The organism is Alicyclobacillus fodiniaquatilis (assembly GCF_042678105.1).
Classification (GTDB): Bacteria; Bacillota; Bacilli; order Alicyclobacillales; family Alicyclobacillaceae; genus Alicyclobacillus; species Alicyclobacillus fodiniaquatilis.
Genome location: NZ_JBHUCX010000004.1, coordinates 57,672 through 115,342, shown reverse-complemented (window position 1 = coordinate 115,342; position 57,671 = coordinate 57,672). Strand labels below are relative to the sequence as shown.

56 protein-coding genes and 1 riboswitch (2 of these 57 cut by a window edge) are annotated in these 57,671 nt (G+C 51.6%); of the genes, 20 read left to right on the top strand and 36 right to left on the bottom strand.

All coding sequences use genetic code 11. The features are described from left to right. The 4 genes from ACFSB2_RS01175 to ACFSB2_RS01160 form a co-directional block, all read right to left on the bottom strand. Positions 1 to 2,226, bottom strand: partial view of an ATP-binding cassette domain-containing protein gene (locus ACFSB2_RS01175; RefSeq protein WP_377940699.1) — the 5' portion only. The gene continues 93 nt to the left of window position 1, outside the view; only the first 2,226 of its 2,319 coding nucleotides appear in the window; it begins with the start codon at positions 2,224 to 2,226; its stop codon lies off the left edge, out of view. Then, positions 2,223 to 2,795: an ECF transporter S component gene (locus tag ACFSB2_RS01170; RefSeq protein WP_377940697.1), complete on the bottom strand. Its 573-nt coding sequence runs from the start codon at positions 2,793 to 2,795 to the stop codon at positions 2,223 to 2,225. Before ACFSB2_RS01170 ends, ACFSB2_RS01175 begins: the two co-directional genes overlap by 4 nt. Positions 2,796 to 2,916: 121 nt before the next feature. Further along, positions 2,917 to 3,019: riboswitch (TPP riboswitch) on the bottom strand. A gap of 77 nt (positions 3,020 to 3,096) precedes the next feature. Continuing rightward, on the bottom strand, positions 3,097 to 4,065 hold the full coding sequence (gene glpX, locus ACFSB2_RS01165; protein ID WP_377940695.1) for a class II fructose-bisphosphatase: 969 nt from the start codon (positions 4,063 to 4,065) through the stop codon (positions 3,097 to 3,099). A 70-nt stretch (positions 4,066 to 4,135) separates the two neighbouring features. Then, positions 4,136 to 4,483, bottom strand: coding sequence for a winged helix-turn-helix transcriptional regulator (locus ACFSB2_RS01160; RefSeq protein WP_377940858.1), 348 nt, complete (start codon positions 4,481 to 4,483; stop codon positions 4,136 to 4,138). 123 nt (positions 4,484 to 4,606) lie between these two features. On the opposite strand from ACFSB2_RS01160, the gene ACFSB2_RS01155 reads away from it, so the two are divergent. Continuing rightward, positions 4,607 to 4,966: an SPW repeat protein gene (locus ACFSB2_RS01155; protein WP_377940694.1), complete on the top strand. Its 360-nt coding sequence runs from the start codon at positions 4,607 to 4,609 to the stop codon at positions 4,964 to 4,966. Between the two features lie 191 nt (positions 4,967 to 5,157). On the opposite strand, the gene glpK is transcribed toward ACFSB2_RS01155, so the two are convergent. The 6 genes from glpK to ACFSB2_RS01125 all read right to left on the bottom strand — a co-directional run bounded on the left by glpK (position 5,158) and on the right by ACFSB2_RS01125 (position 10,418). Beyond that, complete coding sequence (gene glpK / locus ACFSB2_RS01150) at positions 5,158 to 6,648, bottom strand: glycerol kinase GlpK (protein WP_377940693.1); 1,491 nt, start codon at positions 6,646 to 6,648, stop codon at positions 5,158 to 5,160. Between the two features lie 47 nt (positions 6,649 to 6,695). Next, entirely contained in the window at positions 6,696 to 7,742 is a 1,047-nt protein-coding gene (locus tag ACFSB2_RS01145) for a hypothetical protein (RefSeq protein WP_377940692.1), read from the bottom strand. After that, on the bottom strand, positions 7,723 to 8,280 hold the full coding sequence (locus ACFSB2_RS01140) for an RNA polymerase sigma factor (protein WP_377940691.1): 558 nt from the start codon (positions 8,278 to 8,280) through the stop codon (positions 7,723 to 7,725). Before ACFSB2_RS01140 ends, ACFSB2_RS01145 begins: the two co-directional genes overlap by 20 nt. 79 nt (positions 8,281 to 8,359) lie before the next feature. Then, positions 8,360 to 8,923: a glycerol-3-phosphate responsive antiterminator gene (locus tag ACFSB2_RS01135; protein ID WP_377940690.1), complete on the bottom strand. Its 564-nt coding sequence runs from the start codon at positions 8,921 to 8,923 to the stop codon at positions 8,360 to 8,362. A gap of 146 nt (positions 8,924 to 9,069) precedes the next feature. Further along, positions 9,070 to 9,339: a hypothetical protein gene (locus ACFSB2_RS01130; protein WP_377940689.1), complete on the bottom strand. Its 270-nt coding sequence runs from the start codon at positions 9,337 to 9,339 to the stop codon at positions 9,070 to 9,072. 137 nt (positions 9,340 to 9,476) lie between these two features. After that, positions 9,477 to 10,418 (bottom strand): DMT family transporter, encoded by a 942-nt coding sequence (locus ACFSB2_RS01125; protein WP_377940688.1) that lies wholly within the window; start codon positions 10,416 to 10,418, stop codon positions 9,477 to 9,479. A gap of 202 nt (positions 10,419 to 10,620) precedes the next feature. Between ACFSB2_RS01125 and ACFSB2_RS01120 the strand changes: the two genes are divergently transcribed. Continuing rightward, the gene (locus ACFSB2_RS01120) at positions 10,621 to 11,550 is read left to right on the top strand and encodes a bifunctional helix-turn-helix transcriptional regulator/GNAT family N-acetyltransferase (protein WP_377940687.1); all 930 of its coding nucleotides are present in this window, start codon (positions 10,621 to 10,623) and stop codon (positions 11,548 to 11,550) included. Positions 11,551 to 11,705: 155 nt separating this feature from the next. Here the strand turns inward: ACFSB2_RS01120 and ACFSB2_RS01115 are convergent, their stop codons facing one another. The 3 genes from ACFSB2_RS01115 to ACFSB2_RS01105 form a co-directional block, all read right to left on the bottom strand. Beyond that, positions 11,706 to 12,569, bottom strand: coding sequence for a carbohydrate ABC transporter permease (locus ACFSB2_RS01115; RefSeq protein ID WP_377940686.1), 864 nt, complete (start codon positions 12,567 to 12,569; stop codon positions 11,706 to 11,708). A gap of 1 nt (position 12,570) precedes the next feature. Beyond that, positions 12,571 to 13,518: a carbohydrate ABC transporter permease gene (locus ACFSB2_RS01110; RefSeq protein ID WP_377940685.1), complete on the bottom strand. Its 948-nt coding sequence runs from the start codon at positions 13,516 to 13,518 to the stop codon at positions 12,571 to 12,573. A gap of 73 nt (positions 13,519 to 13,591) precedes the next feature. Then, positions 13,592 to 14,905: an ABC transporter substrate-binding protein gene (locus ACFSB2_RS01105; RefSeq protein WP_377940684.1), complete on the bottom strand. Its 1,314-nt coding sequence runs from the start codon at positions 14,903 to 14,905 to the stop codon at positions 13,592 to 13,594. 407 nt (positions 14,906 to 15,312) lie between these two features. Between ACFSB2_RS01105 and ACFSB2_RS01100 the strand changes: the two genes are divergently transcribed. Further along, positions 15,313 to 15,783, top strand: coding sequence for a GtrA family protein (locus ACFSB2_RS01100; RefSeq protein WP_377940682.1), 471 nt, complete (start codon positions 15,313 to 15,315; stop codon positions 15,781 to 15,783). Between the two features lie 187 nt (positions 15,784 to 15,970). Here the strand turns inward: ACFSB2_RS01100 and hisIE are convergent, their stop codons facing one another. The 8 genes from hisIE to ACFSB2_RS01060 all read right to left on the bottom strand — a co-directional run bounded on the left by hisIE (position 15,971) and on the right by ACFSB2_RS01060 (position 22,718). Beyond that, positions 15,971 to 16,726 carry a bifunctional phosphoribosyl-AMP cyclohydrolase/phosphoribosyl-ATP diphosphatase HisIE gene (gene hisIE / locus ACFSB2_RS01095; RefSeq protein WP_377940681.1) on the bottom strand — a complete coding sequence of 252 codons (756 nt, stop codon included), beginning with the start codon at positions 16,724 to 16,726 and terminating at the stop codon, positions 15,971 to 15,973. Further along, entirely contained in the window at positions 16,711 to 17,484 is a 774-nt protein-coding gene (gene hisF / locus ACFSB2_RS01090) for an imidazole glycerol phosphate synthase subunit HisF (protein ID WP_377940679.1), read from the bottom strand. Before hisF ends, hisIE begins: the two co-directional genes overlap by 16 nt. Positions 17,485 to 17,486: 2 nt before the next feature. Next, positions 17,487 to 18,236 carry a 1-(5-phosphoribosyl)-5-[(5-phosphoribosylamino)methylideneamino]imidazole-4-carboxamide isomerase gene (locus tag ACFSB2_RS01085; RefSeq protein WP_377940678.1) on the bottom strand — a complete coding sequence of 250 codons (750 nt, stop codon included), beginning with the start codon at positions 18,234 to 18,236 and terminating at the stop codon, positions 17,487 to 17,489. After that, on the bottom strand, positions 18,233 to 18,898 hold the full coding sequence (hisH, locus tag ACFSB2_RS01080) for an imidazole glycerol phosphate synthase subunit HisH (protein WP_377940677.1): 666 nt from the start codon (positions 18,896 to 18,898) through the stop codon (positions 18,233 to 18,235). Before hisH ends, ACFSB2_RS01085 begins: the two co-directional genes overlap by 4 nt. Continuing rightward, positions 18,895 to 19,500 (bottom strand): imidazoleglycerol-phosphate dehydratase HisB, encoded by a 606-nt coding sequence (gene hisB / locus ACFSB2_RS01075; protein WP_377940676.1) that lies wholly within the window; start codon positions 19,498 to 19,500, stop codon positions 18,895 to 18,897. The genes hisH and hisB overlap by 4 nt, the downstream gene beginning before the upstream one ends. Beyond that, positions 19,490 to 20,788 (bottom strand): histidinol dehydrogenase, encoded by a 1,299-nt coding sequence (gene hisD / locus ACFSB2_RS01070; RefSeq protein ID WP_377940675.1) that lies wholly within the window; start codon positions 20,786 to 20,788, stop codon positions 19,490 to 19,492. Before hisD ends, hisB begins: the two co-directional genes overlap by 11 nt. A gap of 143 nt (positions 20,789 to 20,931) precedes the next feature. Continuing rightward, entirely contained in the window at positions 20,932 to 21,558 is a 627-nt protein-coding gene (hisG, locus tag ACFSB2_RS01065; RefSeq protein WP_377940674.1) for an ATP phosphoribosyltransferase, read from the bottom strand. A 134-nt stretch (positions 21,559 to 21,692) separates the two neighbouring features. Further along, positions 21,693 to 22,718: an ATP phosphoribosyltransferase regulatory subunit gene (locus ACFSB2_RS01060; protein ID WP_377940673.1), complete on the bottom strand. Its 1,026-nt coding sequence runs from the start codon at positions 22,716 to 22,718 to the stop codon at positions 21,693 to 21,695. A 260-nt stretch (positions 22,719 to 22,978) separates the two neighbouring features. On the opposite strand from ACFSB2_RS01060, the gene ACFSB2_RS01055 reads away from it, so the two are divergent. The 3 genes from ACFSB2_RS01055 to ACFSB2_RS01045 all read left to right on the top strand — a co-directional run bounded on the left by ACFSB2_RS01055 (position 22,979) and on the right by ACFSB2_RS01045 (position 27,037). After that, complete coding sequence (locus tag ACFSB2_RS01055) at positions 22,979 to 24,538, top strand: spore germination protein (RefSeq protein WP_377940671.1); 1,560 nt, start codon at positions 22,979 to 22,981, stop codon at positions 24,536 to 24,538. A gap of 1 nt (position 24,539) precedes the next feature. Next, positions 24,540 to 25,691: a Ger(x)C family spore germination protein gene (locus tag ACFSB2_RS01050; RefSeq protein ID WP_377940857.1), complete on the top strand. Its 1,152-nt coding sequence runs from the start codon at positions 24,540 to 24,542 to the stop codon at positions 25,689 to 25,691. A gap of 266 nt (positions 25,692 to 25,957) precedes the next feature. After that, the gene (locus ACFSB2_RS01045) at positions 25,958 to 27,037 is read left to right on the top strand and encodes a GerAB/ArcD/ProY family transporter (protein ID WP_377940670.1); all 1,080 of its coding nucleotides are present in this window, start codon (positions 25,958 to 25,960) and stop codon (positions 27,035 to 27,037) included. An 86-nt stretch (positions 27,038 to 27,123) separates the two neighbouring features. Here ACFSB2_RS01045 and ispG read toward each other — a convergent pair whose 3' ends face one another. Then, positions 27,124 to 28,209, bottom strand: coding sequence for a flavodoxin-dependent (E)-4-hydroxy-3-methylbut-2-enyl-diphosphate synthase (gene ispG, locus ACFSB2_RS01040; protein ID WP_377940669.1), 1,086 nt, complete (start codon positions 28,207 to 28,209; stop codon positions 27,124 to 27,126). Between the two features lie 217 nt (positions 28,210 to 28,426). On the opposite strand from ispG, the gene ACFSB2_RS01035 reads away from it, so the two are divergent. The 3 genes from ACFSB2_RS01035 to ACFSB2_RS01025 all read left to right on the top strand — a co-directional run bounded on the left by ACFSB2_RS01035 (position 28,427) and on the right by ACFSB2_RS01025 (position 30,598). Then, positions 28,427 to 28,621: a YjzC family protein gene (locus ACFSB2_RS01035; protein WP_377940668.1), complete on the top strand. Its 195-nt coding sequence runs from the start codon at positions 28,427 to 28,429 to the stop codon at positions 28,619 to 28,621. Positions 28,622 to 28,971: 350 nt separating this feature from the next. After that, the gene (locus tag ACFSB2_RS01030) at positions 28,972 to 30,174 is read left to right on the top strand and encodes an ornithine--oxo-acid transaminase (protein WP_377940667.1); all 1,203 of its coding nucleotides are present in this window, start codon (positions 28,972 to 28,974) and stop codon (positions 30,172 to 30,174) included. A gap of 7 nt (positions 30,175 to 30,181) precedes the next feature. Next, a complete protein-coding gene (locus tag ACFSB2_RS01025) occupies positions 30,182 to 30,598 on the top strand; it encodes a hypothetical protein (protein WP_377940666.1) in 417 nt (138 codons plus the stop codon). A 151-nt stretch (positions 30,599 to 30,749) separates the two neighbouring features. On the opposite strand, the gene cyoE is transcribed toward ACFSB2_RS01025, so the two are convergent. Next, on the bottom strand, positions 30,750 to 31,679 hold the full coding sequence (gene cyoE, locus ACFSB2_RS01020; protein WP_377940665.1) for a heme o synthase: 930 nt from the start codon (positions 31,677 to 31,679) through the stop codon (positions 30,750 to 30,752). A gap of 265 nt (positions 31,680 to 31,944) precedes the next feature. Between cyoE and ACFSB2_RS01015 the strand changes: the two genes are divergently transcribed. The 3 genes from ACFSB2_RS01015 (at position 31,945) to acnA (ending at position 37,129) form a co-directional block, all read left to right on the top strand. Further along, positions 31,945 to 32,907 carry a glycosyltransferase family 4 protein gene (locus ACFSB2_RS01015; RefSeq protein ID WP_377940664.1) on the top strand — a complete coding sequence of 321 codons (963 nt, stop codon included), beginning with the start codon at positions 31,945 to 31,947 and terminating at the stop codon, positions 32,905 to 32,907. A 109-nt stretch (positions 32,908 to 33,016) separates the two neighbouring features. Continuing rightward, on the top strand, positions 33,017 to 34,162 hold the full coding sequence (locus ACFSB2_RS01010; protein WP_377940856.1) for a THUMP domain-containing class I SAM-dependent RNA methyltransferase: 1,146 nt from the start codon (positions 33,017 to 33,019) through the stop codon (positions 34,160 to 34,162). Between the two features lie 243 nt (positions 34,163 to 34,405). Further along, the gene (gene acnA / locus ACFSB2_RS01005; RefSeq protein ID WP_377940663.1) at positions 34,406 to 37,129 is read left to right on the top strand and encodes an aconitate hydratase AcnA; all 2,724 of its coding nucleotides are present in this window, start codon (positions 34,406 to 34,408) and stop codon (positions 37,127 to 37,129) included. A gap of 219 nt (positions 37,130 to 37,348) precedes the next feature. Here the strand turns inward: acnA and ACFSB2_RS01000 are convergent, their stop codons facing one another. Next, on the bottom strand, positions 37,349 to 38,515 hold the full coding sequence (locus ACFSB2_RS01000; protein ID WP_377940662.1) for an iron-containing alcohol dehydrogenase: 1,167 nt from the start codon (positions 38,513 to 38,515) through the stop codon (positions 37,349 to 37,351). 251 nt (positions 38,516 to 38,766) lie between these two features. Here ACFSB2_RS01000 and ACFSB2_RS00995 point away from each other — a divergent pair, with 251 nt between their 5' ends. Both ACFSB2_RS00995 and ACFSB2_RS00990 read left to right on the top strand, forming a co-directional pair. Then, positions 38,767 to 39,675: an EamA family transporter gene (locus ACFSB2_RS00995; RefSeq protein WP_377940661.1), complete on the top strand. Its 909-nt coding sequence runs from the start codon at positions 38,767 to 38,769 to the stop codon at positions 39,673 to 39,675. 113 nt (positions 39,676 to 39,788) lie between these two features. Continuing rightward, positions 39,789 to 41,084 carry a BaiN/RdsA family NAD(P)/FAD-dependent oxidoreductase gene (locus tag ACFSB2_RS00990; RefSeq protein ID WP_377940660.1) on the top strand — a complete coding sequence of 432 codons (1,296 nt, stop codon included), beginning with the start codon at positions 39,789 to 39,791 and terminating at the stop codon, positions 41,082 to 41,084. 13 nt (positions 41,085 to 41,097) lie between these two features. Here the strand turns inward: ACFSB2_RS00990 and ACFSB2_RS00985 are convergent, their stop codons facing one another. Both ACFSB2_RS00985 and ACFSB2_RS00980 read right to left on the bottom strand, forming a co-directional pair. Further along, entirely contained in the window at positions 41,098 to 42,264 is a 1,167-nt protein-coding gene (locus ACFSB2_RS00985; RefSeq protein WP_377940659.1) for an MFS transporter, read from the bottom strand. A 64-nt stretch (positions 42,265 to 42,328) separates the two neighbouring features. Continuing rightward, positions 42,329 to 42,520, bottom strand: coding sequence for a hypothetical protein (locus ACFSB2_RS00980; RefSeq protein ID WP_377940658.1), 192 nt, complete (start codon positions 42,518 to 42,520; stop codon positions 42,329 to 42,331). Between the two features lie 100 nt (positions 42,521 to 42,620). Here ACFSB2_RS00980 and ACFSB2_RS00975 point away from each other — a divergent pair, with 100 nt between their 5' ends. Further along, the gene (locus ACFSB2_RS00975; RefSeq protein ID WP_377940657.1) at positions 42,621 to 43,247 is read left to right on the top strand and encodes a Maf family protein; all 627 of its coding nucleotides are present in this window, start codon (positions 42,621 to 42,623) and stop codon (positions 43,245 to 43,247) included. On the opposite strand, the gene ACFSB2_RS00970 is transcribed toward ACFSB2_RS00975, so the two are convergent. Continuing rightward, positions 43,227 to 44,396 carry an aminotransferase class I/II-fold pyridoxal phosphate-dependent enzyme gene (locus ACFSB2_RS00970; RefSeq protein ID WP_377940656.1) on the bottom strand — a complete coding sequence of 390 codons (1,170 nt, stop codon included), beginning with the start codon at positions 44,394 to 44,396 and terminating at the stop codon, positions 43,227 to 43,229. The genes ACFSB2_RS00975 and ACFSB2_RS00970 overlap by 21 nt on opposite strands. A gap of 280 nt (positions 44,397 to 44,676) precedes the next feature. On the opposite strand from ACFSB2_RS00970, the gene ACFSB2_RS00965 reads away from it, so the two are divergent. Next, positions 44,677 to 45,606, top strand: coding sequence for a DMT family transporter (locus ACFSB2_RS00965; protein WP_377940654.1), 930 nt, complete (start codon positions 44,677 to 44,679; stop codon positions 45,604 to 45,606). On the opposite strand, the gene ACFSB2_RS00960 is transcribed toward ACFSB2_RS00965, so the two are convergent. From ACFSB2_RS00960 to ACFSB2_RS00930, 7 genes are all read right to left on the bottom strand, one after another. Then, positions 45,550 to 45,909: a DUF423 domain-containing protein gene (locus tag ACFSB2_RS00960; RefSeq protein ID WP_377940652.1), complete on the bottom strand. Its 360-nt coding sequence runs from the start codon at positions 45,907 to 45,909 to the stop codon at positions 45,550 to 45,552. The two genes, ACFSB2_RS00965 and ACFSB2_RS00960, sit on opposite strands and share 57 nt — an antisense overlap. Before the next feature lie 181 nt (positions 45,910 to 46,090). Next, positions 46,091 to 46,660: a hypothetical protein gene (locus ACFSB2_RS00955; RefSeq protein WP_377940651.1), complete on the bottom strand. Its 570-nt coding sequence runs from the start codon at positions 46,658 to 46,660 to the stop codon at positions 46,091 to 46,093. Between the two features lie 167 nt (positions 46,661 to 46,827). After that, positions 46,828 to 47,532 (bottom strand): hypothetical protein, encoded by a 705-nt coding sequence (locus tag ACFSB2_RS00950; RefSeq protein ID WP_377940649.1) that lies wholly within the window; start codon positions 47,530 to 47,532, stop codon positions 46,828 to 46,830. A 178-nt stretch (positions 47,533 to 47,710) separates the two neighbouring features. After that, positions 47,711 to 48,667, bottom strand: coding sequence for a thioredoxin-disulfide reductase (gene trxB / locus ACFSB2_RS00945; RefSeq protein ID WP_377940648.1), 957 nt, complete (start codon positions 48,665 to 48,667; stop codon positions 47,711 to 47,713). A 53-nt stretch (positions 48,668 to 48,720) separates the two neighbouring features. Further along, complete coding sequence (locus tag ACFSB2_RS00940) at positions 48,721 to 50,016, bottom strand: arsenic transporter (protein WP_377940647.1); 1,296 nt, start codon at positions 50,014 to 50,016, stop codon at positions 48,721 to 48,723. A 122-nt stretch (positions 50,017 to 50,138) separates the two neighbouring features. After that, positions 50,139 to 52,583, bottom strand: a complete 2,445-nt coding sequence (locus tag ACFSB2_RS00935; RefSeq protein ID WP_377940646.1) for a GNAT family N-acetyltransferase — start codon at positions 52,581 to 52,583, stop codon at positions 50,139 to 50,141. A gap of 262 nt (positions 52,584 to 52,845) precedes the next feature. Beyond that, a complete protein-coding gene (locus tag ACFSB2_RS00930) occupies positions 52,846 to 53,184 on the bottom strand; it encodes a thioredoxin family protein (RefSeq protein ID WP_377940645.1) in 339 nt (112 codons plus the stop codon). A 226-nt stretch (positions 53,185 to 53,410) separates the two neighbouring features. Between ACFSB2_RS00930 and ACFSB2_RS00925 the strand changes: the two genes are divergently transcribed. The 4 genes from ACFSB2_RS00925 to ptsP all read left to right on the top strand — a co-directional run bounded on the left by ACFSB2_RS00925 (position 53,411) and on the right by ptsP (position 56,348). Continuing rightward, positions 53,411 to 53,671 carry a hypothetical protein gene (locus tag ACFSB2_RS00925; RefSeq protein WP_377940644.1) on the top strand — a complete coding sequence of 87 codons (261 nt, stop codon included), beginning with the start codon at positions 53,411 to 53,413 and terminating at the stop codon, positions 53,669 to 53,671. 63 nt (positions 53,672 to 53,734) lie between these two features. Next, entirely contained in the window at positions 53,735 to 53,887 is a 153-nt protein-coding gene (locus ACFSB2_RS00920) for a hypothetical protein (protein WP_377940643.1), read from the top strand. Between the two features lie 358 nt (positions 53,888 to 54,245). After that, a complete protein-coding gene (locus ACFSB2_RS00915; protein ID WP_377940642.1) occupies positions 54,246 to 54,497 on the top strand; it encodes an HPr family phosphocarrier protein in 252 nt (83 codons plus the stop codon). Between the two features lie 252 nt (positions 54,498 to 54,749). Beyond that, the gene (ptsP, locus tag ACFSB2_RS00910; RefSeq protein WP_377940641.1) at positions 54,750 to 56,348 is read left to right on the top strand and encodes a phosphoenolpyruvate--protein phosphotransferase; all 1,599 of its coding nucleotides are present in this window, start codon (positions 54,750 to 54,752) and stop codon (positions 56,346 to 56,348) included. Between the two features lie 97 nt (positions 56,349 to 56,445). Here ptsP and ACFSB2_RS00905 read toward each other — a convergent pair whose 3' ends face one another. Both ACFSB2_RS00905 and galE read right to left on the bottom strand, forming a co-directional pair. Next, positions 56,446 to 57,435, bottom strand: a complete 990-nt coding sequence (locus ACFSB2_RS00905) for a rod shape-determining protein (protein ID WP_377940640.1) — start codon at positions 57,433 to 57,435, stop codon at positions 56,446 to 56,448. Between the two features lie 106 nt (positions 57,436 to 57,541). After that, positions 57,542 to 57,671: the final stretch of a UDP-glucose 4-epimerase GalE gene (gene galE, locus ACFSB2_RS00900; RefSeq protein WP_377940639.1), read on the bottom strand. The gene runs 869 nt beyond the window's last position; the window shows 130 of its 999 coding nt (coding positions 870–999); its start codon lies off the right edge, out of view — the gene reads right to left on this strand; the stop codon is at positions 57,542 to 57,544.

The following is a 57,671-nucleotide window of genomic DNA, read 5'->3' as shown; positions in this document are numbered from 1 at the left end:
TTTGGACGCCTGTTCTGCAGGCGGACCGTAGAACCCGCGGGCTTCCATCGCTGTGGCCACACGCTCACTCAAGCGAATGGCTTGGCTCAAAATCGGCAAGGCGTATGTGATGGGCCGCAAGACTGGATGACCAGCGCGACCACGCACCTGACGCGCGCGACGCAATGTGCGCCACTCATGTTCAAACTTGGCGATGAAACTTGTCCCTGCCATCACACCATAGGACAACTTTGGCGCACAAGCGAACGTCTGGCTCAAGCTCACGACAAAATCGGTGCCATCGGTCGTTTCAAGAAAGACGTAGGCGAGCAAGACCGTGGCAAATGTGCGCAGCGCGACGATGACGCCCTGCCACAAGCCATATAAACTAATGTGAAACCACAGCCAATCTAGCGCCCTATCGCCGGGTGGAACAGCCGCATTTGCGGCAAATGTCCAGAGGTAAATGCCATAGAGCGGAAAAATGACCCACACGCGCTTCGCCACACGCCACGGCGCACACCACCCAAGCGCGAACGTCAGCACCAGCGGCACAACCCAAAGCCGCCCCACTTGCGCCAAATGGTTAGATAGAAACATGACAACCGAAATCACAAGCAGCGTAAGAATCTTCACGCCTGGATGAATCGATCGCATCGGCGCGCGCGTCCACCAAGGACGCGGCTGGTTTTCCTGCGAAGGTTTTCCTGGTGCTACACCCACGCTGCGCTCGTTTGTATCCGCTCTGTACAACTGACCAAGCGGCTTGACGTCATCCAACAAATGCGCGCGTTCGAGCACCTGCTCCTGTTGCAAAAGGCCCTTGACATCGCCGTCGTAAAGCAGCCCTTGTTCCGCAATGACGAGCACGCGCGTCGCGTATTGTTTGACCAGTTCCATATCGTGCGTGACCGTGACAATCGTCTTGCCTTGTTCACGCAGCGCTTGTAAACGGTCGAGAATCATCTTCTCCGACACTGCATCTTGACCGTAAGTCGGCTCATCAAACAGATACACATCATGCGCCTGTTGTAACATGACAGCAACCGACAACCGACGTTTCTGTCCCTGACTCAGAGCGTATGGAGATTGCAAAGCGTGATCTTCAAGGCCAAACGCGGCCAGTTGTTTGAGCACGTCAACAGGGATGGAGTCTGCGATGACCCGCCCCGCCATCTCGTCGCCAACGCGTTCATACAAAAACTGATACTCCGGATTTTGAAAGCCGTAGGCAATTTGCTGGTAGCGCAGTTTCGATTTCACACGGGAAATCGGCTTGCCGTGCAACGCCACAGCACCGTCTGTCGGCGGCTGCAGGCCAGCCATCACTTCGAGCAAACTGGACTTGCCAGCACCGTTGGGTCCGAGGATGGCGACCCACTCCCCTTGGTGCAGTGAAAACGTGATATCGCGCCAAACTTGCTGATTGGCGTAAGTTAATCGAGCGTGATCGACCGTGAGCACGGGGGACTCATCAATACAGGTTGCGTTGGCGCTTGCAGAAAGTTGATGGGTGGATTGAACCTGATGATGTTGCTGCTGCCAAGCGGCGGAGGTGCACACCTGTTCGATATGACCCGTCGCATCGACGACGACAACTTTGTCCACATATGGCAACAGCGGCTCATATTTATGCTCAATGATGACCAGGGTCTTCCCCTGTTCGCGCAGACGGGCGACTTGTTCGAACACCTGCCGCGTCGACAGTGGATCTAGATTCGCGGTTGGCTCATCCAATATCAGCAGTTCACACGTCAGCGCCAAGGCCGAAGCGATGGCCAACTTCTGTTTCATTCCCCCGGAAAAATGTGTATGCGCAGCCGAAGTGGAGACCGTTAGGCCTACTTCAGCCAGCGCAGCGTGAATACCATCTGGCATCGCCGCTCTTGGTACACATATGTTTTCCAGCCCGAAGGCAATTTCGTCATCCACGCGCCGCATGCAGAATTGGGCTTCTGGATCCTGAAACACGTACCCAATCTTGCCAGGCGCTTGCAGATGTTCTGCCAAGGCGCACTCTCCTTCGACTGTCGCTTCAATCGAACGGGGAATGACGCCCGCCAAGGCCATGGCCAGCGTACTTTTGCCGCTGCCGCTGGGACCGATGATCAGGACGGCTTCTCCTTCATACACTGTCAAACTGCAATCCTCAATGGCAGGTGATGAAGCGCCCTCATAGGTGATACGAAGATGATCTGCGGAAATGGCCAAACGCTTGGCAACTTCCGCATAGATATGGCGATTCATCGATTCAACGTCCTTGTTTGCTGACCGATTGCGAAATTGCGGACGACACCAGCCCGATTGAGCGCGTCACCCACCAGTTTCGGCAACCAACCAGCCAACACGACGCCACTCAGCAACGTCGCGACAAAGTAGCCGACAATCACAGTTGCAGAGAGCTTGTCGCCGCCGGACTGCCAAAACCATTGGAATGCGCAGCCAAGCGAAGCCAAAAATCCCGACAGAAGACATACCGGCAAGTTGTAGCGGCGGTAGAAAAAGATAAAGAAGGCCAGTTCAGCGCCAACGCCTTGAACCAATCCGGATGTCAAGTTGGAAAATCCCCATTGACTGCCGAGCAACAGCTCAACTGATGCGCCCACCATTTCTGCCAGCAGCGCCGCACCTGGGCGACGGATGACGTAAGCGACCAGAACTGAAGCGATCATCCACAACCCGTTGATCAGTCCTTGCAGCGGCACCCAAGCGCCCGAAATGACATCATACAAAAAATCGGAGAGATAATAGATGCCCCCACATACAATCGCCAAGACAACCATCACAATCACATCTCGCAATTTCCAACGTGCCAAGTCATTCATCCTCCCTTGTTCGTGAGGAGTTGAGCGTCCGACGCGGACGCGGTTTCAGGCCACGACATCACAAAAACAGCACCAGAGAACACATGTAGACATGTGAAAAGAGGTGCTGTTGCAATGGCGATGGGCACTTCCTCCCGCTGGTATTATCCAGGTCGAGTCCGAAAGGGTTAGCAGCAAGCTGCTTCTCAGCCATCATGGCACCCCTAGCGCCCCTCTTCACGTTATCAAATTGTCAATCGCAAGTTTAGCATGTCAATCCATATCCCGCAATCGCTTGTCCAGCAAAAATGACTTACAGCCTGTCCCAGCCAACCTTTTTATCTAAATTGTGAAGCGCATCCACAAAGCGAACCGTACCGGTCTTCGCGCGCATCACGATGGTCTGTGTCCGCGCCTTTGTCTTCGATAAAAAACGAACCCCATGCAGCATGTCACCATCCGTAACGCCAGTTGCCGAAAAGATGGCGTCCTCGCCACGAACCAAATCTTCCATCATCAGCACCTGATTGATATCCTTGATGCCCATTTCCAAACAGCGTTGCCGCTCTTCATCGGTCTCCGGCAACAAACGTCCCATGATATCGCCGCCGAGACATTTGAGCGCACATGCAGCGAGCACACCTTCCGGCGCGCCGCCGGAGCCAAAGAGGATGTCCACCCCGCGCTCCGGAAAAGCCGTGTTGATGGCCGCGGCCACATCGCCATTGGCAATCAGTTTGATCCGAGCGCCCGCCTGACGAATTTCCTCGATCAACGCCGCATGGCGCGGCCTGTCTAACACGACCGCCACGACATCCGAGATGTCCTTTTCGTTGGCTTTTGCGACTGCTTGTAAATTCTCTGTCACCGACTGGTCCATATGTACTTTGCCACGCGCCCGCGGACCCACTGCCAGCTTGTCCATATACATGTCAGGCGCATGCAAAAGACATCCTTTCGGCGCAATGGCGACAACCGCCATCGCATTCGCCTGGCCGCTCGCCACGATGTTCGTCCCCTCAAGCGGATCGACAGCGATGTCCACTTCCGGCGCAGCACCCGTCCCAAGTCGTTCTCCAATATAGAGCATCGGCGCCTCGTCCATCTCACCTTCACCTATCACGACTGTTCCATCCATCGCCACGGTGTCAAACATTTTGCGCATGGCTTCTGTGGCTGCATTATCTGCTTCGTTCTTCTTGCCGCGTCCCATCCAACGCGCGCTGTTGAGCGCAGCTAATTCGGTGACACGAACAATTTCCATTGCCAGTTCTCGTTCCAAAGAGACACACCCTTACCCGATTGTGTTGAACCACGCACAAAAACGGTTCGGCATTTCAAAATGAAGCTGCTCATTTATCTTGCTTTTGCATGGTTTCCCACCACATATCCGCCCATTTTTGCACTTCTTCCATTGCTGGTTCCAAGCTTTTGCCCATTTCTGTCAACTCGTACTCTATGCGCACAGGTCGCTCAGTATAGACTGTGCGTTTTACCACTTCGATATCCTCCAATTCCTTCAAGCGTTGATTGAGCACACGACCACTGATGTTGGGTATGCTCTCTGCAATTTCCTTCGCCCGTTTTGGCCCATGCAAAAGTGCCCGGATGATCAATCCTGTCCATGGCTTTCCCAAAAATTCAAAAGCCCACTCAAATTTCTCGCATGTCGGCGCAATATTTTCAGCGTTTATTTTCATCATGATTTCACCCTCTTTTATGATGAATTGTACCATAGTCATTGACATCTTTTAAGTAAAGGATATACAATACGATTGTAGTTTACAAAAAGTAAACACAAATAAGAATTGAGGTGTTGAGTCATGAAATCAAGAAACGTGCTGATGGCTATCTTTGGCATCTGGTTCATCATTTCGCCATGGGCTCTTGGTTTCTCAAGTCACGTGGGTGCCATCTGGACCAGTGTCATCCTCGGCGCAGTGTTGCTCATCGTCTCCGTCTGGGCCGCGCTGCTAAAAAACGCTGGCGGCGTTGGTGTCTGGCAATCATGGGTCAATCTTATTCTGGGCATTTGGTTTATCATCCAACCGCTCACAATGTCGCTTGGCACGGCAGATGATTGGGTGAGCATCATCTTGGGCGCAATCACCATCATTCTTGCCATTTGGAACATGAGCGACAAATCAAATGATCATGCCCAAACGGCCTCTCACCAACAATAAACAAAACGCACTTATTTAAATCGTCGTACCAAACATTCCTTTTAAGCATCACAAAAGAGTGACCGCTCTTGCGCCTGTCGGTCACTCTTTTTTACGCCTCCGCACAACGTCATCCCTAATCATGATGAGCCGTTCCACGTGTATTAGCCCGCACTGCAGTTGAATTGGATAGATGAAGCACAGAGACAACCTTATTTGAACGCGCGTGTAGCGGCGACTGCCGTTTGCCAACCACGATACAGGCCCGCTCGCTCTTCCTCTGCCATTTGGACAGAAAACGCCCTGTCCCGCCGCCAACGTTGGGTCAATGTTGCACGCGTGTCCCAAAATCCGACGGCCAATCCTGCGAGATACGCTGCGCCTAAGGCTGTTGTTTCCAGCACATGGGGTCGTTCAACTGGCACATTCAAAATATCTGCTTGAAATTGCAGCAAAAAATCATTTGCCGTTGCGCCGCCATCCACACGCAATTTCTTGAGCGAAATGCCAGAATCCGCTTCCATTGCCGCAACGACATCGCGGGTTTGATAAGCCAGTGATTCCAGCGTCGCTCGCACAAAATGCGCTTTTGACGTGCCTCTTGTCAGACCGAACACCGCACCGCGCGCTTCGCTATCCCAATGTGGCGTCCCCAATCCAACAAAAGCCGGAACGACATAAACGCCATCCGCCGAAGTGACTGAACTGGACAACCATTGACTATCTGCCGCATGCTCAATGACACCTAACCCATCGCGCAACCACTGAATGGCCGATCCCGCTACAAAAATACTGCCTTCAAGCGCATATTCCACTTTTCCATCAATTCCCCAGGCAATCGTGGTCAACAGACCATGCGCCGACTCGACCGCTGTCTCACCCGTGTTCATCAACATAAAGCAGCCCGTGCCATACGTATTTTTGGCCATCCCCGTTTCAAAGCACGCTTGACCAAACAGCGCAGCCTGTTGATCTCCCGCAATTCCGGCTATGGGCACTCGCTCGCCAAAAAACGCAGCAGGATCCGTCATCGCATATACTTCAGAAGAGGATTTGACATCCGGCAGCATTGCGGTCGGCACTGCCAAAATCTCGCACAAGTCCTCATCCCACTGCAATTCATGGATGTTGTACAACAGTGTGCGCGATGCGTTCGTATAGTCTGTGATATGTACTTTGCCGCCAGAAAGTTTAAAGACAAGCCAACTGTCTATCGTGCCAAACATCAAGTCACCATTGACGGCTTTTTCGCGCGCGCCCTCGACGTGATCCAATAACCATTTGATTTTCGTTCCAGAAAAATATGGATCAATCAGCAACCCGGTTTTGTCCTTAAAAAGCTTTTGCAGACCTGCATCTTGCAACTGCTGACAAATAGGCGCACTTTGCCGCGATTGCCATACAACCGCATGATAAATCGGGATGCCTGTGTGTTTATCCCATATCACAGTTGTCTCACGCTGGTTTGTAATGCCGATGGCCACCATGTCGCTGGCAGACACCGCATGTTGCTGCAAAACCTCAGCGATGACCGTTTGCACAGAGGACCAGATTTCCATCGCATCGTGCTCAACCCAACCATTGTGCGGAAAATATTGTCTGAACTCTTGCTTGGCAATCCCACATATTTCACCCGCTTGATTGAACAAGATGGCACGCGAACTCGTCGTCCCTTGATCAATCGCTAACACATACTTGGCCATGACAACTCTCCCGTTCTTCCAAAGTAAGTCGCATTGCGCACGGCGTTCTAACTTTTTACAGCCACGGCCATCCAATATTTGCTTCCGTCATAAATCACAACGTCGTCATTTTGCTTTGCGCCAGAAACGTCATATAAATTGTAATGCTCGTATATGCCAATCCGTGGGCCTGGTTGTCGCACCGCCTGCGATGTAACCACATACGTCATCTGGTTCCAAGAGAACACATTCGGCAAATCCACTGTGGCGCTTTGGTTGACTTGTGTCCCGGACGCGTCTGTCCCGGTGCTCAATGAAGACTGCACGTCAGTTTGACTCGAAGCGCTGTTTGCCGCCGTACTTGCCTCGCTTCCTGAGTGCGGACGATTGATGATACCTGCCCCGGACGTGATTTCGCCTGGCGCATTTTGCGTAGTTGGTGCACCGCCGCCAGTTTGCGGTTGGGTGTCACTCCCCTTTGATGCGGACTGCGTTTTGCTTGTTTGATCCGCTGTGTGCTGACCCGCCTGCTGTCCGTATACCGCGCCATGCGTTGTGACTGCGCTCGTGTTTGTGTTATTCGATTTCATCTGGTTGGATCCTGCCGTTTGGGATGATGCTTGCGCTGGCGCAGATTCACCTGTTTCTACCTTGTGGCCAGCGCCCTCATTTTGGCCCGTTCCTGCTCTTTGGCCTGTGCCTACTGCTTCATCTTTGCCTACCGCTTGGCCCACACCCGTCTTTTGACCAGTTTCTGCCGTTTGACTTGTACCTGTACCTGCCTTCCCTGAAGCCGAAGCCGAAGCCGTCTGATGTACGTTTGACTGTTGCGCGGTCGAACTCGAAGTTGCGCCAAACGTATCCGCACCAGAGCTCGGCAATGAGGTTGCACCCATCGGATTCATCAACCAGATACCTGCCACGATGACAGCGGCTGCAGTCGCGCCAAATCCACTGCCCAGCCACAGACGCTTGTGGTAAGCCCTGCTTTTTTTCGGCGGCTGCAGTGTCGAGGCGGCCTCGTCAATCGCATTTAGCATCTTCGTCCGGAATTCTGCGGACATTTCATGTTCCGCGAGAGATTTGAGTGTGTGTTCAAGTCTGCTCGATTCCATGTCGACCCCGTCCTTTGTGTGTAGATACACTGACCAGCTCATTTTCCCCGATGATATGCTGTAATTTTTTTAAAGCTCGGTGCAATGTCACCCGAACCTTGTTTTCTGTCCAACCAAGCAGTTCTGCAACTTCTTTGGAAGTTTTATCTTGAATGATGCGCAGGATAATCACCTGACGATACACTGCTGGCACACTTTGCAACACACTGTCCAATTCCACAGATGCAAACGAATCTGACACGCTCAATGTGTCAGCCATGATTTCCAAATCGATCTCGGTGAACCGCTTGTTCCGTTTTTTTCTGCGAAGCACATCGCTTAGGTAATTGCGTACAATCGACCACAACCACGTGCGCGAACTGCTGCGGTGCTCAAAACGAGGCCAAGCCTGCAAAGCGCGAAGAAAAATCTCCTGCACTACATCTTCAGCCTGAATCGCGTCGCCAAGTGTATAACGCACGTACTGATAGACTTCATCGCCATACTTTTCAAATAAATCCTTAATCGCATTGGCCGTACTGGATTGGAAATCGTCCATACGATCCCTCATTCCCAACGTAAAAATAGTCGAATGGTACATAGGATTTGTTACAGATGGATTTGCTAAAATTCGTTGCTCATGAAGTCGGGAAATAAAATTGTCTTACTTCAAGGGAAGATGTACTGACGGCACTGGCCCCTGCGGCAAGCACCTCAGTCACTTCATCCATCGTTTCTATAAAGCCGCCGGCGATGACTTTGCGTTTGGTCTGTGAGGCAACCTCGCGCACCAATTTCGGCACCACGCCTGGTAAAATTTCTACATAATCGGGATCGCAATGCTTGATGACGCGCACGCTCGTCGCCAAAGCGTGAGAATCCAGCAAAAAAATTCTTTGAATACTGATGATACCGTGCTTCTTTGCCGTCACCATGACACTGGCGTGCGTCGAGATCAACCCAGTCGGCTGGATCCACTGGCAGAGAAACTGCGCTCCAGCTTCATCCGGTTTCAGCCCTTGAACCAAATCTGCGTGAACCAACAGTTTCTTTTCATGCTGTCTGCCCATTTTGCTCAAATGAATCAACTGACCGATATGGACATCAAGTACGACGATGTACTCAATGGATGTGGCAAGCAGGGATTCGAAATCTTTAATGGTTCGCGCTGCGGGGATGACAATTTGCTGTTCAATCTTCAAGAGATCCCTCCCCTTTATGCTTCCGCTGGATTCGCGGACGGCGGCGCACCCCGTCATCGCGAATGTCTACATCTTCGATTCTACACGAAGCTTGTTGCCTGTAACGCCATTCCCCGGGATTTTACATGGTAAATGTTGCATCAACATCAAGGAAAAGATATATCCTCTTCCGATAACGTGGCAGAAAGTGCATCTTCCAACAGTTCCTCATGTGGAAGTTGAGCGGTATATGCAAGCTCCCCTGCTTGCGACCATGACAATGCAGCTTCACGCGACAAGACCGCGCCAATCACCTGCCCCATTTCATCATAAACCAAGCAGGCATCCAGATTTTTTGTCTCAAGCGCTTCGAGTGCAGCGGCAAGTTTCATCTGATTCGCCATCCGCACAGAGATTTTCCACGTTGTTTCCTTCATCCAACTAGCCCCCTGGACATCAATACGTCCATGCGTCGGACAAACTGCCATCATTTATTATCGAGTATTGTCGAGTATTGTCGAGCAAAACTGTCCGTACAACGCATGATTTCTTAGTGATGCCCTGTGGTACTTCTTCACATGTCATTTACCCAATTTGATTTATCATCACTTTGAATCCCTTTTTCTTCAACACGCTGATTTTTCCCTTTTCTACCAAGATACAAGGCGAACAAGATCATGACTGCACCCACGTAAAAAAACATCGTTGGCCGAGTATGGACAATCAGCATCGACAAAATGACGCCGAAAATCGGTTGAAGATAGAGTGAAATGCTTGCGCTGGCGACATTTTGATCCTGCAGGACGACGACCCAAATCAGGTATGCGCCTGCGGTCGCAAAAAAAGCGAGGAACAGCGTTGCAACAAGGACGTTCAAGCTCAAGTGATGCGGTAAGACATGTCCAGTCGCAAGCCAAAACGGCAAACAGCCGAAGCCACCGGCCAGCAACATGATAGAAGTCGCGGCTGTGGCTGGAATATCCTGAATCCAATTGGAGGAAAACGCATTGTAGAAAGCATAGCAAAATACGGCAATGACAAGCAGAATGTCCCCCAACAAAAAACCTGCAACACCAGGACGCGGACACCCGCCAACCACCCAAGCGCCCACCGCAGCGATGAACATGGCGACGCGCCCTCGCATCGTCAGTTTTTGCCGTAAAAAAAGACTGGCCAGCAAGACGGTGAACAAAGGTTCAAGCGCAATGGACACAGCCCCCAACGCAGGTGATGATACGCGAATCCCTGTTGACTCAAGGGTCACAGGCAATGCAAATCCGCCAAGACCAAGCACAATCATCCGTGTAAGCGCGCGAAACGAGCGTATTTTCGGTTGAACTTTAAAGCTGTGAATGACGAAAGGAAAGAGCACCATTCCTCCGACAAAAAGACGCACCATTGTCAAAAACGCGGGTGAAAGCGACTTTGTGGCAATGCTGGTGGCTGGAAAGCTACCTGACCAAATGAGATTGGCCATGATCAACAAAATAAAAAGAAAGATTCGAGATGATTTCAACAGGACTGTTGCCTCCAAAAATGATGTCTTCTCATCCTACGCTGATGGCATCCATCTGGGCAACTGGAAATGATGCAATCGCTGTGATAAATATGATCAGATTTCAGCGAACTCGAATGGACTTATTGTGTAAATCATTTGCAAATAGTTGCCTTAGTCATATATATTGATGATAAAAGCATCCAAACGAGGAGGAAAGGAAATGACCAGGCGAGCTTTCGAGGATCGAATTGAAGGTGTTCGGCAATTTAATCGCTTTTTCACCAGAAATTTAGGTGTATTGAGAGAAGGTCTGTTGCATAGTCCATACTCGTTGACTGAATCCCGGATCATTTACGAAATTGCAAACCGCCGCAACTTGATTGCAGCGAATTTGTCGAAGGAACTGGGGTTAGATTCCGGATACCTAAGCCGCATTCTGGATCGCCTTGAACAAAAGGGCTTGATTGAAAAAGTGCCCTCAGGTGACGATGCGCGCCAGCGTTTACTTCACCTCACACCGGATGGAAGAAAGGCATTTTCACTTTTAGATAGCCGTTCACGTGAAGAGATATCAGAGATGCTCGATGCGCTTTCCGAGCAAGATCAAAAGCGTCTTATCCAATCTATGAACACAATACAGCACTTGCTTGGTGGGGGGTTGAAATATTCAGATCCTTATTTTCTGCGTCAGCACGAACCTGGTGACATGGGGTGGGTCGTGCATATGCATGGTCATCATTACGCCAAGGAGTATGGTTGGAACGAACATTTTGAGGCGTTGGTCGCCCAAATTTGTTCGGATTTTATCAACCATTACAACCCGGACAAGGAACGATGCTGGATGGCGGAAATGGATGGACAGATCATCGGTTCGATATTTGTAGTGCAAGATAGCGAGGAAATCGCCAAACTACGACTTTTATTCGTTCATCCAATGGCTCGCGGTTCTGGCTTGGGAACACGACTTGTTGACGAGTGCATTCGTTTTGCAAGACGGAAGGGATACAAGAGATTGGTATTGTGGACCAATAGCATATTGGTGTCAGCGAGGAATATCTATCAGAAAGCTGGATTTGAACTCGTCAAGCAGGAACCACACCATCGTTTTGGTCATGATTTGGTGGGCGAACATTGGGAAATGACATTGTAAGGCATTTCCCAGGGGGGTGGTAGCGGCGGATCCCGACATAACAATGTGGAGCTATTTCACGCACCTGTAAGGAACCCTGCTGATTTTATACAAATGATATTTAAACAAAAAGGGCCTTCCCGCCGTTGGGAAAGCCCTTTCTCAGTGTAAACATGTCACTTAGAAGCGTTGATGACAATGCCCTTAATGAAGTATTTCTGCGCCATAAAGAACAGGATGAGCAATGGAATGACTGCCACGACAGAGGCCGCCATCAAAAGGTTCCACGGAGTTGAACCAAACGCTGCAGAAAAGTTTGCAAGGCCCAGCGCAATGGGAAATTTACTTGTGGTATTCAAGTAAATCAATGGCCCCATCAAATCGTTCCACCGTGCCATGAACTCCAATATCCCCACAGTAGCCAAGGCTGGTGTTGACAAAGGCAAAACAACTCGGAAAAAGATGGTGAAGTAACCACCCCCGTCTACCTTGACCGCTTCATCGAGTTCACGTGGAATGCCCACAAAAAACTGTCTCAAGAGAAAGATGTTAAATGCGCTTGCCGCAAAGAATGCTGGTACGGTCAGTGGCAGATAGGTATTGATCCAGCCCAGTTTCACAAACTCTAAATACTGTGGAATCATCGTCACTTGCGCTGGTACCATCATGGTGGCTAAAACCAAACCAAAGATGGTATTTTTCCCACGTGCGCGCATTCTGGCAAAACCAAATGCCACAAATGCACATGACAATGTAGAACCGATGACACACGCCAGAGAATAGAGAACCGTATTGAACAGATACCTTCCTACAGGCTCCACGGTAAAGATGTCAATAAAATTTTTCCAACGAAACGGATGCGGTATCCATTGAGGCGGCATTAAACTAACCGCACCTTGCGTCTTTAGAGCAGTGGATAGCATCCACACCACAGGGAATAGGAAAAAGGCGGACATCAAGACTAACAGTGTATACGTAATGACTTTGCCAGATGTACCTAGGCTTCCCGGCGCGTATTTTGTGCTGATCTCTTTTGCCATTTTAATTCCCTCCTTGTGATGAATCTCCGTAGTACACGTATTTTTTTGAAACATGGAGTGAAAGGAACGTCAACAGCGCGACGATAATAAATAAAATCCAAGCCTGTGCGGATGCATAGCCCATCCGAAACTGGTTAAATGCGGTATCAAATAGATAATAGACATAAAAGTACGAATTGTAGTTTGGTCCGCCTTGTGTAATGACATATGCCTGTGTAAACACCTGAAAGGAATTGATGATCCCGATAATCACGTTAAAGAGAATCACGGGCGAAATGAGTGGAATGGTCACTTTCAGAAACTGACTAAATTTGCTGGCTCCATCTAAAGCTGCTGCTTCGTAAACATCCGAAGGCAGGCTTTGAAGACTGGCGAGAAAGATGATCATCGTGCCGCCAATAGAGGTAACGGTCATCAGCACGAAAGACGGCACAACCGTGTGGATCCCAGAAAACCATAGAATGCCGTGCACACCAATAAACGATAGCAGGTAATTCACAACACCGAAGATAGGGTTCAACAGCCAGGACCAAAGAAATGAAATGGCAACACCTGAGATGATCGACGGCGCGTAAAAGATGGTTCGGAACAACGCCTGTCCTTTGACCTTTTGGTTGAGCAGTACCGCTAATAACAGTGCCAGGATGATGTCGAACGGCACGGACAGAACGGTATAGTAGAGCGTAACGCCAAGCGATTTATAGAATAATGGATCCTGAAACAGATCGATAAAGTTTTTTAAACCCACGAACACCGGAGCTGACATGACGTCATATTTTGTAAAGCTCAGAAACAGTGATATGAGGATGGGTCCGCCTGAAAATGCCAAAAAACCGATTACCCATGGGCTGATAAAAACCCAAAACATGCGTTCTTCCTGGCGCTCAGACAATCCTCGCCTCTGTTTTCTCGCCTTTATTTTGCTGGTGGTTTTCATCTGAATACTCACACGTATGCGCCTCCTCTGTCCTCAACAAATTTGTTGGCCAATACCCATCTCTTTGCATCCGGTATGAATCCGCTTACTCAAACGGCTTTAAACCAGACTTGATTTGCGCAAAGGCCTTATCAATGCTCATGGTGTTCGAATAAACAGAGTTACCAGCTTGGCTAAGCACATTCAAGATCGCGTTGTAATGGGCCACTACGTGATTCGGTGACTCGTCGCCGTGAGCCACTGCCCCTTCTTGAAGCTGCTGAAGTTGCTTCACAGGGATTCCAGTCTGCTTTGAGATTCTTTGATACCAGGCTTGCAACAAATCTTTTTGTGGTGGCGTAGCATTGGTGATTTCCGTATACCACTTCAAACCTGTCTTTGGGTTGACGATGGTTTGTAAGAGCTCCCAAGCAGCCTGTTGATGTTTGCTTTTCTTTGCAATCCCCATACAGTCGGTATATAGAAAGTCGCGTTCACCAGGATCTGTATACGGCAGGGCCGCAACACCCCAGTGAAAAGTTGCGGGCTGATACGTCCATAATCCCCATCCACCGGTGAGTTCCATGGCTACTTTACTCGTCAAAAACGGGTCCCCCAATGCACTCAGTGCATTTGACTCGGAAGCGCTCGGTGATACTTTGCTTTGATATACCAAATCATAGTGCGCCTGCATGGACTTCTTATTAAGAGGATTGTTTAACGCTGGTTGCACAACACCCGTTTGATACGTCTGCTTTGTAAAGAAATCGCCGCCCCACAACCAAGCATCCCCGTTCGGATCAAATGAATCGAGTAATCCGTACTGCTTGTTTCCCTCACTACCTGTCGTCAACTTCTTTGCATCCTCCACCATCTTGGCCCACGTCCATGACTTGTCATTCCAACTCGTCGGGGGATCCGACAATCCAGCGTTTTTAAACATGTCCTTGTTATAAAATAGAAAAGATCCTAACTGGTTCATCGGAATCGCCAGCACATGCCCATTTACCGTATAAGTGGATACTGCTTTTGAATTAAAACCTGCAAGCAGCTTCGGATCCTTTTTAAGAAACGGTGTCAAATCCAACAAATCCTGTTGGTATGTCCGAAAGCCAGCGTTCACCCAATTCGGCGCAAAGACATCTGGTGGATCCCCTGCAGCAAACATGGTTTGAAGTTTTTGGTCAATTTCGGATTGGGGAATGACGATGAGTTGTACTCGAATATTTGGGTGTTCTTTTTCGAAGTATTGAATGACTTTATGTTCCCACACCTGTTCCGCAGGCGTACCCCTGACCAACCAGCTGATGGTTGTGGTTTTACCCGCGGCGCTCGAATCGTTGTTGCCACAACCTGTTGTAACACCTAGCAATAAGCTAACAGCACCGATTGATACGCCAAATTTCTCGAAGCGCTTCATCCAATCCCCCCCCCGTATCTCAAGTTGTTAAAAACATAATGCACCATCGCTTTGTATTCGATGAATTTGAGTTTAGGGCCATTTTCACTACAATTCGTAAATTGATCCGTGAACATGAGGGTATTAAGCTAAATAACATTGGAAATTAGAGTAAAACGAGGGGCAAATAAAAAAACCAAATATATAATATGGAATTTTAATAAGTACTATGAATAGAAGTGATCCTGCTGAAAGGCATTCGTGAGCGTCTCTGCGGATAATATCTATAGTTAGCTATTCCACCGCTCAATAGATGCTTTATCAATCAATTGGAGATAGAATGGGGAAAGCTCACCTTGAGGTAAGTGAGCTGTTTATTGAGTTTGACGATGTTGCGGTGTGATTAAATGCTGTCGAAAGGACAAATCATGATCAGAAAACCAAAATCCTATTTTAAATTTTTATCTGTAGGCGTGATTAACGCTTTAGTCGATCTTACCATTCTAAATGCGCTAATGCTGATATCGCCTTCTAAAAACTCATTTGATATATTACTGTTCAATACAATCGCGGTTATTTGTGCGATTGTAAGTAGCTATTATTTAAATCGTTTTTGGACATTTTCGGATCGTGCAAACGGAGGTCTCAAGGAGGGCTTTCTTTTTATCATTCAAGCCTTTATTAATCTTGGATTAAATGACACGACAACTGTGATTTTTTCTCGATTCTTGATTTTTAGTAAAGATATCCCCATATTCTTCGGAAGCAATCTTTCGAAAGGATTGGCCATGTTGATTTCATCTTCCTGTAGCTATTTCTTTATGAAGCGTATTGTGTTTAAAAAAAAGAAGGACGAGCATAGTCCACTTCATTATCCGGATGATATCGTCCAACTTTAGATAGCCGCTCCATCACCGTCCGTTCGAGGTGCAACAGCGCATACTGTAAAAACGCACCCAACTGCACAGGAAATCGTTCGCCATCGACAACGACAATTTTCCCCTGCAGTTAGGTGCGTCTGCTGTTCAAACGAATTTACGAGCTTCCAAACAAAAGCGAACAAGATTATCATAACAACAAAGCCAACTATTTTCGATCCGCCAACGCCTGCATCACCTTATCAGGAGATACGCCGACTGACCGCCACAACACAAATAGGTGATACAATAAATCGGCTGATTCCGACGCGACCGTGCTGGCGCTGCCCGTCAACTCGGCGCGCAAGGCGGACAATGCCACTTCGACGGCTTCCTCGCCCACTTTCTTGCCGATCTTTTCTGCCCCGTGTGTGAAAAGGTACGTCGTGTAAGAACCTTCGGGCATCTCCCGTCGCCGTCCGTCAATGACGCGCCATAATTCGGCAAGCCCTGTAAATGACGTGCTATCAATGTCTGCCAAGGTATCGGTCGACCCGAACCCGTTTGCCTCACTGCGCACGGTCACCTCGCTGACGACTGGGGCCTGTTCACCCTCTGCGCCCGCACTGGTTTCCACATGTGACACACTGCGATGAAAACAGCTCTCTTCCCCCGTGTGACAAGCCGGACCAACAGGACGCACCAAGTACAAAACGGCATCGCCGTCACAGTCCATACGAACATCCACCAGTTGCTGAATATTGCCCGAAGTCGCCCCTTTATGCCAATACTCCGCGCGAGACCTGCTCCAAAACCATGTTTCTTTCGTGGCCAGTGTCCGCTTGATGGCCTCGCGGTTGGCGTAAGCGAGCGTCAAGACGCGCCCTGTGTCGGCATCCTGCACCACAACGGGCACCAAGCCGGTCTGCGCATCGTAGCGCACCTTCGCCAAATCCACCGTTTCTTTGCTCACTGGTAAATCCATCGTACAGGCACCCCCCGGCTGCGACAATGCGCCTTGACATCCTGGATACGCGTCTCAGCGAAATGGAACACGCTCGCCGCCAACGCCGCATCCGCTTGTCCTTCGGTCAACACATCGTAAAAATGTTCTTTACGCCCTGCGCCGCCGCTGGCAATCACCGGGATGTTTACCGCGCCGGCAACATTTTTGGTCAGTGTCAAATCAAACCCGTCGCGCGTGCCGTCCTGGCGAAAACTGGTGAGCAAAATTTCACCCGCGCCCAGTTTTTCCGCCTTGTGCGCCCAGGCGATGACATCCATCCCCGTACCGACCTTGCCGCCTTTGATCATCACTTCGTATTCGCCCATTGTCTCGTTCAAATTGGCGTCAATCGCCACGACGATACACTGCTCTCCAAAGCGCTGCGCCGCCTCTTTGATGAGACTCGGATTCTTGACTGCGCCCGTGTTCATGGAGACCTTGTCCGCACCCGACAAAAGCAAGTTGCGCACATCCTCCACCGCATTCACACCGCCGCCGACAGTCAAGGGAATATTCGTCTTCGCCGCCACTTCTTCCACGACGCGATAGGTGGCCAGCCGCCCTTCCTCGGAAGCCGAGATATCGAGCAAGACCAACTCGTCCGCCCCTTCATCACAGTACACTTTGGCGAGTTCCACTGGATCGCCCGCATCGCGCCGATCATGCAAAAAACCGACATGTTTCACAACGCGCCCGTCCAGGACGTCGAAGCAAGGGATAATCCGTTTGGTCAGCAACCTTATGCCCCCTCTCGCAACGCGGCAAGCACATCCGCTAAATCGAGCGTGCCATCGTACAGCGACTTGCCTGCGACAGCCCCTGCCAGATGCGCGTTCGCCGCCGCAAGCACGTCTGCGGCATCGCGAATCCCGCCGGAGGCAATGGCGCCCAATCCGGTTGCCTGCACGGCCTGCGCAAGTTCCAGGTTCGCGCCGCCAAGCGTGCCATCTCGCTCGACATCGGTCACCAGCGCATGACGCACACCCACCTCGTAGAGGTGTTTCGCCAGTTCGACGATAGAGGTATCGGTCTGTTCCAACCAGCCATCCACCGCCAATTTGCCATCACGGCCATCCAACCCAGCGACAATCGCATCTGCGCCAAACTGTTCGACAAACGACTGCATCAACGCGATATTGCGCGAGGCTGTGCCAATGACCACACGCGCCACACCGCGAGATAGCCAAGCGTCAATCGCCGCGCTCGTCCGGATGCCGCCGCCCACTTCCACCTTTGCACCATGATCCGCCGCAGTGGCGACAATCTGGCCAATGACATCACCGTTGACGCCTGCACCAGCCTTGGCGCCATCGAGATCGACCACGTGCAAGTAAGTAGCGCCTTGTTCGCACCATTTCGCGGCAACGCCAGCCGGATCTTGGCTATACTCTGTTTTCGCCGCATAGTCGCCTTTGAACAGCCGAACACAGCGGCCCTCCAACACATCAATGGCCGGAAACAACGTGAAAATCTGCTGATTCACATTCACAGCGCCACCTCCTCACCCATTTGCCAACGATCGCACAACTCAACGAAGTTGCGCAAAATCTGTTCACCGACGCGGCCGCTTTTTTCGGGGTGGAACTGTGCGCCCATCACCGTGTCGCGCCCGACCATCGCCGGTACCTGCACCAGGCCGTAGGTCGCCGCCGCAAGCACATCTGCAGGCGCCTCTGCAGCGACATAGTAGGAATGAACGAAGTAGACGTATTCCCCCAAGTCCACGCCCGCTGTCAACGGATGATTTTTGTTCAAGGTGTCCAGCGAGTTCCAGCCCATATGCGGCACTTTCACGCCATCCTTGAAACGAACCACCTCACCTGGCAAAAGGCCGAGTCCCAGATGACGGCCATGCTCATAACTCGCGCCGAACAACAGCTGCATGCCCAAGCAAATGCCGAACAACGGTCGCCGCTCCCGCGCAATTTGGCGAATGACGCCGATCAAACCGGATGCGCGCAATTGGAACATCGCATCGCCAAACGCCCCCACACCGGGCAGCACAACCCCAGACACCTGTCTGGCATCTGTTTCAACAAGCTTGTACCAGGCATCCGCGCTGTCAATGACAACCGTCTCTGCTGATACCCGGGCAAAACCGCTCTTGACACTGGACAGGTTGCCGACCCCCGGATCTAAAATGGCGATCATTCCAAAACCCCCTTGGAACTCGGAACACCGCGTCCAGACGGCTCGACTGCCTGACGCAACGCTGCGCCCAGCGCTTTGAACAGCCCCTCGACCATGTGATGATTGTTGTCGCCATACAGCACGGCCAGATGCAATGCCATGCGTCCCTCATTGGCCAGCGATTTAAAGAATTCAGCCACCAATTCGGTTGGAAATGTGCCGATCCGCTCGTTTGTAAAATCCGCCTGCAATACGAACGCAGGACGGCCGGACAAATCCAACACACAGCGGGCGAGCGTTTCGTCCATCGGAGTGTGACGCTCACCATAGCGGCGTATGCCAGCTTTGTTACCCAACGCGATGGTCAATGCCTTGCCCATGCACAAACCGATGTCCTCCACCAAGTGGTGATCATCGACGTCGACGTCTCCGGTCGCTTCAATGGTCAAATCAAATTGCCCGTGGACGGCAAACAAATGCAGCATATGACGCAGAAAAGGCACTGGAAAATCGAGGTTCGCTTGGCCACTGCCCTGCAAATTTAGACTCAGGCGAATTTGCGTTTCACCTGTGCGCCGCTCGACGTCCGCAACAAATCTCGGGTTGTTCAACTCAGTTGCCATCGTTTTTATCCTCCGTCCGCACCAATATCGAGCGCGCGTGCGCCTCCAGCGATTCCGCCCGCGCCAGTGTCACAATGTGTTTTGCATGTTTTTGCAGCGTTTCCTCTCCGTAAGCCACCACGCTCATCCGGCGCAAGAAATCGTACAGGCCAAGCCCGCTCGCATAGCGTGCGCTGCCGTGCGTCGGCAACACGTGATTGGTCCCCGCATAATAGTCCCCGACCGGCTCCGGCGTGTAGTGGCCGAGGAACACCGCGCCTGCAAAGCGAATTTCCGGCAGCCAAACTTCCGGCTCTGCAGTTAACACCTCAACGTGTTCCGGTGCGGCGTCATTGAGAATATCCATCGCGTCAGCAAGGCGCTCAACGAGGACCAATTCTCCCCAACGCTCAAGTGACTGGATTGCAATCTCTCGGCGCGGCAAAGTTTCCAATTGCCGTTCCAGTTCCAACGCCACCGCTTCGAGCAACCTGCGGGAATCACTCACACAGATGGCCCCCGCTTCGATGTCGTGCTCCGCTTGCGCCAACATGTCTGCGGCGATCCAGCGCGGATTCGCCGTCTCATCGGCGACAATGAACACTTCGCTGGGCCCCGCAATGCTGTCGATGCCGACATCGCCCATCACCTGGCGCTTGGCCAAAGCGACGTAGAGATTTCCCGGTCCGACGATCTTGTCCACCTTGGGCACGCTGTCTGTGCCGTACGCCAACGCCGCAATCGCCTGCGCACCGCCAAGCCTGTAGACTTCTTCAATCCCCAACAGATGTGCGGCCGCCAGCACATCTTGGTGCGGCAATCCATCAGATCCGGCAGGCGATACGAGCGCAATGGACGCAACGCCCGCGACCTGCGCAGGAATCACATCCATCAAAACGGTGGAAGGATATGCGCCGCGGCCACCGGGTGCATACACACCTATGCGCCGCAAACTGCGCCAAACCAGACCCAACTGCTCACTTTCCGCGCCTTGCATCGTAAAATCTTCCGGCCATTGCGCTTCGTGGAAACGCCGAATCCGATCCGCCGCCGCGATAAGCGCCTCGCGCATCTCTGCAGGCAGCGCCTCATAAGCGGCCGCCAATGCCGATTGCGGCACCCGCAAAGCAAAATCATCCTGCGTCGCTGCTGAAACGCGATCCAACTTCGCCGTCCATTCGCGTAAGGCCACATCCCCTCTTGCCCGCACATCTCCGATGATGTTGGCCACAGTATCCGTCTCGCTGGGCGCCGACGCCGACGTGCGCGCCCAAGTAAACTGTTCACCATCTACGATTGGCAAACGCATTTTAATTCCCTCCCCATCCTGGCAGACATCCTTTTTCCTATCCTGAAAATAAAGTCGATACCCTGGTGCCGCGCCATGCGAACTGTTTGGTTGACGCGCATGTTCACCATCACGCTGGCGTGTAAAAGCGCCATTGGTATCGTCTATTTGCGCAAAGCGGCCGCCAATCGACGCTGCATCTCCTGAATCGCTTGGTGTTTCATGCGAAAACTAGAACGGTTGGCAACCAAACGAGCCGAAATGTCGTGCACTTCGTCAAACACGACAAGCCCATTGGCCTCCAATGTGGACCCAGTCTGCACCAAATCAAAAATCCGGTCTGTCAAACCAATGACGCTCGCCAATTCTATCGATCCCGACAACGGCACGATTTCCACCGACTGCCCTTGGCCGCGAAAATACAAATCAGCCAACTTCGGATATTTCGTCGCTACCCGTTCTGGTCGCAGCGTTTTGTCCTTCGGCAAACCCGCGACACACAACCGGCAGCGCGCAACGCCCAAATCGAGCAATTCATACATCTCTTTTTGCTGTTCCAACAGGACGTCTTTGCCAACCACGCCCACATCCGCCACACCATAACTGACGTAAGTCGGCACATCAGCAGGCTTGGCCAGAAGATAGCGCAAAGTCGTCTGCCCTTGCCATTCGACCTCGAAGACGAGGGCGCGGCTGTCATCCATTTCTCGCGGCAGCGGGATGCCCGCGGTTTGCCACAACGGCAATAGGTCATCCACCGTGCGTCCTTTTGCCAATGCGATGGTCAACATGTTGGGTCACCCACTTTCTATCCTGTAAATCACCTGAAAATAAAGTCGATACCTGCGCGTGCGCCAGCCGCGATGCCTCAATTGACTGACATTTTCATGATTCTGCCGGTGCGGGACGCATCACGCATGGCGGTCTATTCCGTTTTGGCTGTATGTGCATGCAATGCGGCCAGCACGCGTTCTACTTCAAATGCCAAGCCAATCGCCGGAGCTGGCGCGCCAAACTGCTGTAACAGCTCGTCGTAACGGCCTCCTTGCGCAATCGGCGCACCGACATCCGCAGCAAACACTTCAAAGACCAATCCAGTGTAATAAGTGATGTCACGGTGCAATGTCAGATCAAATGTCACACAATGCGTCAAACGGCCGCGTTCCAATTCGTCCGCCAACTGGCATAGGCTGTCCCAAGCCACCTCCGACTGCTTCCCAGCTTCCTCATTGCGCCACCCAGTCTGCGCCAAGCATGCTTTAAAGCTGTCAGGATGATATGGTGTCAACTGTTGCAGCAAGGACAGGACGTCGAGTTCGCTCGTCGCAGACATGGCCGCGCGAAACGAGACATAATCCCCCCGTGTCAAACAATCGAGCAGATGTGGCAAGTCCTGCTCCGTAGCGCCCAGGCCATTCAACAGCGCAGGCACAAATTGCGCATGACTAACCACAATCTGCGTCTCATCAAGGCCAAGCGCCCCTGTGGCAGCGTGACACAAGGCGAGTACAGCCGCATCGGTGGCGTTGCCTGCTTGACCAATCCATTCGATGCCCACTTGCGTCGATTCGGCCGCTTTGCCGCTCGCCCATGACAGGGACGCCGGATCATTCGTGCGCCGATACACACGCTCCGCGTATACCCACCGAATCGGCGTCTTGCCTGCCGCTACCAGCGGCGCTGCCATGCGCGCGATGGACGGCGTCATCTCTGGCCGCAGGGCAATGGTGTTGCCTGTCCCATCGAACAATTGCACCCAATCCCGCGCAATTTCCACTGGCCGCGCCCGCAAGAGCGTGTCCACATATTCAAAAGCGCCGCTTGAAACCAACTCGTATCCCGCTTCGTCAAAAAAGTCTACGAGCAAAGATTCCAACGTACGGCGCCGCTTTGCAAAATCCGGATAGCCGTCCTGCATCCCCATCGGCCTATCCGCAAATCCTGAAGGCACGTTCAAATTCACCTATATCACCACACAAAAGTTTGATGTATCACATGATCCATGCGTTTGGTAAGCGGGCATAACCATACTCAACACCAAACGCTTTAGTTCGCTAATATAATAAAGCATGTTATATCATATGCCAGACAAATGCAATGGGCGACGCCTTTCTATCGCTTCTTAGAATATAGAATAAGCTGTCCATATCGTATATGGATCCTGATTTTGAACAGATTAAAGATGGAGTTTTGGTTGATTGGGAGGCCAATATGTCTGCAAGCCAACGTTTCAGAAGACAAAATCGCAGAAAAAACCGTGAAATGGTCGCCTGGCAGGACTGTGAAACGACACAGGACAAACTGCACCTTGATGTGCATGCAAACGAAGCAGAACTCAAGCAACAATGGGCAAACTGTGATGATTTTGTCTGCACATTTCGCAACATCCACCAGCGACACCTTATGTTTGTGACCATTGGCACACTAGTTGACGACGCCATTTTTCATAGTGTGCTCGAATCACTTCATGAAATAGATGCGCCACTTTCCAGCATTGAACAAATGCAGTCTTTGATCAACGTAGGCAAATGCGATTTGATCGACGATTTCCATCAAGTCAATCAAGCATTGTGCGATGGATGGATACTCATCTTTGTGCATGATGAACCACAAGCCATCGCGATCGAAACACAGAATTTGCCGCAACGCGCCATCGAAAAGCCAGAGCTGGAACCGACCATTCTGGGTCCGCAACAGGCATTTATCGAAACCTTGGCGACAAATATCGCTTTAGTGCGCGCTCGATTGAAAAGCCAGCGTTTAAAAGTCGTTTTTCTCACTGTGGGAACCGTTTCGCAAACCAAGGCAGCGCTCACATACATCGAGGGCATTGCAAAGCCAACTTTGATTGAAGAAGTGATAACCCGGTTCAAATCGATTGAACTTGACGCTGTGCTCGATTCCAATTATGTGATCGAGCTGGTTCGAGATGCGCCACGTTCCTTGTTCCCGACGATCCAATCCACGGAGCGACCTGATAGAACTGCCGCCTCCCTGCTCCGAGGGCAGTTCGCGATTCTCGTCGACGGCAGTCCGGGTGCGATTGTTGCACCTGTAGGGTTGTTTGATTTCTTTGAAACACCCGAGGATCTCTATACCTCTTATTTGCTGTCGTTTCCGATTCGCTTGTTGCGACATTTTAACTTTTGGCTATCTTTACTGGGGCCATCCTTATATATTGCATTGCTGACTTTCCAACAAGAAATGTTGCCGACAAGATTGCTGCTGGCACTGCAACAGACACACGAAGGAATTCCATTTCCGACCATCATCGAAGCCGCCTTCATGGAAATGACGTTTGAATCTCTGCGAGAAGCAGGGATTCGCCTGCCGCGAACGGTGGGACAGTCGGTCAGTATTGTCGGCGCCCTTGTGATTGGCGATGCGGCCGTCAACGCTGGCATCGTTTCACCGGGGATGGTCATCGTCGTTGCCGCCACAGGCATTGCTTCTTTTTCCATCCCGTCTTACAATCTTGCCTTCGCTACGCGCGTGCTGCGGTTTCCCTGCATGTTTGCCGCAGGCATGTTCGGATTGTATGGCGTCTCCATCTTCATGTTGATGTTGTTCGTCCATTTGTTGAGTATCCGATCCTTTGGCGTGCCATACATCTCCATGCTCTCATCCCAGCGTTTCAGTTCATGGAAACGAGTGATCTTTCGCGGACCCATGTGGGCAAATGTCCCGAGATCACAGCTGAATGAACCACTTGACAAGAAGCGGAGTTCCAATGTGCGTCCCTCGCCGTCACGGGGTAAAAGCCGTGGCTAATATGAAGCAAATATGGACATGGGCTGTGACGATTGTCCTCTCCGCTGGGTTAACTGGTTGCTGGGATGCTCACGATATCAGTGATCTTTCACCCGTCATCGCCATTGCAGTGGATTTGACGGACGACGGTTCTGTCCAAACCACCTTTGATGTTCCGGTAGCCGAATCGCAAACGGGGACAACAAACAGACAAAAGGGAGACTCTGGAGAGCAGACCACGACAATTGTAGGCACTGGACGTACGTTTGAAGCGACACTTGAAGATGCGGCCAGACGGACATCGAGCAGGCTCTTTTTTCCGCACAACATGTTAATTGTGTTCAGTGAGAAATTTGCGTCAAAACAAGGCATCGGTGATGTATTAAATTACACGGAGCGAACATCTCAATTTCGTGAAAATGAAATTATCGCGGTGACGGATGGCGAAGCCAAGCAGTTGTTGACCAATCAAACCAGCGGTGAATCTTTAAACCCGCGATACCTCAATGAACTCACCCTTACAGACAAACGAACGGTATCAAGCATTGAGGTGGACATCATCAACCAGTTGCTTTCACCATCCCACAGCGCTTTGGTCACCTGGTTCAGTAAGACAAAAGGTCAGCCGGAGATCGCCGGAATGGGCGCATTTCAAGGTGACAAGCTGGTACAACTGCTGGATCAAACAGATTCAAAAAACCTCTTATGGTTAGTGCGACCGCTTTATGATATCAATCTGTATTTGCCCGTATCCAAGAGCAAAACGGCTTCATTCCGCGTGCTGTCTACCAGACCATCCATCACTTGTCGTTCGGATACAACAGGTCGCGTCCATATGGTCGTTCATTTGCAGGGGTATGCTCAAATTACGCGGATGCCAGACGGTACAACGCTGAACGAGACCAACTTAGAGAAGATGACCGATATGTTAAACAGCGCGTTGCAAAGCAACATCGCACATGCAGTGCAAAAATTGCAGGCCACGCAGGTGGACGCGCTCGGAATGGGGACACTTATCAGTGAGAAGGACAATGCAGCTTGGCTCAAGCAAGTACAACATTGGCCGCAGCACTTTGCAAATTTAGACATCCGTTATCAAGTGAACTTTAGAATTATTCGTCACGGCATGAGTAAAAATAATCCTTTAGATTACTATAATCAGGAAGATTCCTAAAATCATCGCGGTTGGGGTGATCAATTGGTTTGGCTTTGCTGCGTCGTTTCGATTTGTATTCTTTGGCGGTGTGCAATTTTGTGGAAGAATCATGCTCGGAAACCCGTCATTGTCAATCTTTTTTTTATATCCGTCAGCTTGCTGATGTCGATTTTATTTGTCCAGCCAAGTGAGACAAACACTGACAATTTAAAACCGCTGGAATTGATGTTTCGCTCTCTCACGATTGCAGCACATCATCTTTTGTTAGGTGGTGATAACCCATCATGAAGGAACAAATCTCTGGTATACAATTTATTACGCTGATGATCTGGTTGATTCTCGGCACTGGTGTTTTGACCTTGCCCTCTTCAATAAACCAGTTTGCCCGCTTCCAGGATGGTTGGATTGTCACTGCACTGATGTACATCGTACCACTCATTTTGGCGGTGTTTGGGCGAATCTATTTTCAAATCAATGGGAATCGCGATTTTTGGCGCGTTTTAGAACAAACATTCGGCCACACCATTGGCATCGCGCTAAGTAGCTGGATTGGAATTTGGCTCTACATCTGCACTTGCACCATTGTCAGAGAGTTTGGTGTTTTTATTGAGATCAATTTTTTACCCAGAACTCCAATCTGTGTCACTGCAGCACTCATTTTGCTGCCAACCAGCTATTGCATCTACAATGGCATTGAGACACTTAGTCGAATGTCACTGCTGGTGAGTTTTTCAGTTTGTATCGGGTTGATTATCAATTGTATCTTCATGGCAACCAAATGGCATTCGTTGTATTTCTTGCCCTTGCTCACCAAAGGTTGGCAACCAGTTATCGAAGCTTCGATTTATCCCTGGGCATTTACCTCTGAGCTCATCATCGCACTCTTTCTCTTACCTTCGCTCAAAACGCCGAAAAAAATCGCCAAGTATCTGATCATCTCTGGTTCCATCATCAGTAGTTTTGCCATGTTGATTGAGGTCTTATCGATATCCGTGTTGGGACGTGTAGGCATGTTCGCGGTTTACCCGCTCTTGAAAGCCATCCGTGAAATTTCAATCGGCATATTTCTCCAACGTTTAGAGCCCCTGTATGTCGTGCTGGTCATTGGGTCAGTTTTCATCAAGCTGACACTCTTTCAGCAAGTGTTTACGAATTCTGTGCAGACCATCGTAAGGATCGAAGACAAACGGGATATCATTTGGTCCTTAGGGCTCGCAGTATGGGAGGGGAGTTCATTCTTTTTTCAAAATGATATGGATCTAAATAATTTTATTTTATTTACCTTTCCCTTCTATACCTTTTCTATATCGCTGTTTATTCCGATGCTGTTACTCGCTACACAGTTGATGTTCAAACGAAAATGACCCAATTCGCTGCAGCATCGCTTGCGAAAAAAGGGACAAGCGAATCGGTTCGCTGCCCCTTTGTCCTCTATCGTCAAAAAACCTGCTCAATCAATCGATCCCGTCTCTTGATATCGCTTGGCCATGATGTCAATTTCACGCTTGAGTTCTGTCACCAAATCGGCCTCGGGAATTTTGCGAACCACTTCGCCTTTGCGGAACAAGAGACCTTCTCCTCGCGCACCTGCGATGCCAATATCCGCTTCACGCGCCTCGCCAGGCCCATTGACTGCACAACCCAACACCGATACTTTGATGGGCGCTTTGATATTTTGCGTGTATGCTTCAATTTCATTCGCAATGCTGATTAAGTCGATGTCAATGCGGCCACACGTCGGGCAAGACACAATGGTCACCGCATCTGACACGATGTGAAAGGTCTTCAGCAATTCTCGGGCGACGCGAATTTCCTCGACCGGGTCTGCACTCAGTGAAACCCGCATCGTGTTCCCGATGCCCATGGAAAGCAATGTGCCAAGTCCGGCGGAACTTTTGATGGTGCCGCTGAACAGTGTCCCTGACTCAGTGATGCCAAGGTGCAATGGATAAGGAAACCGTTCTGCTGCCAGGCGATACGCTTCAACCGCAAGCGGCACGTCAGATGCCTTCATGGAAATGATGATGTCCTCAAAATCGAGATCTTCGAGGATTTTGACGTGATGTTCCGCACTCTCCAGCATGCCCTGCGCCGTTGGATACCCGTGCGCCTCAAGAATATGGCGCTCCAGCGAACCCGCATTGACACCGATGCGAATGGGAATGCCTCGCTCTTTACAAGCTTTGACCACGGCCTCTACCCTGTCCTGTTTGCCGATGTTTCCCGGATTGATACGCACTTTGTCAATGCCGTTTTCAATCGCTTGCAGCGCCAAGCGGTAGTCAAAATGAATGTCCGCCACCAGCGGGATATGAATCTGGCGCTTAATTTCTCGGACAGCTTCAGCTGCCTCTTTTGTATTGACCGTCACACGGACAATTTGACAGCCTGCCTCTTCCAAGCGGTGGATCTCGTTCACTGTCGCCTTGACATCCGCAGTTTTGGTAGTGGTCATACTCTGCATGATCACCTGCGAATTTCCGCCAATTGTGAGATCTCCTACACGAACCGGCCTTGTTTGCTCTCGACGATACATGTTGTTTTCGTCTCCCCATTTATGTGGTCTGTCCATGAAATGGACATCGCTTTACCTGTGTTGATTCGTTTCACCATTCCTGATCTTAACGAATGCGCTCGTTGTGTTCAACCATCGTTTGTGAGATCCTGTCACATGCTGATGACACTTATGCCAACCATCCCCTTGCCTTGATTGGCCCGAACCAGGCCACACTACATATCGAGGTGATGTGAAAATGGGCGAAAGATCCGAATTTACTTCTGGGTATGAAGTGCCAAATACCGGGGTTTACATCGAAGTGGGCACACACCCTGACAGTGGCGAATTACGCCATCCAAAACGCGTTCGATTGCACAAAGGCGAAAAATTTCCCGAGACGACAAATTCGGATCGCAAATGGCGGCGCATTAAGACAAATAAACGCAGTTGACCATCTACCCTGAAAATAAAGTCGATTCCTTTGCGCGCGCCATCCGCGATGCCTTGATTGACTGGTATTTTTATGATTCTGCTGGTGCGGGACGCATGCACACATGGCGGTCTGTGCAGGGCAGTGGCGGTTTCGCCGCTGCCTTCTGCACATTTTTGCTTGGATTTTTGAAGCCCTCTGCGCTTTTGACCCATAATAATGAAAGAACAATGTTGTTTCTACTCTGTAAAAAATACGGCACCTTGATGTTGCGCCATCCGCGCTGTCTCGATTGACTGGCATTTTTATGGTTCTGCTGGTGCGGGACGCATCGCGTATGAGGAGCTATGACCTGAAGAGGAGGGCTTGTCTTGACAGCTTCATCGACAGAATCCAAACACATCCTCGAACTGACCGAGCGCTTTGGCGCACACAATTACAAACCACTGCCCATTGTCATTCACAAGGCGGAGCGGATCTGGGTGGAAGATGCAGACGGAAAACGTTACATGGATATGCTGAGTGCGTATTCCGCGCTCAACCAAGGTCACCGCCATCCCCGGATCATCGACGCCTTGAAGCGCCAAGCTGACTTGGTCACACTGACGTCGCGCGCTTTCCACAGTGACAAACTTGGTCCTTTTTACGAAAAGCTTGCTCAAGTGACGAACAAGGATAAGGTATTGCCGATGAACACCGGCGCCGAGGCTGTGGAAACCGCCGTCAAAGCGGCGCGCAGATGGGCATACGACATCAAAAAAGTGCCCGATAACCAAGCTGAGATCATCGTCAGTGCTGGAAACTTCCACGGCCGCACCGTTACAGCCGTGGCCATGTCGTCACATCCAGAGTATCAACGCGGCTTTGGCCCTTTGACACCTGGCTTTAAAGTGGTTCCGTATGGCGATATCACGGCACTGAAGGAGGCCATCACGCCAAATACGTGCGCTTTTATCACTGAACCAATTCAGGGTGAAGCGGGTATCATCATTCCCCCGGCCGGGTTCCTCAAAGAAGCGGCGGATTTATGTCGCGCCAATCAGGTTCTCTTTATCGCCGATGAAGTCCAGACTGGGTTTGGTCGCACTGGCAAAATGTTTGCCTGCGAATGGGATGGCGTTGAGCCAGACGTATACATTCTCGGCAAAGCGCTGGGCGGTGGCGTCTTCCCGGTTTCGGCAGTTGCAGCAAACCACGAAATTCTCGATGTGTTCGAGCCAGGTTCACACGGTTCGACATTCGGTGGCAATCCCCTGGGGGCCGCGGTGGCGATTGCATCAATGGACGTGATCATCGAGGAGAAATTGGCGGATCGTTCACTTGAACTGGGCCAATATTTTATGGAACAGCTACAGACCCTCCAAAATCCTCATATTGTTCAATTGCGCGGCCGTGGCCTGTTCATCGGAGTTGAACTGGATGAACCTGCCCGTTCCTACTGTGAGCGCCTGATGAACGAAGGCCTGTTATGTAAAGAGACGCACGACAACGTCATCCGGTTTGCGCCGCCGCTCATTATCGAAAAACATGAGTTGGACGATGCGATGAATCGGATTCGTAAAGTGTTTAGCTGAGAGAACGGTGAAAACATATCACGCCTCCGCTCCAGTTTCCTGGGGCGGTTTTTATTTGCGAAATTTTATCGATGGGATTGGATATATCCTAAATGTAAATGCAGAGGCGGACGAACCTTGTTACCCTCATTTCCAAAGGGGAATGAAAATGGATAATCTAGAGTTGCTTGACGAACTCCGACAAATCGTCCACGAAGAATTATCTCTTGCTGAACGGCATTTGTCGCAGCGGATTGATTTGGTTGAAAAAAGCATTGATTCTTTTGAAAATCGTTTTTGTCTCTTTGAACAGCGTGTTACACGGCGTTTCGATATTGTGGAGAAAGATATCAAAGAAATTGATGAAGGCATTCGTGATATCCTGCTTCGATTTGACGATACTGAAACCGACGTTCGCATTTTGAAGAAACTCGCCGCTAAATAACGCTTTTTGTATCACCATACACGCACGACTGCACCCAAGATTGTCTAAACATAGGCCTCACCAAACGCCGACACGTAAAAAAACGCTTCTGTAAAATTACAAACCCTATGGGTATTTGCACCATAGGGTTCTTTTATTTTTGCTATATTCATCAAAAAATTGAGACGGAAGCGACCAAGACGACACACAAAGCCATCAGATAAATCAGTGAGAATCGGAATAATTTATTTGCCCAAACCAAATCGTTTTCCGGTTTGACAAACAGCCCTTGAATTGCCATGACCAAGAACATAATGCCAAGCATCGCCATGACGACGAAATAGATCCAGCCCTCATAGTGCAACGTCGTCAGTATCAGTGAAACAGGCAACATCGCTGCTGTGTAGAGCACGATTTGCCGCTTTGTCTCGTTAAAACCGCGCACGACCGGCAACATTGGAATCCCCGCCGCCCGATAATCCTCGGTCTTTTTCATCGCCAACGGCAAAAAATGCGGTGGCTGCCAGAGGAAAAATGTAAAGAAGAGCGCCCAAGCACCTAAACCAAGTGAACCGCCACTGCCTGCAGCCCAACCGATAAGTGGGGGCATCGCGCCTGATACGCCGCCAAGCACCGTGTTGAGCGTCGTATGCCGTTTAAACCAAACTGTATAGAGGTATGAGTAAACAAACAGACCGACAAAACCACAAGCCGCCGCTTGCCAATCGACCAAGAAAAACAACACCGCGAGTCCAACCACGCTCATGGACAACCCGATGGCCAACGCCGCGCCAGGCGCCACTTTACCTTGCGCAACAGCCCGTTTTTTCGTGCGGGGCATCAACTGGTCGATATCCCGATCATAATAATTGTTGAGCGCCGCGCCGCCAGCGACCACCATCGCTGTGCCAACCAATGTAAACAACATCGCCAACAGTGAAGGATGACCATGGCAAGCCACCCACATCCCTGCAAACGTCGCCATCAAATTGGCGATGGTAATTCCCCATTTCATAATGGAGATATAGTCACGAAATGTTGCTTTCGCCGAGCCGAGCTCCTGAACATGTGACTCGTCGAGCGCCATCCCACTTGCCTGCACGTACATCACATCCCTTTGCTTTGTTTAAAGATAGATACCCCGTGACATCAAAATTGAACTTGGCCGTATCATTTTTATGAGAGCTGTTATACCACGCCAACTATCTTTGCAAATATGGACGGGAAACTCAACAAATCAAGCAGAAATGTCACCTATCTGACAAACATCTTGTCACGAACCGTCGACTTAACCCAATCCAGTATAGCCTGTCTGCAAATGGTTTAGTATAATCCTTGTTGAATTGTGTCTAAAGGAGCGAGCGCACATGCCCTTGTGGCTATCTGGCATTATCGCGTTCTTGGTGGCATTCATTTTGGCGCCACGCATGCGATCGCTGGCCATGAAGTGGAAGTTTGTAGATCTGCCAAACGAACGCAAGATCCATCGTGATCCCCTGCCGTTGCTCGGTGGTGTGGCCATGTTCGCAGGCGTGTTGGTCGTTGCGCTGGTGGGGCTGTTTTGGAACAATTGGCTGAAAACGCCCTATCTCGGCGTGCTTATCGGCGCGGCCATGCTCTTTGGTATCGGAATGCTCGATGATTACTTTAAGACGCGCGGCAAGGATTTTTCCGTCTCCATTCGGTTTGGCGTCCAAATTCTTTCGGCGCTACTCATCCCGTTGTTTGGCGGCGGCATTCAAGGGTTCACTGCCCCGTTTGGAGATCACCATTTTACCGCCATTCCAACGGCGCTTTCCGTCGTCATCACCGTCGTGTGGGTTGTCGGAGTCACCAACGTGTTCAACTTTTTAGATGGCGTGGATGGACTCGCCGCAGGTATCGCAGCCATCTCCGCGACTACATTGTTCTTCATTGCATTGATTAAGGGCGATGCCCTTTCGGCTTGGTTCTCGCTCGGTGTCGCAGGGGCGTCAATCGGCTTTTTGCGACACAATTTCTACCCAGCCCGCATCATCATGGGGGATGCTGGCTCAACCGTGCTTGGCTATCTCTTGGCGGCCATCGCTTCGGTCGGTGCCTTCAAATCGGCGACCATCATCTCGATTGCCGTGCCCATCCTCGCGCTGGGCGTACCGATTTTCGACGCTGTACGCGTGGTATTCGTGCGCGCGCGCGCGGGAAAGCCAGTCTACAAGCCGGATCAGAGCCATGTGCATCATCACTTGTTGCGCGCTGGCCTCACACAGGTGCAGACGGTGACTGTCGTCTACCTCATCAGCGTCTGTTTTTCGCTGGCCTCGGTCATCGTGCTATTATTGAATCCGTAATCGCAAGAAAGTGAAAGAGAGCGGCATGGAGCCGCTCTTTTTGTCTTGGCGCAGATGTCGCGCCATAGATACAGAACGCGTGATGCGCGTATTTACAAAGGAGATCGCCATGCATTCCTGGAATTTAGTCGCCACCTGCGCTTTCGGCCTCGAAGCACTGACTGCTCGCGAGTTGCAAGACCTCGGCTACGAAACAAAAAACGAAAATGGGCATGTCCGCTTTACCGGTGACAATGCGGCCATCGCGCGCGCCAATCTTTGGCTGCGCACAGCCGAACGCGTGTTTATTGAACTCGCATCCTTTCCCGCTGCGACGTTTGAGGAGTTGTTCCAAGGCGTGCTCGCCGTGCCATGGGAGGAAATTTTGCCCCGCGACGCCCAAATACCCGTCATCGGGAAGTCTGTCAAATCGACTTTACATAGTGTGCCCGCTTGCCAAAGTATCACGAAAAAGGCGATTGTCGAACGGCTGCAACGCACATACAAGCAAGCGTCATTTGACGAAACTGGCGCGCCATACAAAATTGAAGTCTCTCTATTGAAAGATGTCGCGACCATCCGCATCGATACCAGTGGCAGCGGCTTGCATCGGCGCGGTTACCGCAAACTGAACGCCACAGCGCCGCTCAGAGAGACGTTGGCGGCAGCACTTGTCCTATTAAGCCGCTGGGACGCCCATCGCCCATTTGTCGATCCGATGTGCGGCTCGGGCACCATCGCCATCGAGGCTGCACTTTACGGCCTGCGCCGCGCGCCTGGGCTGTTGCGCGCCTTTGCGGCGGAAGACTGGCCGTCGCTCGCCAGCGATGTCTTCACCTCGGCACGCAATGAAGCGCAAGATCTCGAACGAGACGTCCCGCTTGATATCACCGCTTCCGATCACGATGCCGAAGTCCTGGAATTGGCCCGCCGCCACGTCCAGTATGCGCGCTTGGACCGCGTAATTCACATCGAACAAGCAGACGCGCGCCGTTTTCAGCCAGAGGAAACATACGGATGCATCATCAGCAATCCGCCATATGGCGAGCGGTTGATGACCGTGCGAGAGACAGAATTACTGTATAAACAAATCGGCCAAACGTTCCGCAAGCTAAACACCTGGTCCGTCTTTCTCCTGACATCGCATCCGAACTTCGAACGGCTCTATGGCGCACGCGCAGATAAGCGGCGCAAACTGTATAACGGGCGGATCGAAACACAGTTGTATCAGTTTTTGGGGCCTTTGCCACCGCGAACTCCTCAAAAAAGTAAATAAATCCAGCATATGGACTGCAATGCCTTGCACATAGGACAAAATGGTAGTAGAGTGACAATGGACTGTTTTATGGATCGCTGTGTGCACAGTGGCTGTCCCCTTTCAAGGCGGACAGCCTAACTCTGTAATGCCCAATTGCAAAACGGCATAACTTCATCGGCATTTCTGATGAAGCTTCGACAAAGCACCTGCGAGATTGCAAAATGAACGTAGAACTTTTATTGGAACAAAGGAGTGAAAAAGATGGGGGCCAACAAAAATCTATTTGATGCCAAGCAACACCTGAACGTCGGTCAGCAATCTTACACTTATTATCGTCTACAAGCGATTCAGGACAAAGGCATCGCCGATATTTCTCGTTTGCCATTCTCCATCAAAATCCTGTTGGAGGCTGTGCTGCGCCAATATGACGGCCGCGTCATCACGGAAGATCACGTCCGCCAATTGGCGAATTGGAACGCAGCCTCACCGGAAAAAGCAGATGTGCCACTGAAGCCTGCGCGGATCTTGTTACAAGACTTCACTGGCGTGCCTGCTGTCGTCGATTTGGCGGCTTTGCGCGCGGCAATGCATCGCTTGGGCGGCAATCCGGACCGCATCAACCCGCTGATTCCAGCTGACTTGGTCATCGACCACTCAGTGCAAGTCGATGCATTCGGCTCAGACGCTGCGCTTGAATTCAACATCAACCGCGAATTTGAACGCAACGAAGAGCGCTACAACTTCCTGCGCTGGGCAGCCGAATCATTTGACAACTTCCGCGTTGTACCGCCTGGTACGGGCATTGTCCACCAAGTCAACTTGGAGTACTTAGCCAAGGTCGTCCAACAGCGTCAAGTAGATGGAGATCTCGTCGTTTTCCCGGACAGCTTGGTAGGTACGGATTCGCACACCACGATGATCAACGGCATCGGCGTGCTGGGCTGGGGCGTCGGCGGCATTGAGGCAGAAGCCTGCATGCTCGGTCAACCGCTCTATCTCCTGCAACCAGAAGTCATCGGCTTTAAACTGACAGGTCAACTGCCAGAAGGCGCAACAGCGACTGACCTCGCATTGACCGTCGTCAACATGTTGCGCAAAAAAGGCGTTGTCGGCAAATTCGTCGAGTTCTTTGGCTCTGGTCTATCCAACATCAGTGTTGCCGACCGTGCGACCGTCGCTAACATGGGTCCAGAATATGGCGCGACCATGGGCTTCTTCCCTGTCGACCAAGAAACGTTGGACTATCTGCGCAGCACCGGCCGCGATGAAGACCTTATCGCACTCGTGGACAAATACACGAAAGAACAAGGACTGTTCCGCACAGACGACACAGTGGATCCAATCTACACGGACACACTGGAACTGGATATGGCAGATGTGCAACCATCGCTTGCTGGTCCGAAACGGCCACAGGATCGGATTTTGCTGTCCGACATGAAATCTACGTTTGAAAAAGCTGTGGATACGCCACTGGAAAAGGGCGGCTTTGGTCTTGGCAACGCCAAGGACACCGTTGGCAAAGTGCAGTACGAAGACGGGACCACGAGCGACTTACATCAAGGCGCACTCGTGATTGCCGCCATCACCAGCTGTACAAATACATCGAATCCGTCCGTCATGGTCGGCGCTGGTTTGCTGGCGAAAAAGGCAGCAGAAAAAGGCTTGACCACGCCAAAATACGTGAAAACGAGTTTGGCGCCAGGCTCGCGCGTCGTGACAGACTATCTCGAAAAAGCGGATTTGCTCACACCGCTGGCTGAGCTGGGCTTTGATGTCGTCGGCTATGGCTGCACAACATGTATCGGCAACAGCGGTCCATTGCCAGATGAAGTCAGCAAGACGATTCAAGAGAACGACCTCTTGGTCTCCGCAGTCTTGTCAGGCAACCGCAACTTTGAAGGCCGCATACACTCGCTGGTCAAGGCCAACTACCTGGCTTCACCGCCGTTGGTTGTGGCTTACGCACTCGCGGGCACAGTTGATATCGATTTGGCCAATGAAGCACTGGGCAAAGATAAAGACGGAAACGACGTCTTCTTGAAGGACATCTGGCCGACAAGCAAAGAGGTGCAGGACACCATCCGCGCTGTCTTGACACCGGAACTGTTCCAACAACAGTACGCTGGCGTGTTCGACAGCAATGAACGTTGGAATGCGCTGGATACCCCGAAAGGCGAACTGTACGACTGGGATGCAGAGTCCACGTACATTCAGGAACCACCGTTCTTCGTCGGCCTCACGGCAGATGTGCCGAACATCGAGGAGATCAAGGACGCGCGCGTGCTCGCATTCCTGGGTGACTCAGTGACGACGGATCACATTTCGCCAGCCGGAAACATCGCGCAAAAGAGTCCTGCCGGACACTACTTGCAGGAGCATGACGTGAAACCGTACGACTTCAACTCCTACGGTTCACGCCGCGGCAACCACGAAGTGATGATGCGCGGCACCTTCGCCAACATCCGTATTCGCAACAAGATTGCGCCGGGTACAGAAGGCGGTTATACCACCTACTTCCCGACAGATGAAGTGCTGTCCATTTACGATGCAGCGATGAAGTACAAAGAGGACAATCAGTCTCTCATCATCATCGCAGGCAAAGAATACGGCACAGGTTCATCGCGCGACTGGGCTGCCAAGGGTACATTCCTGCTGGGTGCGCGCGCTGTTATCGCCGAGAGTTTCGAGCGGATTCACCGCAGCAACTTGGTCGGTATGGGCGTGCTCCCACTCGAATTCAAAGCGGGCGAAAGCGCAGCGACGTACGAAATTACAGGCAAAGAGAAATTCTCGATTGCCGGACTCACGAACGAGATCAAGCCGCGTTCTGAAGTGACGGTCACAGTAACCCGTGAAGACGGCTCCAGCTTCTCTTTCCAGGCAAACGTTCGTCTGGACAGCGAAGTGGAAGTGGACTACTACCGCAATGGCGGTATTCTGCAAACCGTGCTTCGCAACTTCGTGCGCGACGGACAAGACGCTTAAAAGTTGACCGCCTGTCATAACACAGAAACGGCACATTTCCAATCTGGAGATGTGCCGTTTTTCTTTATCTTGGGGCAGGATGCCATAAGTGTCCAAGCAAGAGCCGCCATCGAACGCAAAGACCAGCCGATGCGCGAACACCGCTGGTCTCTGCTGCGACACATCCCTGGCTTCCACCACGGTGAGTCCCTTATGATTCAATTGATGTGAACTGCAAACTCACAAGGATGCTTGCAAAATGGCGAACACATCATCCTTGTTTAGTTTCTTGAAATTGCCGATCTCGCCAAAGCGCACGGCTTGACTCGCCATTCGCTCCAGCTGATCGTCGCCGATTTGATAATCCGCCAAATGTTGTGGCGCGCCAATTTCCTGATAAAACGCGCGCACTTTTGCGATGGCAATATCGGCCAACTCGGCGTCCGTCTTGCCTGCACCATCCACGCCAAACACATTTGTCGCAAGCGTGGCAAAGCGCGTTGGATTGACGTTTTTCGTGTGTTCCATCCACTGTGGGAAGATGATGGCCAACCCGCCGCCATGTGGGATATCATAAATTGCGCTGATTTCATGTTCAATCGCGTGACATGCCCAATCCCCATTGATACCCATGCTAATCATGCCATTGAGCGCCATCGTGCTGCAATACATCAAGGTCTCGCGCGCATCGTAATCGTGTGGGTTGTCCAATGCCGCTTTCGTATGCTCGACGATGGTTTTGATGACCGCCTCAATCAGATGTTGCTGCAGCGGCGTATGGTGCGTCGGATGGAAGTAGTGTTCAAAACAGTGCGCCAACATGTCACATGCCCCGTAAACGGTTTGATCCTGTGGCACAGTGTAAGTATTCTCCGGATCACAGAAGGAGAACTTCGGAAAAGTGTATGGCGATCCGCCGCCAAGCTTTTCTTTGGTCTCCCAGTTGGTGATGACACCACCGGCGTTCATTTCAGAGCCGGTTGCTGCCAAGGTCAAGATGGTTCCCAACGGCAGCGCATCCGTGGCCTGGCCTCTGCGTTGATAAATATCCCAAACGTCGCCATCATACTTCGCGCCCATCGCGATGGCTTTGGCACAATCCAGCACAGAACCGCCACCAACTGCCAGAATCAGGTCTATGTTTTCACTGTGGCAAATATCGATACCCTTATGTACCGTGGTCAGACGTGGATTTGGTTCGACACCGGACAGTTCAAAAAGCGTGACGCCTGCATCCGCTAAAATGTGCTGCACTTTATCGTAGAGACCGTTTCTTTTGATACTGCCGCCACCGTATACCAACAGCACGCGTTTACCATACCGCGTGACCTCTTCGGCCAAATGAGACTCAATTTGCCCCTTCCCATAGTACAGTGCCGTGGGATTGTAAAAACGAAACGAGTTCATGAAACGTCCTCCTCCAACCTGAAAATAAAGTCGCTACCCTGACGCTGCGCCAACCGCGATGCCTCGAGTGACTGGCATGCTCATGATTCTGGCACGGGACGCATCACGCATGGTGGTCTATCCTACTCAGACATAAACCTATTGTATCAAGCTGCGATGAAAACCCAAAATCAAAAACCATCCTGCGTGCCCTTCCGTCTAATAATTGCAGACAAGCCGGCATATACATCAGTTTTGAAAGAGGGGTTTCCATGCCAGGAGAATTGACTGCGATTTTGTGTGCCATTTTCTATGCGCTGTCCTATCTTCTCATCCGCAAAGGACAAGCTGACACAGCGCCGCCGGATCACGGCCTGCTGCCCATTCTCTGTATCAGTATGCTCACGCTCGACAGCACTGGATTGCTGCTGGCAAATTTGCATCCTGGGACGTTTCACATCGTCGCAGCTGGCGCACAAAGAGCGGTTTGTTTCGCTGCGCTGTCTGGCATCGTGGGCACCTTGTTTGGACGACTCGCCTTATATCGCGCCATTCGTCAACTTGGCGCCACACGTGGCGTCGTCATCAAAGGGCTTGCACCCGTAGTCACTTTGATGCTGGTCACCTTTACAACCAGTCAGACCGTCGAAGACGACGATTGGGTGGCGCTCTGTTTTCTGCTGATTGCCGTCCTGTTGCTGTTCTTCGAACGAAAGTTTTCACATCAGCGCAGATACAGTTTGGCGCTATTTAGCAACAATATATTCATTGCGATCATCGCTGCCGTAGCCCAAGGGGTTGGCCATACATTTCGCCAGTTAAGTGTCGGTGGCGTCTTGCCGCCGATATTTGGCGCAGCCATCGACGTGACTACGGCACTTGCCGCTTATGTGTGCCTGCTGCTTTTACAAGGCCGCTTTGGAACAATCCTTCGCGCCTATCGAAAATCGCTCAACCTGAGTTTGATCACGGCGGGCTTTTGTTCGTCCGTAGCCGTACTGCTGTTTTTTACTGCCGTCACACAAATCCCGCTGGCAAAGGCATCTGTGCTGGTTGCCACGGAGCCTGTGCTGGTCGCAATTTTCTCTGTGATTTTCTTTCCAAAACTCGAACGCCTCACTTACTGGAGTGCAACCGCGTCAGTTGTGGTGGCCATCGGCATCATTCTCATCAGCCTATAGAACTGCTGTGCACTTGCCAGCAGGGCCATGCTTACCTACACTAAGGGGACATGTGAAAATCCAAATGATTTTCAATGATTGACCAGCGAAGAGAACGGTGAGGATGAAACAAGTTGAAACCATACGATGTAATTGTCATTGGTGGCGGCCCGGCTGGACTGATGGCAGCGATTGCGGCACGCGAAACTGGCGCGCGTGTGGCATTGGTGGAAAAGGGTAATAAACCCGGGCGCAAACTCGGCATTTCTGGCGGCGGGCGCTGCAATGTCACCAACGCAAAACCTTTGCCAGAGTTGATGGAGAATATTCCTGGCAATGCTCGATTTCTATTTTCGGCGCTGAGCCAGTTTTCGAATGTGGACATCATGCAATTTTTTGAAGGACTTGGCATCCGCTTGAAAGAAGAAGACCGCGGGCGCGTCTTCCCCGTGACGGATCAAGCCGCCACTGTCGTCAAAGCGATTGTGGACCGGGTTTATACGAGCGGGGTCGATGTGATGCTGGACACGCCCGTGCAGCGCTTGCTCGTTGACAATGGCCGCATCACAGGCGTTCGTTTGAGCCGGGGCCAAAATCTCGCATCAGCCACCGTCGTCATTGCCACTGGCGGCTGCAGTGTACCGAAGACAGGCAGCACGGGTGACGCATACCCATGGGCGCAAGCGCTTGGTCACACCCTCGTGCCGCCTTACCCAACCGAGGTGCCTTTGACCAGTGACGAACCCTTCATTGTCACGCGCAAACTACAAGGCCTTTCCCTGCGCAATGTCGATGTGACCGTCTGGAATGAAAACAAGAAACGGCTCACCACAGAACATGGTGATATTCTGTTTACCCACCTGGGCATCAGCGGTCCGGCCGCACTCCGCTGCAGTCATTACGTCTCTACAGCGCTTCGCAAAAAAGCCGACGCAAAATTGCGCATCACCATTGATATATTGCCCGACCGTTCACGCGACGAAATTGCGCAGTCGTTGTTGGCTGCACGGACGGTACATCCGCGTCGAACGCTTGCCAACCAGCTCAATGAAGCACTTCCAGACCGTTTGGTCACCTACTTGCTGCATGTGTCAGCCGTCACAGGGGACACCCAACTCACCCATGTGAGCAAACAGGACGCCGATGCCGTGGCTACCGTCGTCAAAGCCTGCCCCATGCGCATTACGGGCACCCTGCCACTGGAACAAGCAACGGTCACAGGCGGCGGTGTTCGGGTAAAAGAGATTGATCCAAAGACGATGCAATCCAAACTCTGTCATGGGTTGTTCTTTGCCGGTGAGGTAATGGACGTCCATGCTCACACAGGCGGCTACAATATCACGGTGGCCTTCTCGACCGGGCGGTTAGCTGGGCAAAGCGCCGCAATGCAGGCCATCGCCTCGCGAATGGAGGCGGACATCACCCGTTAAAGAAATTCCCCATTCAATCCGATGTCGCGCCGTGGATGACATCTCCAGCCGCGGCGCGGTTGCGGAGTAATCGCCGCACAATGCGCAGATAGATGTAAGACATGACAAAGAATATCGCCGCGAGGCACATCACCCAGTTGTAGGCGTCCCTTTTCAACAAGCCACCGCCCAACGCTGAACCAATGGCATTGCCAAGCCTGATGCCAAACACCCGCATACCGAACATCTGTGAAAAGGCAGAGGCATGCACAAAATCGAGAAACATCGCGTCGATGATGGGCGGTGGTACGGCAGTCGTCACCGTCACGACAAAATAGAGCACGACAAACGCTGCCGTTGTCGTCGCAATGACGAACAGCAGCGTGCTGATGACACTGAAGACAAAGGCCAAGAGGAGCGTCGCCTGCTGGCGCAGACGTTCAATCAGCGGCCGAACGAGAAAAGCGCCCAACGAGATCATAAAAATACTCACCGCATAAACGATGGCCGTCGTGCGGTTGGTTGCGCCATAATGTTCATTGAGTATCAGTGTGACAAATGGATTGAACAAGCCGCCAGCGATGCCAAACAGGATGGCATACCCCGCCATCAGCAGCAGTGGACGAGAAGGCCACATGGTCCCTTTCTCCCGCCTAGCGTCAGGCGCCTTGACGAAAATGCGGATGACAGGCGCTACTAGCGCGATGAGCGAACCCATCCACATCGTGCTGGCAAGCCCAAATGCGGCCACCATAAACCCCGCACAAACGATGCCCGCTCCGATCAAAAACATATACGCGGCTGTAAAACGACTAATCAAGTGCGCTCGATCCCGCCCCACCAACAAGGAACTCAACACCACGTTTTCCGTACTGGTCAACATGGAACCACCAATACCGGCAATGGCGGACGTGATCAACCAGACGCCAAACGTATGCCCGCTTGCGACGCCAAGGTCGCCCAAGCCAATGAACAACGTCCCTGCCTTGAACATCCGTGAAGCGCCAATCCTGTCTGCGACAGGTCCGGCCACCAGCGCTGCACAGCCACCGAAAAAAGCGTTCGCGGCAAATAAATAACCAATTTTTTCATCGCCAATGTGGCCAGCCGCATAAAAAAATGGCTGTGCATATTGCACGATCCCGATGCCAAAACTAAGAAAAAATTCACTGATGAAATAGAAGACAATGGCTTTTTTCATGTTTCCTCCACAACGATAAAAAGAGCGGACAGCAAGGTCCGCTCCACAATTTGACTGACATCCGTCATTGCAAGTCAGAGACAGATGCGCCGTATTCCCCACCGACTTTTCTGCTGTACATGCCTTGTTGTGGCGTGCCGTACCGATGCGGTTTATCCTTGCTTTCCCCTATGCGCATACTGGCGCTGGCCTCACTGCTCATGATTGGCCCGCTTGCCTCATCGCCACGGCCAATCGACTTTCGCCGAGATGACATGTGCAGTCCCCCTTCGATGGATGCGTCAAATCATGCATAATATAACCGAACGAGCTGCACATCATCGCGGCAATCACGACAAACAAAGGAAGTAGATGGAATGACCGGAAAACGACTCATCCTCGCATCAGGATCTCCCCGGCGACGGGCATTGCTGGAGATGCTGCACATCCCTTTTGAAACCTGCGTCACCAATGCGGACGAATCTTTGGATCCGACCTGGTCTCCACATGTGGCCGTTGAACAGCTGGCCTTGAAAAAAGCGACCGCAGCCGTCCATGAGCGCGCGTTCCACGCGGCCATCATCTTGGCCGCTGATACAGTGGTCAGCATCAATGGGCAGATTTTTGGCAAACCGACCGATGAGCAGCATGCGCTGTCCATGCTGCAACAGTTGCAAGGCAAACAACATGACGTGTTTACAGGCGTATGTCTCTACGACGTCGATAAGCAAATACACCTACAGACACATGTCCACACCCAAGTGTGGATGCGACCACAAGATGATGACTGGCTGCGCTGGTACATTCAGACAGGTGAACCGCTGGACAAAGCTGGCGCCTATGCCATTCAGGGCATTGGCAGCCTGCTCATTGAACGCATTGTCGGTGACTATTACAATGTCGTCGGACTGCCGCTGTCCAGTCTGGATGAGGCATTTATTTCCTTGGGCATACCGCTACGCAGTTTGATGAATGTCTCGTCATCAACTCCGCGCGTGCTCTAAGACTTTGTCTTTGGCATAATCGATGGCCGCGCCTAAATCGTCAATCAAATCGCCGATGTGCTCGATGCCCACCGACAAACGCAACAACCGATCCGTCACGCCGATGGCATTGCGCACATCTTCCGGGATGTCAAAGTGAGTCTGACGGGCTGGATAAGTCATGAGCGACTCGACGCCACCCAGGCTTTCGGCGAACGTGATGAGGCGCAAATGCGCTAGAATATGTGGAACCATGCGTGCGTCGATGACATCAAACGAAACCATGCCACCAAACCCGGCGGACTGCTTTTGGCATATGTCGCGTCCAGGATGTGTATCCAATCCCGGATAGTAAACTTCGGTGATGTCATCGCGCGCGTCGAGCCAACAGGCAATGGCATATGCGTTTTGTATATGGCGCTCCATGCGCAGCGCCAACGTCTTCATACCGCGCATCAGGAGCCAAGAATCGTGCGCCCCCAAGACGGCGCCAATCGAATTCTGCAGAAAATACAGGCGTTCGCCCAGTTCCGCGTCCTTGGCCACGACAAGACCAGACAAGACGTCATTGTGTCCGCCAAGATACTTCGTCGCCGAATGGATGACAATGTCTGCGCCGAGATCGAGCGGGCGCTGTAAAAACGGTGTCATGAACGTGTTGTCGACGATGGTCAACATGTCGCGGGATGCAGCCAAACGAGCACAAGCGGCGATGTCGCTGATTTGCATCGTCGGATTGGTCGGCGTCTCGATGAAAATCGCCCGTGTCGCTGGAGTCAATGCCGCCTCAATGTCCGCCATCCGCCCCGTGTGCACGTAAGATGCGGTGATGCCAAGTGGCTGCAAGATCTGTTCAATGAGGCGATATGTACCACCGTAGAGATCATTCGAGACAATCAGGTGGTCCCCTGGCTTAAACAGGGACAAAACCGCGTGAACAGCAGCCATGCCCGAGGCAAACGCCAGACCGCGCGCGCCGTTTTCCAGTTCTGCGATGGCTTCCTCCAACGCCTTGCGCGTCGGATTGATGGTGCGCGTGTAGTCAAAACCAGTGCTCTCTCCCAGGCCCGGATGGGCAAACGTGGTGGCTAAGTAAATCGGCGCAGAAACCGCACCCGTTCCGGGGTCTACGCGGTTGCCAATTTGGGCGAGTTTCGTCTCTATTTTCACGTTCTTGTCATCCTCTCTAACCTGTAAATGAAATCGGTCCCTTTGCGTGCGCCATCTGCGATGCCTTAATTGACTGGCATTCTCATGATTCTACTTGTGCGGGACGCATCACGCATGACGGTCTATCCTCGGCGCTTGGTGCCGCGCCATCCGCAGTATCTCTTATGAAAAGTTAAAGAAACTGTACAAAGCAAGGACCAATTCGTCAAGGCTTTACGATCATTCGAAAAGAGCGTAGAGTGTGACAGGTACCTTCACACCTTACAGGGAGAGAGCCTGCATGCAAAATGCGCCTACTTCGCAGCCTATCATCTTTACATCCTTATTGATTGGCCTCATCGCCGTATCATTTTCCGCCATTTTTATTGAATGGTCGAACGCGCCTGCCGCCATCATCGGCATGTACAGACTGTGGATGTCTGTGATCTTGTTTCTGCCGCTGGCTTGGAAAAAGCGGCGCGAATTTCGCCAACTGTCGGGCAAGGATATATTGCTCCTGCTGTTGTCTGGCTGTTTTCTCGGTCTCCATTTTTTGTTTTGGATACAGTCACTGAAAGAAACGTCTGTCGCGTCGTCGCTCATCATCATCTCGTTGGAGCCGATGTTCGTTTTGATTGGCGCAGTCCTTTGTTTTCACGAGCGCGTCAAACTGCGCCCTGTCCTTTGTATGGCCATTGCCATTTTGGGCTGCGCACTGGTGGCGTCCGCTGATTTTGGTCAAGGCGGCCACCACTTTTACGGCGATTTCTTGTCGTTTATCGGCACAATGGCGGTTTCGGTCTATATGTTGGCCGGGCAAAGAGTGCGCAAAACCGTATCTGGCACCACCTACAACGTACTCGTTTTTTTCATCGCCGGCTTTGTCTTATTTATTTTTAACGTCGCCACACGCACGTCGCTTGTCGCGTACAATGGGCGCAACTGGCTCTTGTTCGCCTTGTTGGCGGTGGTTTCTACCGTCCTCGGGCACGGCTTGTTCAATTGGCTGCTCAACAGCGTGTCCGCCACGACAGTGGCCATGACCATCCTCGGTGAACCCATCGGCGCCATCATTTTGGCGTATTTTTTGCTAGGTCAACCCATCGACGTCATCCAGGCATTGGGCGGCGGCATCTGTCTCGTCAGCGTGTTTTGGTTTTTGCGCTTAAAGCAATCAAACGATACCAATCACAAACATTACCCACCCGGCGAGGAAACACAGCCCGCCTAACGGCGTGACGGCGCCCAGCACTTTTACACCACTGGTGCTTAACACATACAAACTGCCGGAAAATAGCACAATACCAATGGCAAACAACCAACCTGCGGTGTGCATCGACCGTCCACCGATGCCTAATTTCAACATCACACCGACAGCGATAAGCGCCAGCGCATGATACATTTCATACTGTACGCCCGTGTGAAATACATCGAGCATGTCGGCTGAAATTCGTCCCTTCAACGCATGGGCGCCAAACGCGCCCAGCGCTACCGAAAGAAATGCGAATACAGCGCCTGACACAGCAAATCCCATGTTCTCTCCTCCTGTCCTGTTTCGAGTGTCGCATACCCGCATTTGATTGACAACTACAAGAAGCCTGTGCACGTCGCTGACGCCATCCTGCACAGGCTCATTTTTGTATACATCAACTTGATATATCACTCAAATGAACGCTTAATTCGCATTGAAACACGAGCACCCAAGCGCTGCTGCATCACGTGGACAGTATCTTTACGCTCGCTGCCACCGGCGTGATCGCAACTTGAAATAACGGTTGTTTGCGCTGGCCTGGCATGTGGGCGAAACAAGTGAATTTACCCATTTGCTGCGCACGAAAGCGGATAATACGGCTTTGGTCTGCTGGAATGCTGGTGGATGTCTGAAAGGAGGGGTTTTCTTCTGTCTGAAACGAAAACATGCCAACAGATTTGTTTTGTTCATGTAGAGGGAGAAAATGAACCGCTTGTAAAGACTGGCTTGTCTCATTGTCTACCGTCAATCGCAGCATGGTGTTGACAGGAAGAGAAATGGTCATTTTTCCACCTGTTTGACTGTTCACCAACAATTGCCCATGTTGCTCGCGAATGTGCAGTGTGAGCCAGGCCTGATTCGACAGCGAAGGTCTATTTTTCAACCCTGGTTTGTTTGATACGTCGGACACCGTTCCTTGATGATGGGCGCTTGCCTTCGAGGATGTGGATGTCGCTGCTTGCGCATGTGCGTATCCTCCCATGAACGTGGCACCCAAAAAAATCGCGGGTATCGTGAGCAAAAGTTTGCGCATAGAAATGACCTCCATTCTATGCGTAGACTCTCACACGTAAGGAAAATTATGCAAAAAAGTATTCCAAAAACCAGCAAATATGTTGGTTTGCAAATTCGAAGGGCTGCCCCTTCAGTCATCTGCTCGATGACGTTTGGGACAGCCCATGATCATTGACACATTGCCGCTTATTGATAACCGTTCAAATCCTGTTGGATTTGTTGACGAACCGCTTGTGGGTTGGTGCCAAACTGGGAGAACATGCCGCCCTGCGGCTGCTGACCATAGTTTTGTTGCGCTGTGATGCCTTGCCCGTAACTCATTTGCTGTGGACGATATCCACCAGCCTGCTGCGAGGTCATTGCGCCTTGTTGGTTGGCCAAATCCTGTTGGATGTGCTGACGAACGACTTGGGGATTGGTGCCGAATTCGCCAAAAGCGCTGTTTTGCGCCTGCGGGAAATACGAATTCGCGTACTGGGGCTGTGCATTGTATCCTAACTGTTGACCATGTGCGCCCTGTACTTGAGCAGGAGCGGCATGCATAACCTGCTGCATTGCCGCAGGGTTGAACTGGTTTTGACCTGCATACCCGTACTGGTTTGCCTGCGGTCCTTGATAGCCTAAGTCTTGTGCAATATGTTGTTGCACAGTTTGTGGGTTGGTCGCCCCTGCATGCATGACGTCATGCATGCCACCTGCAAACGGGCTCATTTGTGACTGATACGACTGTTGTGGTTGCCCCTGTAAAGATTGTTGGATGTGCTGCTGAACGACTTGGGGGTCCGTCGCAAATTCACGAAGGGTGTTATATCCTTGTGGCGCTTGATTGAAATAGCCCATGTTGCCTCCTTGGGCCCCTTGGTTCGGCTGATAGCCTGAATACTGTTGCAAACAGATCAACTTCCTTTCTGTACCTACAAAATTGGATTTTCGCGTAAAGTATGCGCACTACGCCAGGACAACATGCATATTTCACGCAAAAATTCACAGATGAAAAAAGAGGCCTTCCGTCAACAGTGACAGGAAGACCTCTATCCATGCTCTATTTATCATCTAGCGCCAACGCTGCTTAGGTGGTCGACATGGACCAGTCGTGTGTTGCGCTGCCTTCAAGGTATTTCTCGACATCAATGGCTGCCTTGCAACCAGAACCGGCAGCCGTGATGGCCTGACGGTAACGCGAATCCATCACATCCCCACACGCAAAGACGCCTTCCACAGACGTTTCAGAGGTCGCCCCTTTGGTGACGATGTAGCCGACATCGTCTGTCTCCAACTGCCCTGCCAAAAACGCAGTGTTTGGTTGGTGGCCAATCGCGATAAAGACGCCATCCGCTGGCAGTGTTTTGCGCTCTTTTGTCGCATTGTCAACCACGGTCAATCCGGTCACCTTGTTGCCATCACTGACGATTTCTTCTGAAGTCACATTCAAGACCCATTTAATTTTCTCATTTGCCCGCGCTCGATCCTGCATGACCTTCGAAGCGCGCAGCTCTTCGCGGCGATGAACAATGGTGACTTCCGATGCGAATTTGGTCAAAAAGGTGGCCTCTTCCATCGCCGAATCCCCACCTCCGACGATGATCACTTTCTTGTTGCGGAAGAAGAATCCATCACAGGTTGCACAGGTGGAGACGCCACGGCCAATCATGTCGTGTTCCCCCGGAATGCCCAGCATTTTCGCTGACGCTCCGGTCGCTAAGATCAACGCATCAACCGTATATTCGGTTTCCTTATCCACTGTGACGCGCATCGGACGCGCTTTGACGTCAACTGCGGTCGCGCGGCCGCGTCGAAATGTCGCGCCAAACCGTTCGGCCTGCTTCTTCATGTTCTCCATCAACTCTGGGCCCATGACGCCGTCGACAAACCCTGGGAAGTTTTCCACTTCGGTCGTCAACGTCAGTTGACCACCCGGTTCCTCACCCTCAATGACCAAGGGTTCAAGATTGGCGCGCGCACTGTATATCGCAGCTGTATAACCAGCTGGTCCAGTTCCAAGAATCATCACTTTACGATGTTCCATTTGACATCCCTCCATCTCTATCTTGCCACATGTACCACGTTGAAATAAAGTCGTCAATGCAATAATAGACCCCAGCCGTACAAGCTGGCCAGCGTGGCGACAAGTGTGGGCACAGTCAGCAAAAAACCGGTCTTACAATAAGTCCACACACGAATGCGCACACCCTTTTGCGCCAACACATGGAGCCAAAGCAATGTCGCAAGTGATCCGAGCGGGGTCATCTTAGGTCCTAAATCACAGCCAATCACATTGGCGTATACGTACATCTCCTGCAACCAAGGCAAATGGTGCAAACCGTGAACTGAAATCGCCCCTATCATCACACTGGGCAAATTGTTCATCACGCTCGATACAAAGGCCATCACCAGCCCCGTCGCAAAGACGCCCATCCACGTTCCATGCGCCGACAACACGCTTATCAGCTTGGTCAGAACGTGCGTCAGGCCGACATTTTGCAGTCCGAACACGACGACGTACATCCCAATCGAGAAAAAGACGATGGACCACGGTGCATTGCGCAAAATGGGCCATGGTCTCAACACGTTTGTCCACCTGGCCGAGCACAAAAACACGATGGCGATGAGCGCAGTCATGAAACTGACCGGAATGTGCAATAAGTCCGTGACAATGTAACCCGCAGACAATACGCCCAACAATACCCATGAGATGACAAACATCCCGCGATGACGGATGGCTTCTCCAGGCGGCCGCAGCATGCGAACGTCATACGTGGATGGAATTTCTCTATAAAAGAGCAGCATGAACATCAGCAAGCTGATCCCCACACTGACAAAATACGGAACAATCATATGTAACAAGTAATGCAGGAACCCGATGTGAAAGTAGTCCGCCGTCACAATATTGACGAGATTGCTGACAACGAGCGGCAAAGATGCGCTGTCTGCAATAAATCCACTTGCAAGCACAAACGGAATCGTCCGTCGCAAGTCGAATTTCAACAAATGCATCTTTTCGAGCACGATGGGTGTCAAGATCAAAGCTGCACCATCGTTTGTGAAAAGCGCGGACACTGCGGCGCCAAGCAAACTGACCAAAATAAACAGGCGTCGACCATCGCCTTTGGCCAAACGGGCCATGTGCAACGCTGCCCATTCAAAGAAGCCGATCTTATCGAGAACCGTGGAAAAAATAATAATTCCGATAAAAGCAAACGTCGCATCCCAGACAATCGTGGTCACCGTCCAGACGTCGCGCCAATGCACGACACCAGTCAACAAGGCGACGATTGCGCCTGACATCGCAGTCCAACCGATGGACAATCCACGAGGCCGCCAGATGACCACGACTAAAGTCGCAATAAAAATTGCAAAGGCCAATGCCCCCGACATTTATACGCCTCCGTATTCGGCTTGATGGGCACTTATTTGCCATTTGTGACACTTAGGAAGCCCGGAATTGGCCAAACGCTCATCAAAAAGAGAAACGTTTGGCTTTTGTCCGAACGGATACCCTATGCCAAATCGATGGTCCAACTGTTGTATGGCACGCGCGAAGCCTCGACTTTCGCCTCCATACATTGCAACCGATCCGTCAGCTTCAGATGGAATTTCGCGTGGCTCACTTCCGGGACGTCCTCTATCCATTGTGACAGGCGGAGAATCAAATCAAGCACGAATGCCTGATGCTCCTGTTCCACTGCTCCAACGTTGGCGCGCGCACATGCATCATGCCAAATTTCCCTTGCGTCCGCATCTGTCAGTGGAACCAGCCTCACCGCCGGCAACAAACCAGGCACTTGCATGATGCTGGATGCGGATTGCCCAGCCAAATCAAGACGCAACAACGGTCCAAACAGCGGATCGGAATCAACCCGAATCTCGACAGTCATCCCTGCAGGGGCGACAGAATCGCAAAGCGTCACACCTGTCCCCAACGCTTTGAGCACTTCCTTAATGGCGTCGCGCGTGAGTTCCGCCCGCTCGACATCGCTTGTGAGCGCTGACCGGACAATCGAACGTGCCGCTTGGGTATCAATGTCAGGCAAATCCGGTATGTGGCCAAAATCTCGATCCCGATACTCGTGATAGGCGGTCATTTTCGCCAAAGCGCGCACGGCCTGTTCGGGAAACGGATAGATGGGAATACACCTGTCCGAATCCACTTCCAGATAACGCACTCGATAGTCACCTGTCGTCAAAAAGTTGGCAACCACCGGTTTGTCGTAGGGATGGCGTCCCTCTCCAGCGGGATCGTTGGCCACTTCGCACAAGGCTGCAGAGATGGCGACACGCACCGCTTCTTCCTCTGATGAACCGACTGGTGTAAACAGGACAATCACCGCATCCACTGAAGGATCCCGCATGACTTGCGGCAAAACGACCCGATAGCTCTCTGCAAGCGCCTCAAAGCCCAGATTGATGACAGGTTCGACAAATTCCAAGCCCTCACGCAAAAGTCTATCTACCGACATGACAGCGCCGCCGGCTGTATTGGTGACAATGGCGACACGTCGACCGGAGTGACATTTTCCCGCGCGAATCAACATGGCCACATCGAACAATTCCTGAAGCGTATCCACCCGGATGATGCCCGTCTGGCGAAACATCGCCTCCACCGTGGCATCTTCCGCAGCCACAGCGACTGTATGGCTCTTGGCCACATTGACGCCCACTGGCGTTCTCGCGCTTTTGACGGCGAGAATCGGTTTGTGCCGCGTAATGCGTCGCGTGATGCGCGTGAATTTACGCGGATTGCCGAACGATTCCAAATACAGCAGGATCATTTCGGTTGCTGGATCAGACTCCCAATACTGCAAGAGGTCATTGCCGGAGACGTCCGCGCGGTTGCCTAAACTGACAAAGCTGGAAACCCCAACGCCAATGCGCGCGGCATAATCCAAAATGGTGATGCCAAGCGCGCCAGAGTGCGAAGCAATCGCCACATTCCCCACATCCGGTATGTTCGGCGCAAAACTGGCATTCAGTTGCACGTGCGGATCCATCTGAATCAAACCGAGGCTGGATGGTCCTATCATCCGACAGCCAGCCGCACGCAGACGATCCAAAACCGTTTTTTCCAGTTCCGTCCCAGGCGGGTCCGTATCAGAGAAGCCTGATGAGACAATCATCACGCTTTTGACGCCTGCTTCAATGCACTCATCCGCAACGGACAGCATTTGGCTAGCAGGAACCACAATGACCGCGAGATCAACCTGCTCGGGCACATCCTTGAGCGACGGATAAGCTTTGACGGCGGCTACTGAAGCAGCAGTCGGATTGACTGGGTAGACGGTCCCCTTGAAATCGCTGCTTAAAATATGCCGAAAAATCACATGTCCAAGCCGTTCAGGCGCCCGAGATGCCCCGATGACGGCGACCGATTTCGGATGGAAGAACGTGTGCAAAGAAGCGGCCGTCGCCAGCCGTTCGCGCGTCTCCTGCAGCGCTCGACTGCGCTCATTGTGGCGCAGCGGCCAAACCAGATGGATGATGCCGGATTCCTCTTTTTTGGTCATTGCAAAACCACTGGCGCTAAAGACATGCATCATCCGCTCGTTGTCCGTCAGCAGACTGGCTTCAAACTGCTTGACACCGTTCAGATATGCCACTTCTGCCAGGTGCTCTAGCAACAGTGAACCGAGACCGCGTTTTTGTACGTCATCGGCGACCAAAAACGTCACCTCAGCGCTGTCTTCGCCAAGCCTTTGATAACTGCCGATGGCAAGTGCGCGATGGCCATCGCTGCACATCAGCGTCAACGCCGTCGGCCCGCCATCTCCAATCAATTTTTCAATGGCATTATCATCAAAATCTCGGATCACTTGAAAAAAACGAAAATAGAGACTCTCCTCTGATACAGACTGCAGCAAGTTGCGGATCTGTCCAACGTCCTCTTTGGTAAACCGAGCCTTGCGCAACTCCGCGACACCGCCGTCACGCAGGATAACCCGTGCCATATCATGATCCACCTGCCTTGCAAAATAAAGTTCCCTATAAAAAATACTACCCGTAAACACGTGTTCCGGGTAGGCCATTTCAGATTTAAATCTGCTGATGGTTGTCCAAAAGGAGGTGCAGAAGCGCCCTGTTCCTCCTTTGCGACAGATTTTCCTGAAAATACAGCTGGCGTTTTGGCACACGCCATCCGCCCGTCTTGATTCACTCGTATTTTCGTAGTGCTACGTGCGCATCAAAAACGGCAGTCTATCAAACAGCGGATCACTTTTGATAAGCATTGTTGAGAAATGACTCAACTTGTTCCTTTGATTTTGCGTCTCGGCTGAACAGGCGGGCAACTTCTTTGCCATCCTCATAGGCAATAAAAGTGGGAATGCCCAAAACTTCTAGTTTTTCACCCAAGTCCGGCAACTCATCTCGATTGGCCCGAACCATCGTGAAATCAGGTTGATACTTGTTTTCCCACTCATCAAAATACGGTTCAATGCGCTTGCAGTCTGGACACCAATTGGCATAAAACTCGACCATGACACGACCCGCTTGCGTTGCGTCAGCGTATGCTTCGTTCGTCTTCAATTCTTTCATCGAAAATTGGGCCACCTTTCCTATCCTCTATTGAAAATGAAATGGGTACATTGGCGCCAACCATCCGCAATGCTCCGACTGACTGGCATTTTCATGCTGCTGCTGATGCTAGATGCATCACGCACGGTGGTTCATCTCAATTATAACGCCTTTGGACGTGTGGAAAAACCCGACACGATATTGTTCAGCAGATATGTGGATATTAAACCGGACAAACATCATTCACAAGGGGGCGCCATACATGGCTGACCATCACTCCAGTTTGAACAACCAAACCCCTTTCGCAGACGCTGACAACGCGGTTGAGAAAGCGGAAAACGCGGTCAAACAGGTGCTGTCGCACAAAACGCATTCGACCATCGCGCAAGCAAACAACGCGCTGTCACATGCTGAAAATGCGGTTCACGCTGCACAGTCTCTGGATGATCCCATCGCGGTTGAACGGCTGAACGCCCGTTTTGCACAGGCGCAGCAAACTTTGGCCAATACCCAAGGCGAGTAACGAGCCGCGCCGGGACTGTCTTCATATGGTAAACCAAAAACCATTTCGTTGGAGGTGGCCAGAATGAAGGTGGGTACATTCGTCAAGTTGGGTTCACTGGCATTCAATGTGGTACGTGATGAAAAAGTGCAGGAGCTATTTAAGATGGCTCATCAAGGGGCAAAGCGGCGCGGCATACTACAACCTCCGCCGTATGGGCAGCGCGGACGAAAATAAATACAGCCAACATCTATCTGCACTGATGACATCCAGGACGATGTCCAGGGACAGGGACGTCCTTTTTCACGGAGGGCGTCCCCTTTTTACGATTTACCAGACGACAGCGCCTCATTTGGCAGTTGGTTCACAGCTTTCGCACCATTCGCATCATTTCCAGTATTCCTTCCCGATTGAATACAGGCCTTTGATGGTGTAGAATCCGAGGGTATCAAGCAAAGCTTGAGCTGCCCCTGATAAGAATGTACATCCCCACAACTTTGTGTGCACAACATCGAAAGGTGTCATTCAGGGCACTGATATCGAACACGGACACACCTTGTACTCCAGACATAGCGAAATAAGGAGGAGTTTGTGGATGCAAAAACAAACAGTGGAAGTCCAAAGTGCGGCAGGGCTGCATGCGCGCCCGGCGTCAGATTTTGTCAATACGGCGCAACGTTACAAATCGGAAATCAAAGTGACCGTCGGTGATAAAACAGTCGACGGCAAAAGTATTTTAGGCATTCTCAGCTTGAGCATCGCCAAAGGAACAAAAATCGAGATTTCAGCAAACGGGCCAGACGAAGAAGAAGCGCTGAAGGCCATCGTTCCAATTGTCACATCCTGATTCGTTGAAATCCGACGGACAAGACACAATACCCAGCCATGACGCTTGTGTTTACTGGCGCGCTCGTCTGTGAGAACGCCCATGCAACGCAAGATGTCATGGCTGATGGTAATGCCATATACAGACTTGCGATTCAGAATAAGACGTCATGCGTCATGTGATCCAAAAATATCAAAATATGAATCAATCTAGACATTGCGAATGACGCGGCACAAAGGTGCCGATTTACTTTTTAGTTAGGAGCGAAGCAGTTTGGAGAAGTTTTTCGGGGTGGCGGTCTCAGAAGGAATCGCCATCGGCCCATGTTACCGCCTAGACAACAGTGATCTCGACATTCAGCCGGCCAAATCAACAGATGCAGTTGCCGAATGGCAACGCGCGCAAGAGGCCAAAACGCGCGTTGCAGCCAACTTGCAAAAGCAGTTGGCCCAATTTGGCGATGATCCACACGCAGAAATCCTGCAAGCGCATCTGACGATATTAAATGATCCCGAACTGGCTGCTGGCATCGAGAACGCCATTCAAACACAACACGACACCGCAGAGTACGCTGTCAGCCACAATATCCTGTCGTACGCGGACATGCTGGAATCTCTGCCCGATGAATATTTGCGTGAGCGCGCACAAGACCTGCGTGATTTGCGCATTCAATGGCTTTCACAGTTGCTTGGCAAGACAACTGCGGCCAACGTGCAAGCAAATTCGGTCATCTATGCCCCCGAATTGCTGCCGTCCCAATTTCTCCAAGTCCGTTCTGTCGGCATTGCTGGCATCATCACAGAACAAGGTGGTTCAACCAGCCATGTCGCCATTCTCGCACGCAATTTTGGCATTCCGATGGTCACCGGTCTCTCTTTGACAGATGTTGTAAATGAGACAGAGATTGCCCTGGACGGTCAGAGTGGACAAGTCATTGTAGCGCCGGATGCGCAAGCGTTAACTGAGTTGACCAACACGCGCGATGAATACGAAAAGATGATGAAAAACGCCTACGCGAACCGGCATCTTGAGGCCAAGACAAAAGCCGGGCAACTCATTGAAGTGGCAGCCAACATCGGGAGCCCAAATGATCTTGCCCACGTGTTGGAAAACGGCGCGGACGGCGTCGGCCTCTTCCGTACGGAATTTCTGTTCATGGACAGAAAGGAAGCCCCGACAGAAGACGAGCAGTACGAGGCGTACAAACAAGTTGCACAAGGATTGAGCGGGAAACGAGTGGTCATTCGCACACTGGATGCCGGTGCGGACAAAAAGGTCGCCTACCTGCAGTTTGACGAGGAAGAAAACCCATTTCTCGGCGTAAGAGGACTGCGTTACACGCTCAAACAGCCCACTTTGTTCCAAACGCAGCTCAAGGCAATATTGCGCGCGGCCGACCATGGCAACATCGCATTGATGTTCCCTATGGTGACCAGTGTCGCCGATGTGGAAGCCGCACTCGCAGCGGTTGACGAAGCCAAAGGCGCGCTAAAGGCGGAAGGCAAATCATTTGGTGAAGTTGAATTGGGCGCGATGATTGAAGTCCCGGCAGCCGCATTGATCACGGATCTCCTGGCGGAAAAACTCGATTTCGTCAGCGTGGGCACCAACGACTTAATTCAGTACACGACCGCATCGGATCGAATGAATCCGGAGGTTACAAAGTGGTACGATCCTAGCCATCCAGGGCTGTGGCGCCTGTTGGAACAAGTCGCAAAAGGCGCGCATGCGAACGGTGCATGGGTTGGTATGTGCGGCGAACTGGCCGGTACGCTTGAGTTCGTGCCCCGCCTGATTGAGTTGGGCTACGATGAGCTCAGCATGTCGCCAAAGCGCATTGGTCTGGTCAAAACGACAATCCGCGCACTGTAAAAAACAAAAGCACATACAAAACGGTTCACAGTGACAGTTGCTGTGAACCGTTTTGTATGTGAAGCATGGCGATCCGCCATTCACTCGATGTCGACATTTATGCCCGCAACCGCACTTTTTCCGTGCTTTTCCGTTGGCTGGCCACCAGTTTGGCCAAACCGCGAATGACACAGGTGGTCGGTTCAGCCGCAACACGAATGGGCACCTCAATGCGCTCGGCCAATTCCGCCTGCGCGCGATAGCCCAATGCGCCGCCACCGACCAAAGCGACACCGTTGTCCATGACATCGCCGACGAGTTCTGGCGGACAATGTTCAATCGTCTGACGGATCAAATCTTTCACTTGACTGTAGTATTTGCTGAGTGGCTGCCAGAACAAATCCCTGTCCACACGCATCTTGGCAGGCAATCCTGTGGTGAGACTGCGGCCGATGACTTCAAAAGTGGGTTCATCGCCCGCTTCCGCTTCACCAAGCAGTTGCTTGACTCGTTCCACCGACTGTTGGCCAATGATGAAGGCATGTTCACGGCGAATATTCTCTATTATCGTCTGATCAATAGCCTGTCCCCCGTAGGGCATACGCCGCATCTCGACAATTCCCCGCATCGACAAAAGTCCGACCTCTGTCTTGCCTGCGCCCATATCGACGACGAGCGCGCCGTGAGGTTGATCCATTTCGATATCAGCGCCAGCGGCAGCAGCCACCAACGAATCGTAGAATTCAACTTGGCGCGCGCCAGCGTTTTTCGCGACCTCTTCCAAGCCGCGCCGTTCCACCGATGTCAAATTGGCCGGTAAGGCAAAGGTCATTGGCATACGCAACATGCCTCCCCGCGAGGAGAAGCTGGCAATCGTCAACTTCAACATATCCGTGGCCGCCGGTCCATCTTTGACGACACCCGCTTCAATCGGGGCGATCAACTGCACCGATTTTGGCGTACGTCCGACCATTTTCAGCGCCTCGTCCCCTGCCACAGTAGGAGCGCCTTCCTGCAACGCAACCATACTGGCCGCTTCGATCAGATTGTCCGTACGCGCCACCAGCATGCGCAACACGCTTGTCCCAAAATCAATCAGCAAACTCATTTATCAGCGCACATCCTCGAACTGTCTTTTTCGACAGATTTCGAGAACCGTCGTCATTCTATGGGGGTCGCGCCTGTTTTACCAAGCATCCCCACGCATGTTCACATCAATCCTGGTACCCTTGGGGATGCGCCTGATGCCACTGCCACGCGCTCGCAACAATCTCCGCCAGTTCGGTCCGTTCAGGCGTCCAGCCCAACACACGATGCGCTTCGGTGGCGTCTGCAATCAACTGC

Excerpts from the sequence above, each read along its gene's own strand:
- ACFSB2_RS01035 (WP_377940668.1), top strand. The coding sequence starts at position 28,427 with ATGGGCGAAAGATCCGAATTTACTTCTGGGTATGAAGTGCCAAATACC.
- ACFSB2_RS01160 (WP_377940858.1), bottom strand. The coding sequence starts at position 4,483 with ATGAAAATAAACGCTGAAAATATTGCGCCGACATGCGAGAAATTTGAG.
- ACFSB2_RS01145 (WP_377940692.1), bottom strand. The coding sequence starts at position 7,742 with ATGGAATCGAGCAGACTTGAACACACACTCAAATCTCTCGCGGAACAT.
- ACFSB2_RS00920 (WP_377940643.1), top strand. The coding sequence starts at position 53,735 with ATGAAGGTGGGTACATTCGTCAAGTTGGGTTCACTGGCATTCAATGTG.
- hisB (WP_377940676.1), bottom strand. The coding sequence starts at position 19,500 with ATGGCAACTGAGTTGAACAACCCGAGATTTGTTGCGGACGTCGAGCGG.
- ACFSB2_RS00940 (WP_377940647.1), bottom strand. The coding sequence starts at position 50,016 with ATGTCGGGGGCATTGGCCTTTGCAATTTTTATTGCGACTTTAGTCGTG.
- ACFSB2_RS01045 (WP_377940670.1), top strand. The coding sequence starts at position 25,958 with ATGAAGGAACAAATCTCTGGTATACAATTTATTACGCTGATGATCTGG.
- ACFSB2_RS01000 (WP_377940662.1), bottom strand. The coding sequence starts at position 38,515 with ATGAACTCGTTTCGTTTTTACAATCCCACGGCACTGTACTATGGGAAG.
- ACFSB2_RS01155 (WP_377940694.1), top strand. The coding sequence starts at position 4,607 with ATGAAATCAAGAAACGTGCTGATGGCTATCTTTGGCATCTGGTTCATC.
- ACFSB2_RS00925 (WP_377940644.1), top strand. The coding sequence starts at position 53,411 with ATGGCTGACCATCACTCCAGTTTGAACAACCAAACCCCTTTCGCAGAC.
- hisH (WP_377940677.1), bottom strand. The coding sequence starts at position 18,898 with ATGATCGCCATTTTAGATCCGGGGGTCGGCAACCTGTCCAGTGTCAAG.
- glpK (WP_377940693.1), bottom strand. The coding sequence starts at position 6,648 with ATGGCCAAGTATGTGTTAGCGATTGATCAAGGGACGACGAGTTCGCGT.
- ACFSB2_RS00905 (WP_377940640.1), bottom strand. The coding sequence starts at position 57,435 with ATGAGTTTGCTGATTGATTTTGGGACAAGCGTGTTGCGCATGCTGGTG.
- ACFSB2_RS00975 (WP_377940657.1), top strand. The coding sequence starts at position 42,621 with ATGACCGGAAAACGACTCATCCTCGCATCAGGATCTCCCCGGCGACGG.
- ACFSB2_RS01105 (WP_377940684.1), bottom strand. The coding sequence starts at position 14,905 with ATGAAGCGCTTCGAGAAATTTGGCGTATCAATCGGTGCTGTTAGCTTA.
- ACFSB2_RS00985 (WP_377940659.1), bottom strand. The coding sequence starts at position 42,264 with ATGAAAAAAGCCATTGTCTTCTATTTCATCAGTGAATTTTTTCTTAGT.
- ACFSB2_RS00995 (WP_377940661.1), top strand. The coding sequence starts at position 38,767 with ATGCCAGGAGAATTGACTGCGATTTTGTGTGCCATTTTCTATGCGCTG.
- ACFSB2_RS01120 (WP_377940687.1), top strand. The coding sequence starts at position 10,621 with ATGACCAGGCGAGCTTTCGAGGATCGAATTGAAGGTGTTCGGCAATTT.
- ACFSB2_RS00915 (WP_377940642.1), top strand. The coding sequence starts at position 54,246 with ATGCAAAAACAAACAGTGGAAGTCCAAAGTGCGGCAGGGCTGCATGCG.
- ACFSB2_RS00960 (WP_377940652.1), bottom strand. The coding sequence starts at position 45,909 with ATGGGATTTGCTGTGTCAGGCGCTGTATTCGCATTTCTTTCGGTAGCG.
- ACFSB2_RS01140 (WP_377940691.1), bottom strand. The coding sequence starts at position 8,280 with ATGGACGATTTCCAATCCAGTACGGCCAATGCGATTAAGGATTTATTT.
- ispG (WP_377940669.1), bottom strand. The coding sequence starts at position 28,209 with ATGTATCGTCGAGAGCAAACAAGGCCGGTTCGTGTAGGAGATCTCACA.
- ACFSB2_RS01115 (WP_377940686.1), bottom strand. The coding sequence starts at position 12,569 with ATGGCAAAAGAGATCAGCACAAAATACGCGCCGGGAAGCCTAGGTACA.
- ACFSB2_RS00980 (WP_377940658.1), bottom strand. The coding sequence starts at position 42,520 with ATGTCATCTCGGCGAAAGTCGATTGGCCGTGGCGATGAGGCAAGCGGG.
- trxB (WP_377940648.1), bottom strand. The coding sequence starts at position 48,667 with ATGGAACATCGTAAAGTGATGATTCTTGGAACTGGACCAGCTGGTTAT.
- hisG (WP_377940674.1), bottom strand. The coding sequence starts at position 21,558 with ATGTTGACCATCGCATTGGCAAAAGGACGCACGGTGGATGACCTATTG.
- ACFSB2_RS00935 (WP_377940646.1), bottom strand. The coding sequence starts at position 52,583 with ATGGCACGGGTTATCCTGCGTGACGGCGGTGTCGCGGAGTTGCGCAAG.
- ACFSB2_RS01050 (WP_377940857.1), top strand. The coding sequence starts at position 24,540 with ATGAAGCAAATATGGACATGGGCTGTGACGATTGTCCTCTCCGCTGGG.
- acnA (WP_377940663.1), top strand. The coding sequence starts at position 34,406 with ATGGGGGCCAACAAAAATCTATTTGATGCCAAGCAACACCTGAACGTC.
- ACFSB2_RS00955 (WP_377940651.1), bottom strand. The coding sequence starts at position 46,660 with ATGCGCAAACTTTTGCTCACGATACCCGCGATTTTTTTGGGTGCCACG.
- hisIE (WP_377940681.1), bottom strand. The coding sequence starts at position 16,726 with ATGGATTTACCAGTGAGCAAAGAAACGGTGGATTTGGCGAAGGTGCGC.
- ACFSB2_RS01010 (WP_377940856.1), top strand. The coding sequence starts at position 33,017 with ATGCATTCCTGGAATTTAGTCGCCACCTGCGCTTTCGGCCTCGAAGCA.
- ACFSB2_RS01055 (WP_377940671.1), top strand. The coding sequence starts at position 22,979 with ATGTCTGCAAGCCAACGTTTCAGAAGACAAAATCGCAGAAAAAACCGT.
- ACFSB2_RS01015 (WP_377940664.1), top strand. The coding sequence starts at position 31,945 with ATGCCCTTGTGGCTATCTGGCATTATCGCGTTCTTGGTGGCATTCATT.
- ACFSB2_RS01130 (WP_377940689.1), bottom strand. The coding sequence starts at position 9,339 with ATGAAGGAAACAACGTGGAAAATCTCTGTGCGGATGGCGAATCAGATG.
- ACFSB2_RS00965 (WP_377940654.1), top strand. The coding sequence starts at position 44,677 with ATGCAAAATGCGCCTACTTCGCAGCCTATCATCTTTACATCCTTATTG.
- ACFSB2_RS01100 (WP_377940682.1), top strand. The coding sequence starts at position 15,313 with ATGATCAGAAAACCAAAATCCTATTTTAAATTTTTATCTGTAGGCGTG.
- hisD (WP_377940675.1), bottom strand. The coding sequence starts at position 20,788 with ATGCGTTTGCCAATCGTAGATGGTGAACAGTTTACTTGGGCGCGCACG.